The organism is Veillonella parvula (assembly GCF_002005185.1).
In the GTDB taxonomy this organism is placed as follows: domain Bacteria; phylum Bacillota; class Negativicutes; order Veillonellales; family Veillonellaceae; genus Veillonella; species Veillonella parvula_M.
In genome coordinates this window covers 998,358-1,056,028 of the sequence record NZ_CP019721.1, presented here as the reverse complement: position 1 = coordinate 1,056,028, position 57,671 = coordinate 998,358, and the positions used below count along the sequence as shown (strand labels likewise).

Genomic DNA, 57,671 nt, shown 5'->3' with positions numbered 1-57,671 from the left:
GACCTTCAAAACAACTTGGTTCTTCTATGGCTGTACTTAGTTGAGCTTTGCCAGCTACTTCTAAACTTTGCCAACTATTAAGATATGCATTAGATTCGTTCTTTACAGCGTACAAATGCGTAAACATGTCGATGCTTGCTTGCATGTGTATGGTGGTTTTCCCCGTTGGATTCATGGAGTCCATTGTAGGATTTATCTCTATATACTCCACATTATCCCAACTTGCCACCATCTGTTGCACGCGTTTAGACACAACCATTTGGCCAAACTGAATCACACAATCCGGCTTTAGTACAGGCCATAATTCTTTATCCGCTAAAAATGCATCATATGTGGAAATCACAACATCAGAGACTTGTTTATCCTGAGTCATATTTGTTTCATTACTACGATTGCTAGCAACTCCATGATTGTCATCAATAGCACCAGCCTTATGCCAGCGTCTTACATTAGACAATGGATCCGCCAAGATAGGAGCTTGTAAGTTCTCCGCAAAGGAGTGAATAGATTCAACTTCGTTTACATCGATTTGTGGACCAGCTAAAATAAGAACTTTCTTATATTGCGCAAGCAATCGATTAGAGTTATTAGTGTTATTATCAGTAGTATTTTTAGTATAGCTTACGTTACTTGCTTTACTTACGTTACTTGGATTACTTGTGTTATTACTTCTATTCTGATAGCTAAATACATCACCGTAATTAGGTTTAAATACTTTGTAAGGGCTACGTCCCGCTTCAAAGTGCTTACGATCTAGTTCAGGCACTAATGGCTCAAAGAGGGGTACATTGATATGAACTGGTCCCTTTTTGATGTCCATAGCTTTCATATACGCCTTGCGAGCTACTTGGCGTGGATATGTGTAGTAATGGTCCTCTTGCGGCACCGCTAATTCTTCGTAATAGTTTACGGCTGTACCAAAAATCTTTTGTTGATCTACTGTCTGTGGAGCCCCTACATGCAACAAGGTATGAGGTCGATCAGCAGACAATACGATAAGAGGTACCCCACTATATTGAGCCTCTAAAATAGCGGGCAAATAATGAGCCACTGCCGAACCAGATGTACAAACTAACACAGTTGGTTCTTTATAAGCCTTTGCAATGCCAAGTGCCATAAAGCTAGCAGAGCGCTCATCTATATTCATATATGTTTCAAAGCCTTCATACTCCGTGAAAAGCATAGCCATCGTCGTAGAACGAGAACCAGGGCTAAACACAGCATGCCGGACGCCGAGTTGGTAAAACTCATCTACCAAGGCAGCAATATATTCGTTCATTATATTCCCTTTCAACAACTCCTAAGGGTTTGGAAATTTATTATAACGCATCCAAAATGGTGCGCATTTTATTATTAGTTTCTGCGTACTCTTCATCCGCATCAGAATCGGCTACGACGCCACATCCTGCATAGGCATAAAGAACATTATCCATAATGAGGGCAGATCGAATAGCAACGATGACGATGCCGTCCCCCATATCTTTCATAAAGCCAAAAGGTGCTGCATACATGCCGCGCTCATGAGCTTCGTACTTTTGTAGCAATGCCAACGCCTTTTCTCGCGGTTCACCGCCGAGAGCCGGTGTAGGATGGAGCAACTTTGCCCATTCCACGAGGGATTTTGTGCTATCCTTTGCAGTAATAATGGTGCGCAAATGATAGAGATGCGCCAGCTCCATGATACCCGTTTCACCTATTATAACCTCCGGAGTAATAGATTTCATGATATCCACAATACGGTCACGGACGATATTATGTTCAAAGAGATTTTTCTTATCTGTTAACAGTTGTTCCTTAGTCCACGCATTTGGTCCATGTTTAGGTGCTGTCCCCGCCAAGGCATAGCTAAGAATTTCACTACCTCGATGGCGAACTAGAATCTCTGGCGATGCACCCACAAAGGTGCGTCCATCCTTTTCGTAACCAAAGATAAAGCAATTTGGATTATTATCTACTAAATTTGCCAAAATACTTGCTACATTGTATGGTGTTTTACTAGTAAACTGTACCTCTCGAGAAGAAACGACCTTCGTCACTTCACCACTACTAATACCATCAGCGATAGCATTCATCAAAATATCCCAAGCCGCCTTATCATCACTGGTTTCCTTGTAGTTATGGCGAACTCGAGGCACCTCGAAATCCGTAATAGGGACGCTTTCACCAGCGTGCAAGTAGAAAGACTCCCCATTTTCTACGATGTAGTAATGGGTGAAAGCAATCATTTCATGACCCATGCCAGCCCATTTGGGTTCCTTGGAGTTCTCAAAAAAAGTATCTCCATAAAACACGTAAGCGTAATTATGGCGATCTTCATCATCTTTGACCGTCGCCAAACGTTTAGCGCCTACAACGATGCGGTCACTTTGACGATCCACCCAAAATACGCGTTCTTCGTTTGGAAAATTCAACCAAAAGGCTACCGGACTATTCAGTTCTAACGGTTCTTTATTATATATCATAGTTATATATCGCTATTAAGAAATAAAATAGACTATAGTAAAAACACCTAACGTGTAGAAGATTTGCTTCTACACGTCAGGCGTCATCAATCAGTTTCCAAATTTTTGAGATGAGCCTAACGCCATCACACGTCGATGGGCCCTCTTTATATCTAATTTATTATATCATAGGTAACAGTTAAAAGGTAGAAAATAAAACCTCTACACCGCATGCGTCGTGCATGAATGTAGAGGTTTTCATTATATTCAAAATGTTGTTACTTTATTTAAAAGCCTTAGCCCCAATATCTGTACGATATTGCATGCCTTCAAAGTCGATATGCTCTATACGTCCATAGGCTCTATCAAGTGCCGTTCTAAGGTCTTTGCCAAGTCCGACAACACCGAGCACACGGCCGCCATTAGTGACATAGTTTTCACCAACAAGCTTTGTACCAGAGTGGAATACGATGGTTGTGTCATATTGTTTAATATCCCCACTGATGACATCGCCCTTTGATGAAGTTTCAGGATAACCCTTAGAAGCAAGGATAACGCAGGCCGCTGAGGAGTCTTTCCATTTCACCATATCAACTGTTAATATGCCCGTAGCACAGGCCATCATAATCTCACCTAAGTCACTATCTAGTAGAGGCAATACAACTTGCGTTTCAGGGTCTCCAAATCGTGCATTGAACTCTACCACCTTAGGACCTTCGTCAGTAATCATAAGCCCAGCGTAGAGGCAGCCTACATACGGCATACCTTCCTTTTCCATAGCCGCTACCATAGGCTCCAAGATAGTTTTCATCGCTTCGTCCCGCAATGCATCCGTAAGAACTGGTGCCGGTGCATAAGTCCCCATGCCACCAGTATTAGCCCCTTTATCCCCATCAAAGATGCGTTTATGATCTTGAGAGGCAATCATGGGAACAACGGTCTTGCTATCTACAAAGGCTAATAAACTAGCCTCTTCACCTTCCATAAACTCTTCAATAACAACGGTGCTGCCTGCATCTCCGAATCGATTACCGCTGAGCATATCTTCCACAGCTTCATTCGCTTCGTCGACGGTCATAGCTACTACAACACCCTTCCCTGCCGCCAAACCGTCAGCTTTAACAACGATAGGAGCTCCTATTTGAGCGATAAAAGTTTTCGCTTCATCTACCTTGTGGAATACACCATACGCAGCAGTTGGAATGTTGTATTTTTTCATGAGATTCTTGGCAAACACCTTTGAGCCCTCTAATTGAGCGGCGGCTTTAGATGGACCAAAAACAGGAATACCCACCTTATTGAGTACATCTGCTAAACCTGCTACCAAAGGAGCCTCAGGCCCAACAACAACTAAATCAACTTGATTATCTTTCAAAAAGCTAATTAAATGATCGCTTTGTTGCCAATCGATGCCAACTAGCTCTGCACAATCTGACATAGCCGCGCTACCAGGAATAGCATATACCTTTGTTACGCTAGGGCTGATGGACAATCGCCACGCCAATGCATGTTCACGGCCGCCGCTACCGATTACACATACTTTCATAAGTCCTCCATCGGCGCCTAAACGCCATCAAGTTCATAATAATATAAACACATAACGGGGCCACCCCAAGCATCAAAAATTCTTGACCGTACAATAGATATTTTACCCTGATAGTGTTTAACAATCCGCTAATAGTTCTTAACCAATTAATGTTTAAAGTGACGAATGTTTGTAAATACCATGGCAATACCCGCTTCGTCAGCCGCTTTGATAGACTCTTCATCGCGAATAGAGCCACCTGGTTGAATAATAGCTGCAATGCCATGTTTTGCCGCTGTTTCCACGGTATCGCCAAAGGGGAAGAATGCATCGGATGCCAAAACAGCGCCTTTAGCGGCTTCCCCGGCTTGTTCAAGGGCAATTTTTGCAGAGCCTACGCGATTCATTTGACCCGCCCCAACTCCAAGGGTACGTTTTTCATTAGAAATCAAAATAGCATTGGACTTTACATGTTTTACAAGTTTCCATGCAAATTCTAGGGCTTTCCATTGTTCCTCTGTCGGTTGTACCTTCGTAACAACTTTATAATTGGCGCGGTCTTCTACCAGATCGTCTTCTGTTTGCACTAATAAACCACCAGACACCTTTTTCACTGTCACTTGGCCAGATTCCGGCTTAGATAGCTCGATGAGGCGAATATTCTTCTTAGCTTCAAGGATTTCTAATGCTTCTTTTGTGAAAGCAGGTGCCATAATAACTTCTAAGAAAATTTTGCTCATTTCCTCCGCTGTACTTGCATCTACTTCACGATTTAAGGCTACGATGCCACCAAAGGCAGATACGGAGTCCGCTTCATAAGCATTTACATATGCATCATGTAATGTAGCTGCAGTAGCTGCACCACATGGGTTCGTATGCTTAATGATACATGCAGCTGGATTAGTAAATTCCCATACCATATTCCATGCCGCTTCCATGTCTACAATATTATTATAGGAAAGCTCTTTGCCATGTAGTTGTTTTAAAGCCCCCATGCCATGAGCTGTACCAATTTCTTTGTAGAATGCTGCTTGTTGATGCGGATTTTCTCCATATCTAAGATTTGTTACCTTTTCATAAGCGCTCAGATATTCAGGAGGTGTAGGACCTTCATTCAAGATTCCACTCATATAATTAGCGATGGCCACATCGTAAGCCGCTGTATGAGCAAAGGCTTCTTTGGCAAGTCCAAAGCGATATTCCTTAGTCAATTCACCTTGATCCTTGAGCATCGTAATGATTTCATCGTAATGATTTGGATTTACTACGATGCCTACGTACGCATGATTTTTTGCGGCAGAACGAACCATCGTAGGACCACCAATATCGATATTTTCGATGGCCTCTTCTAAGGATACATTAGGTTTTGCAATGGTTTCACGGAACGGGTAAAGATTCACCACAACAAGGTCGATTGGTTCGATACCATGTTCTGCCATAGCTTGTTTATGCTCCGCATTATCACGGATAGCCAAAATACCACCATGCACGTTAGGATGTAAAGTTTTTACTCGGCCATCCATCATTTCTGGAAAACCTGTCAAAGACTCTACCGATTTTGCCGGAATACCTGCTTCGGTTATGGCCTTAAGCGTACCACCTGTAGAATAAATGGTTACACCTAAGTCAACTAAACCTTTTGCAAAATCTACAATACCCGTTTTATCAGAAACACTAAGCAGTGCATTTTTAATCATGTAACCTCTCCATTTGCTTACACATATCAATCTTCAATATAAACCGTACGACCTTTTATAGTGAGCTTATCCTCACAAAATAGTCGTAACGCCTCTTTATATGTTTTATGTTCAATAGGCAATAATCTATCACTCAGGGTATCCTCTGTATCGTCTGGTAATAGAGGAACTGTATTCTGCATGATAATAGGACCTGTATCCATTCCGGCATCAACAAAGTGTACCGTACAACCAGTTACCTTTACGCCCGCATCGATAGCTTGTTGATGCCCATGTAGTCCCGGAAAAGATGGCAACAAGGCAGGATGGATATTTAAAATTCTATGCTCATAGTGCTCAATAAGTTGAGCCCCTACAATACGCATATATCCAGCCAAAACGATACCATCTACCTTATAGGGCTCTAACGCATCTAACTGGGCTTGTTCAAAGCTAGCTTTAGAATCATAGTCGCTACGCTCGATGACAATGAGTGGAATATTCCAAGGTTTAGAACGTTCAACAATCCCTGCATCACCGTGATCTGTAATGATAACTACAAACTCACCATTAATATATCCTTCTTGCATGGCTTTATAAAGGGCTTCCCCATTGGAGCCTCTACCGCTTGCGAATAGAGCTAGACGTTTTCTAGCTACGGAACTAGTCATTAAATACCGCCCCTTTTACAACAACTGGACCTTCGCCTTTAACGATATGACCAATTTCATAAACCGCTTCATTACGACTTTCAAGATTTGCCTTTACTCGATCCACATCCGCAGTGTCCACTATGAGGATCATGCCAATGCCCATATTAAAAGTACGGTACATTTCATGCCAATCTACATTGCCCCATTCTTGTAGCTTTTCAAAAACTGGAAGGCGAGGCCATGTATCACAATCGATCTCTGCCGTTACTCCCGCCGGTAAGACGCGAGGAATATTTTCATAGAAACCGCCGCCCGTAATATGAACCATACCTCTAATTAAATCTTCTTTAATCAACGGTAATACAGCTTTAGGATATAAACGAGTAGGCGTTAATAATTCTTCGCCTAAAGTTTTACCAAATTCTGGAATTTCTGTATCAATAGACAACTGTTTATGATCGAATACAATTTTACGAACCAAGGAGAAGCCGTTGGAATGTACTCCAGAAGATGGCAAGCCCAAAATCACATCACCAGCTTTAATACTTTCACCAGTAATCAATTTAGGACGATCTACGATACCAACGGCAAAACCAGCTACATCATAATCCTCATCATCGTAGAAACCTGCCATCTCAGCAGTTTCACCGCCTAGTAAGGCGCAGCCTGATTCTTCGCACGCCTCAGCTACACCGCGTACGATATCCGCCACTTTTACAGGCTCTAGTTTGCCAACCGCAATATAATCAAGGAAGAATAAAGGTGTAGCACCTTGTACGAGGATATCATTAACACTCATAGCTACACAGTCTTGACCGATAGTATCATGTTTATCCATCATAATAGCGAGACGTAATTTGGTGCCCACCCCATCTGTACCAGATACGAGCATAGGATCAGACATAGCATGACCAGCTAAGGAATAGAGTCCCCCAAAACCACCTAAATCACCAACAACACCCGGTATATACGTGCGTTTAACAGATTCTTTCATCAGTTCTACGGCGCGATTACCTGCATCGATATCAACACCTGCATCACGATAGGTTAAACTAGTTTTATTCGAGCACATATTTGACCCCTTCCTCTTGATCCGCAGGAACCGCTACACTATAATCACCATTGAAACATGCAAAACATAAATCATCTGGCTTTACATCAGATACAGCACGACATAGGCCTTCACGAGACAAGTAATGTAATTTATCAGCCTTGATAAAATCTTTAATTTCATCCACTGTATGAGTAGCTGCTATAAGTTCTTTACGCACCGATGTATCAATGCCATAGTGACAGGAATACTCAATAGTTGGAGAACTAATACACATATAAATCTCTTTAGCACCAGCCTCTTTTAGCATTTTTACAATGATACCACTCGTAGTACCGCGCACAATAGAATCATCAATAAGGACGATACGCTTACCTCCAACAATATGTGGCAATGCATTTAGCTTCATACGAACAGCTAATTCTCGTTCCTCTTGATTTGGTTTAATAAAGGTACGACCGCTATAACGGTTCTTAACTAAACCTTCTGCAAAAGGGATACCCGATGCACGAGCATAACCTAATGCAGCTGTTGTACCGGAATCCGGAATGGACATTACGATGTCCGCATCATACTTAGTTTCGTTATATAGTTCGCGGCCCATATTTAGCCGAGATTGATATACGGATTGACCATCGATATGACTATCGCCACGTGCAAAATAAATGTATTCAAAGACGCAAAGTTTTTTATCGATTTTTTCTGGTTCCGCATAGATTGTACTACGCACACCAGAGTCATCGATGATAACCATTTCACCAGGATCTATATGACGAATAAACTCTGCCTTAATCGCATCAAAAGCACAGCTTTCACTAGAGAGCACATAACCATTTTCAGTTTTACCTAAACAAAGTGGTCTAAATCCTTGAGGGTCTCGTACACCTACTAAAGAGTCGTTCGTAGTAATGACTAAAGAGAACGCCCCTTCAATTTGACGCGCCGCATCGGCAATCCGTTCCGCTTGTGTTTCTGCTTTAGAACGGGCTATCAAGTTTACGATAACCTCAGAATCCATCGTCGTTTGAAAGATGGAACCATCGGCTTCAAGACGTTTTCGAATAGATAAGGCATTCGTTAAGTTTCCATTGTGAGCCACCGCAATTTGACCGCCTTGGTAGTGAATAACCAAAGGCTGGATATTACGCGGATTATTGGAACCGGTCGTAGAGTACCGCACATGACCAGTCCCCATATAGCTTGGCAAAGATGGTAATTCTTTGATAGCCTCGGTCAACAAGCCCATGCCTTTTTTCAGTTCTACATCATGACCATCGGTAACAGCAATGCCCGCACTTTCTTGACCACGATGTTGGAGAGCAAATAGCCCCCAATATACATAGCGTGCTACATCAACGGTCCTATCATAGATGCCGAATACACCACACTCTTCGTGCCATTTGTCAAAAACAGAATCGTAGTTCATCTTCCCCCTATTAGGCACGCTCACCTGTAAGACGGAATAACATTTCCTTATATGCTTCTTCAATATTACCAAGATCTCGACGGAAACGGTCTTTGTCAAGTTTTTCACCAGTTGTAGCATCCCAGAAACGGCATGTATCAGGAGAAATTTCATCACCCAATAAAACTTCACCATTATGGGTACCAAATTCTACCTTGAAATCTACAAGGGTCACATTTTTAGTAGCCAAAAATTTCTTCAATATATCATTTACCTTTAAAGTAATTGTAGAAATTACATCAAGTTGTTCTTGAGTAGCCCAACCAAGTGCTGTGATTTGGGATTCATTGGCAAATGGATCGCCTAATTCATCATTTTTGTAGCAGAATTCAAGGATTGGATGTTTAAGTGGAGTTCCTTCTTCAATGCCAAAGCGTTTAGCCATAGAGCCAGCCGCAATATTACGAACAATAACTTCAAGAGGAACTATTTTCAATGCAAGTACTGTTTGGTTGCGATCATCTTCACGACGAACGAAATGAGTTGGTACGCCTTCTTTTTTCAACAATTCAAAGAAGAAAGAGGAAATTTTATTGTTCAAAACACCTTTTCCAAGAATGGTATCATGTTTCTCGCCATTAAATGCAGTGGCATCATCTTTGTAATGAACGATGTACTCATCTTTGTTATCTGTTGCATATACTTGTTTTGCTTTGCCTTCGTACAATAATGTTAATTTTTCCAAATCGATGTTAGCCATGATCTTTCTCCTTTATCATAAATTAATGATACAAACTAATTAATGATACAAACTATGTAATAGATATCTAAATAAACTGTTTTTCTTAACCAATATTTAATCGCCGATGATTTACATGATTAAATATGAATAGCACCTTGTAATTCTGCATTGTCTGCTAAGACTTTTTCAGCCATATCTTTACGATATAGTTGATATTGTTCTTTCAGGTCTTTATTGAAAGCTGCTCCAATTTGTACTGCAAAGAGCGCTGCATTTTTAGCACCATCTACAGCCATAGTTGCTACAGGCATACCAGATGGCATTTGAACGATAGCAAGCAAAGAATCAATGCCTTTTAGAGCCGTTGCATTAAGAGGAATGCCGATAACAGGTAATGTAGTGAAGCTCGCCACCACACCAGGTAAATGAGCCGCCGCGCCAGCACCAGCAATAAAAGCGATAGCCCCTTCATCTTCAAGTCGTGTGACAAAGTTCTTCACAGCCTCTGGGGTACGATGAGCTGAGGCAATAACCATTTCATAGGGAATGTTAAATTCATCAAGTACGGCAGATGCTTTTTTCATTGTGTCCAGGTCAGACTTGCTGCCCATGATAATACCGACCTTCATAGATCCTCCTAATAAAAAAGCCCAGCCAAAACAGACTGGGACAAATACGCGCAAATAGCCTCCGTAGACTTGCTTTGAGTTTGTTGATTTGCATAGTTCACGGTGCTACCTCCTTCTTGTACTCAAATTGTAACACCTAACATTTACAAAATCAATACTATTTTCGAATATTTTTTTATTAAATATTTTTATTATTCGTTATATTCCGAACTATTACAAAAATATAGATTGCATCATATAAATTAATTTTAAATAAATCTGAAAAATAAAATACTGCCTTTTCAATCTTATAACAACACAAACTTATTCTATCGATCAAAATATTTATATGTTTTTTCTTATCCATACAAAAAGAGGATAACCCGTTTATAAACAGGTTATCCTCTTTTCATAATTCCGAACATTAGACCACTCAACTTGTATCTATTATTGATTAGTGAGTACCACTTTCAAAGGCAGTTTTTAATTCACCTACAGATTCTGGAATATAATCTACGATAGAAGACATCAACGCATACATCAATGCAGGCTCGAACGCATCATCACCACACATATATACGCAATCCAAGTACAGGCTAGAATCTTGTTCATCAATATATAGTTTATAATTTTTATATGTCGCATTGTCACGATTAATTAATGCATTTAAGGCATTCATATTTTGTGCTGTTACCTTTTCAGGTCCTAACACTAAACGAACTACACTATAAATACTTTTATCGAGAATGACGAATAAAGGCATATCCCATAAAGGAGACTTGATATAAGAACGATATACTACTGTACCGTCTTCATCATCAAAATCCTTCCGTTCAAAAGATATGATTTCTTCTTCTTTCAAGAACTTATCAAATAATAAGGATTTAGGATTCATAACAACCTCTATTAAGCTAAACCAGCTACTTTAAGAATATCTTTATGTACAGCATCTAAATGCGGTTGAATTACTTCGAGCAAAAGATTTACTACTACAGTAGGATCAAATTGTTCATTTAAACATGGCATAGACACATCCATATAAATATTATTGTCTTCAACGCTCACATAATATTTTGACACTTTATAATCTTGATTTAACGTGTTAAGCTCTTTCAACACGGCAGGAATCACTTTTTCATCAATAGATGTTGTTGTGATAGCAATGCGTGCATAAGTGAACGCGGAGTCGTCTACAACGATGAACACAGGTAGGCTATGGTCATGAACATCCAAACGACCATGATATACAACTGTATTAAGATCGTCTGTCATTTCTTCCTTAGTAAACCAAGTGTTGCCGCCTTTGTTAAGATCAGCAACGAGTAAGTCGAATTTTTCTGCTTTTTTATTCATAATTCCCTCAAACAATAATCAGACTAATTAGTCTTCAATAAACACACAACCATTATCTTTGAATTCTTTAATGCGAACTAAAGACTCTACACGGTAGCCCGCATTTTCGAGGCGTTCACGACCAGGTTGGAAGGATTTTTCGATAGCAATCGCCATTCCTACCACTTCATCACCTGCGTCTTGAACCAATTTAGCAAGGCCCATAGCAGCCTCGCCAGATGCCAAGAAGTCATCAATAATCAACACTTTTTCACCCGCTGGCAAGAATTTTTTAGAAATAGTGATATCATAATTCTCTTCTTTTGTATAAGAGTACACAACACTATGATATACATCATCTACCATAAGGATGGATTTTTTCTTACGCGCAAATACCAATGGCACGTCCAGTTCAAGCGCGGCCATCAACGCCAACGCAATACCAGATGCTTCGATGGTAACAATACGTTGTACACCTGCATCACGGTAACGATCCGCGATTTCTTTACCAATTGCCTTAAACAATTGTGGATCGATTTGATGGTTTAAGAAACCATCTACTTTTAGCACCCGATTATTGAGGACAATCCCCTCTTCACGAATGCGTTCTTTTAATAATTCCATGTGCTCATACCTCCGCATAACTATCTTTAAATTTTAACGTAAACAACCCCTTAGGGTCAACCTATATCTAGTAAAAGTCTTATAATATAACCCATAAATGTCATTGCAAATATGACTTAAATATTTTGTATATGAATTATATAACTCAACTGCTTTATAAGAATATAATATAGCACGGCAAAACTTACACTAATATATAAAAAGACACACTTTAAGAAAGTTTCCTAAAGTATGTCTTTAAACATGCCTTTTTCTTATAAAATTTTATCTCGAGTACTTTCACGATTAACTAGCAAGGAAGTAAATCTCGCAGCCCCTTCAGATTGAGGAACCAAGCGTGAGCGCACAAGCACAATGTCCCGTGTTGGTACCGGAATATCTGTATCGATGCGCACAATCGTCCCTTCTTGCATTTTTTGTTGCACCACATGATTAGGCAACATGGAAATACCCATATTGATTTCTACAAGGTCTAGTAATACATCGACGCTACCTAATTCAAAGCGAGGCTTACGACAAGCGCCATGAGTCACATCGTCAAAGAATGTACGACTAGCAGAGCCTTTATGCAAGAGCAAAATAGGCTCGTTAAGAAGGCGCCCTTGATCAAAGAATCCCGCCCCTTTATAGTCAGGACCGCCAACAAAGACGTCTTGAATTGTAGCTAGCGTAGTTACCTCTAACTGAGGATTATCTCTCAATCCCTCATAATCATTAACCACAGCTAATTGCGCCTCTTTATTGAGTACCAATTCTACACAATCAGGAGACGGACGATTGATAATATGTAAGCCAATTTCACTTTCTTGTAATTGCCATTTATGGAAATAAGGCAATAAGAAATGGCGACACAAAGTATCTGTGGCAGCCAAATTTAAACTTTCATAAGCTTGGCTAACACGTTCTTGTAATTGGGTAACTCCATTATCAAGAATGGAGAAAGCTTTAGCTACCGTATCAAACAACTCTTTGCCTTCTGGCGTGAACCCTACAGATTTTGTAGTACGCACGAAGAGGGGCATATTAAGTTCCCCTTCTAATTGTTTAATACTTTGACTAATGGCGGATTGGGACACGCCTAATTCTTTTGCGGCACGGGAAAAAGATAAATATAAGCCTACCCCTAAAAAGGTTCTATATAAATCTGCAGATACTGCCATTTTATTCACCTCTGTTATATACTAATAGTAACGTCTTACTTTTAAATATACATATCATTACTCTATTATAAGTATAGACTCTCAATATATAATGAATATGTAGAAATCTTCATGAAAGTTAGGTCTTATGACCTTCATGAACCTTTCATATTTATTAGTACTTCTAATCTTTTTATTAGTAAGATTATCTTTACTTATAAGTCTAGACCGACTATACTTAATTTGTCAATATCCCATAGGGAATTATATACATTACAGGAGGCTACAATGGCTATACAACGATTATTCGTAACAAAACGAGAATCTTTCAACCAAGAAGCACAACGCATGTTACTTACCTTACAACAGGAATTATCTATGCCTGCTACCAGTGTAACTATCTATGAACGATACGACATCGAACATTTAGATGCAAAAGATCTAGAGTCTGCAAAAAATCTAATTTTCTCTGAACCTCCTGTAGATACAGTATTAGAAGAAGTTCCAAGTGTTCAAGGCTTTATATTCGCTGTTGAATATGTGCCAGGTCAATACGATCAACGTGCTGACAGTGCAGAGCAATGTATTTCTATGCTCACCCTTACATCTGGCCACATCGTACGTTGCGCTCGCGTATACGCTATCGAAGGTACTTTCACTAAAGAACAGGAAAATGCCATCAAAGCATACTACATTAACCCTGTTGATTCCCGCGAAGCGAGCCTTGATGTACCAAATACATTAGCTCTCGATTTAGAAGATCCAAAGCCAGTGGCAACAATCGATGGCTTTACTACAATGAGCGATACTGATTTAGAAGCGCTCATCAAAAAATACGGCCTTGCTATGACATTAGCAGACCTTCAAATGATTAGACAACAATACGCAGAGGTGGAGCACCGCGATCCTACGATTACAGAAATTCGCCTCTTCGATACATATTGGTCTGACCATTGCCGTCACACTACCTTTATGACTGAGTTAACAGATATTACCATTGAAGACAGCCGCTTCACAGGCTCTATAAAGGAAGCCCTCGAAGAATATATGGATGGCCGTACCGAGCTCTACAAGACTAAGAAAAAAGCTCGCTCCCTCATGGACATGGCTACATTGGCTGTAAAAGAATTACGCCACGCTGGCGTCCTAACAAATCTCGATGAATCCGATGAAATCAATGCATGTACCATCATCGTACCTGTCGATGTAAACGGCAAAACCGAAGAATGGTTGTTATTGTTCAAAAACGAAACCCATAACCACCCTACCGAAATCGAACCATTTGGTGGCGCAGCTACCTGTTTAGGTGGCTGTATTCGCGACCCATTGAGTGGCCGCGCTTACGTATACCAAGCTATGCGCATCACAGGCTCTGGCGATCCACATACAAGCCTTGAAGATACGTTAGAAGGAAAACTACCACAAAAGAAAATCACCCAAGAAGCGGCTCGTGGTTATTCCTCTTACGGCAACCAAATTGGCCTTGCTACAGGTGAAGTAAAAGAATATTACCATCCTGGCTACGTAGCGAAACGCATGGAAATTGGTGCTGTTATCGGTGCCGCACCTCGCAACCAAGTTCGCCGCGAAGAGCCGACTGCCGGTGATGTTGTAGTATTACTGGGCGGTAAAACTGGTCGTGATGGCTGTGGCGGCGCTACAGGTTCCTCTAAAGAACATACCGTTGATTCTCTATCCACATGCGGTGCAGAGGTTCAAAAAGGCAACGCCCTCACAGAACGAAAAATTCAACGTTTATTCCGTCGTGGCGAAGTAACGACACTTATCAAACGTTGTAATGACTTTGGTGCAGGCGGTGTATCTGTCGCTATCGGTGAACTAACTGATGGTGTATCAATCAATCTCGACTTAGTCCCTAAAAAATATGCTGGCCTCGATGGCACAGAGTTAGCCATCTCTGAATCCCAAGAGCGCATGGCCTGTGTTATCGCTGCTTCTGATGTAGAGGCATTCAAAGCATACTGCGACGAAGAAAACTTGGAGTGCACAGTTGTAGCTAAGGTAACTGATACAAATCGCCTTGTTATGAACTGGAATGGCGAAACAATTGTAGATATTAGCCGCGACTTTTTAAATACAAATGGTGCTAGTCAACAACAAGAAGCTATCGTAAAAGCTCCAGCAGATCGTTCTTACTTCTTGCGCGGTTCTGCTAATGCAGATAACTTCAAAGAAAAATGGCTCGCAGCTGTATCCGATTTAAATGCAGCCTCCCAACAAGGCTTAGCAGAGCGCTTTGACAGCACTGTGGGTGCTAATACGGTGCTCATGCCATTCGGTGGTAAGTTCCAAAAAACACCTACCCAAGGCATGGTGGCTAAATTACCTGTTCTAAACGGTGAAACTACAACGGCTAGTATCATGACTCATGGCTTTGTACCCGAGTTATCTGCATGGAGCCCTTATCATGGTGCACAATATGCAGTGCTTTTATCTGTAGCAAAATTAGTAGCTCTTGGCGGTCGCCGAGAAGATGCATACTTAACATTACAAGAATATTTCGAACGCCTCAACTCTAAAGAATCTTGGGGTAAACCAGTAGCTGCACTTCTCGGTGCTTATAAGGCACAAAAAGAACTTGAAATCGGCGCTATCGGCGGCAAGGACTCTATGAGCGGTACATTTATGGATCTTACGGTTCCCCCTACCCTCGTATCCTTTGCGGTTGGTACAGCTCATGTAGATAATATTGTGAGCCAAGACCTTAAAGGCGTAGATCACCGTCTCGTATTCTTCGATGTACCTCGTACATACGATGACACCCCTGATTGGGATCGATTCAAAGAAAACTGCGATACACTACAAGAACAAATTGAAAAAGGTCGCGTTTACTCTGCCTATGTAGTTGATCAAGGCGGCATTCCTGAAGCAGTCACTAAAATGGCCCTTGGCAACAATATTGGTGTTAAATTCGATAAATACGCTGAACGTGGTATCTTCCAACCAGCTCTCGGTTCCTTCATCGTTGAAGTAGATATTACGGCTGTTAATTATCTTTTAGAGTTACCTGATGTGAAAGTTATCGGTGTAACCCAAGCCACACCTGTTATCGAATGGGAGGGACAATCTGTTTCTCTCAAAGAAATACAAGATGCTTATGAAGCACCTCTAAACGATATTTTCCCAATGCATGCACCAAACGGCTTTGGTGAAGCAGTCGCTTACATTCATGATCAACACGCTAAACCTCGCAGCGCCTCCCTAGGTGCCAAACCAAAAGTTCTTATTCCAGTATTCCCTGGCACAAACTGCGAATTTGACTCTGCTCGCGCCTTTGAACGGGCTGGTGCAGAAACAGATATCGTGCTTATCCGCAACCAAACTCCAGAACAATTAAAAGAATCTATCGACGTAATCAAAGCTAAATTAGCAGAGTCTCAAATTCTTATGTTTCCAGGAGGTTTCAGTGCCGGTGATGAGCCAGATGGTTCTGGTAAATTCATAGCCACCCTCTTCCGCAACCCATACCTTGCAGAAGGTTTAGAAAACCTCTTGTACAAACAAGATGGCCTTGTATTAGGTATTTGTAACGGCTTCCAAGCGCTCATCAAGTTAGGCTTATTACCTGGTGGACATATTGAAACGTTAACTGCAGATCATCCTACATTGACATACAATACTATTGGTCGTCACTTATCTCGCATGGTCAATACGAAAGTTATTTCTACAAAATCCCCTTGGATGAGTGATGCCAAGGCAGGTGAAATTTACACGGTACCAATTTCTCACGGCGAAGGTCGCTTTATAGCTTCTCCTCAACAAGTGTTAGAGTTCAATAAAACTGGCCAAATTGCTACACAATATGTAGACTTTGATGGTATCGCCTCCATGGATAGTCGCTTCAATCCTAACCAGTCTGTAGCTGCTATCGAAGGTATTTATAGCCCTGATGGTCGCGTATTTGGCAAAATGGCACACTCCGAACGCTGTGGTGCAGGCATTAGCAAAAATATTCCTGGCCAACTAGAAATGCCAATCTTTACATCTGGTGTAAAATACTTCAAATAATTGGTCACTATGAACTTTCATGTGAAAGCCTACTTCTTCAAGTAGGCTTTTTCAATATTGATTTTTTTCGAAAATATTAGTATTATAAATTGATACTATATTTACAGACATGAGTTCTCATGTAAAGCTATACATACCTAGTGTGGGTTAAGAAAGGATTTTATTATGCATTGTGCTCAGAAAATGACTCATAATATCTACTGGATTGGTAGTAATGACTGGACAACAGAACGTTTCGAAAACTTATTTCCTATTCCAAATGGTGTTAGCTATAACAGCTATTTCATCGACGATGAAAAAACTTGTGTGGTAGACTCTGTAGATGCTGAAATTCGTGAAGAGTACTTCGACAACTTGACTCACCTCTTAAATGGTCGTGAACTTGATTACATCGTCGTAAACCATATGGAACCTGATCATTGCCAAACATTATTGGAAACATTGGAACGGTATCCAAATTGTAAAATGGTAGGTAATGCTACAACATTCCGCATGTTTGAGCAATTCTATAACACTCCAAAACCAGAACAATACCATCAAATTAAAGAAGGCGATGAAATCTGTTTAGGTAAACATACTTTAGTTTCTTACACTATGCCTATGGTTCACTGGCCTGAAGTAACTTGTACATACGAAAAATCTACAGGCACATTGTTCTCTGCAGATGCTTTTGGTACATTCGGTACAGTTAATGGTAATATCTTTGCTGATCAAACCGATTTCGTAGCTACATACGAAGAGGAAGCTCGCCGTTACTATACAAATATCGTTGGTAAATACGGACCACAAGTACAAAATGCGCTTCGCAAAATTTCTAGCCTTGATATCAAACGGATTGCTCCACTTCATGGTCCAATCTGGCGCACCCCTGAATCTATCCAATATATCACGCACAAATACTTACATTGGTCCAGCTATACAGCTGAGAAAAAAGGTGTTGTTATCGCTTTTGGTTCCATGTACGGCAATACTCGTGCTATTGCTCAACAATTGGCTAAACAACTATCTAAACGTGGCGTTACAGATATCAGAATTTACGATGTTTCCAAAACTAATGCTTCCTACATCATTTCCGATGCTTGGAAATATACTAACTTGGTAACTATCGCACCTACATATAACTTGAATCTATACCTTACTATGGAAAACTTTATCCATGAATTAAAAGCCCTTAACTTCCAAAACCATAAGGTATCCATCATCGGTAACCACTCTTGGGCTTCTGCTGCTATGAAAACAATGGTTTCCCATTTCGAAAATGACTTCAAAGACATTGAAATCGTTTCCGAACCACTAGATATCAAATCCTCTTTGAAAGAAGAAGATCTTCCATTAATTGAAAAAATGGCAGACGATATAAAAGCGTCCATTGAAGCTGCTGAAATTAAAGACGTATTCTAATACAAGAGCCGCCTATTTAGGCGGCTTTTTCTTTTTATATACCAGATTTTATACGCCTAAAACCAGGCTATGTTTTTTGATTTATATCCATTTATTGAAATCAAATACTATATTTTAAAAGCCTTGTAAATATGCAATAATTCTACTATTTTTTTGCTTGACATAAATCTAACTTTTTCATATACTATACAAGTACCTGTTACACAACAGAATACATGGAGAGGTGTCCGAGCGGCTGAAGGAGCATGATTGGAAATCATGTGTGCGGTTATCCCGTACCCAGGGTTCAAATCCCTGTCTCTCCGCCATAGTAAAAGCAGTGCTTTCGCACTGCTTTTTTATTTGCATATAAAGAAAAAGCTATTCGAATTATACTCGAATAGCTTTTTGTATATCACAATATATTAGTTGTGAATTTTCTTTGCAATATCACCGATAATTTCAGGTGTTGTTCTACAACAGCCACCAATGATTTCAGCTCCAGCTTTTCGCCATACCTCAACGTAGTCTACAAATGATGCAGCATCGCCATACCAAGTTTTAGTTTTACTATCATAGCTTTCACCAAGATTAGGATATACAGCAATCGGTTTATCTGTAACGGTACGGATATCTTTTATCAAGGATTCTACATATTCCGGTTTACTACAATTAATGCCAATCCCCGTAATAGGATGTACCTTATCGATCATTTGTGCACATTTAATAATGGTTTCACCACTAGAAACATGGTGCCCATCTTTACAGGAAAAAGCAATCCATGCAGGAATACCTTTGGATGTAAACGGATCAGACATAGCTCTCGCAATAGCGATCGCTTCAGCATAAGACGGTATGGTTTCAAAGGATAATATATCTGGATTTTCTTCACAGAATAACGCTAATCGAGGAATATGGAATACCTCTAGATATTCTGTTTGTACATCAGGATACCCACGGTATTCAGAACCATCCGCCAAGAAAGCGCCATAAGGACCTACAGAAGCTGCCACCAACGGTTTAGGTAACGCACCTTCAGAAAAATATCTAATTCCCTTAGGAGTCTCTTCACCAAGCGTAATTCCACGCAATGTAAGTGCCCCACTCGCCTTTGCTTCTAAAAACTCATTACGAGCTTGCACGGCTAAACGAACAGATAGTTTAACGAGCTCTATCGCTTCTTCCGTTCCATAACCTAAACCTTTAAAGCCTGCTACTGTCGCTTGATAGCCAGAGCTTTGAATGATATCGGCACCCGCAGCTAAATAAGAAATATGTATTTTCTTGATGATATCTGGCTGATCCATGAGAACCTTAGCAGACCACAACTTATGTTGAATATCACAGCCATAACGCTCTAATTCGGTCCCTAAAGCTCCATCTAAGACGAGGGCTCCCTTTTCCTTAATAATATCTAAAAATGCACTTCGTTTAGCCATCATATCACCCATTCTATACATACCTCATATAACACGAGGCTTACCTAGCATATTATATCAAATAATACATTCTGGTACTATCTACAAACTATTTTAATACCTCTGCTGGAGGCTCCTTACCAAACCATTTCTTATAAATTTCTGCATATTTACCGTTTGCTTTGATCTTTGCCAAACCATCATTGATTTTGTTAAGCAACTCTGTATTACCTTTTTTCACAGCAATACCTAGTGGTGCCGCATCATAGTCCTCTCCAGTAACCTTTGCGATACCTTTGCCCTTACCATTAACATAATATTCGTTTACTGGCGTATCATTGATAACTACATCGACGCCTTTATTTTGCAATTCTAAGAACGCATCGACAATTATATTAAACTGATGTACATCGGCATTGGGAATCTTGCTAGCAATCTCTGCACCAGTAGAGCCGATGGATACACCAATGCGTTTACCTTCTAGATCCTTAAAGCTATTAATATTGGTGTTATCTATGTTCACAACGAGACCATTACCTGCAATATAGTACGGTTTACTAAAATCAACGGATTTTGCTCGTTCTTCAGAAATAGTCATATCCGAAATAGCGATGTCGATGGTATTACTTTGTAATGCTGGTAAAAGCGCATCAAAGTTTAGATTTTGAATATCTGCTTCTATACCCTCTTCATTTGCAATCGCATTGATAATATCAATATCAAATCCAGCTAATTTACCACTATCTTTGTCTTTAAAACCAAATGGTGCATAGGTCGCATCAGTACCTACGCGCCATGCCTTCTGACTATTCCCCTCCTGACCACAGCCTGCGATTAATAAACTACTAGCAATGGTGAAAGCCCCTAATAGAGCTGCTATTTTCTTAAATTTCATATTATTATCCTTACTTCTCTCTGTTCTATCTAGAAACAGAGTTCTTCTTAATCAACTAATATATCTATACTTACACTTATGAGCATAATAAAAATAATACCTCTAAAGGTATTATAGTTTTATGATAACATTCGATATAGTACGGGTCAATAAATCCAACTATACCAATAGGTATTGAATTGATATAGTTTTTAGCTATATCGAAAATAACATTCCTAAGTATATAAAAAGACCGCCTTTACCAAGCATAGATGAAACTTGATAAAGGCGGTCATCTCCAAAATGGAGGATTCCTGGTTATTTATAGAATAAATAAGCTATTCAATTCATTTAGGATATATAGTATGTAATTTATTTAGCATGTTTAGCTTTTATATACATAGCTACCTTGTACAAGAACGTACAGAGTAATAAATACATTACGATACTGAGATATGTCGCTTCAGGTGTTTCTACCCAAGCTTGAGCAAATACATCAACACCTGCAATACGAAGCACTGCACTAAACAAGGAGCCAATAGCACCACCAGCTACGAGACCAGAGGCAATTGTACTACCTTTGGAGAAGCGAAGATCTGCCAATTCTTTGTCTTTTGTACTATTTTGTACAAGATACGCAATCAAACCTCCGATAAGTAATGGTGTATTAATTTCCATTGGCAAGTATGTGCCCAAGGCAAATGCCAACGGTGGAACTCTTACCATCCACAAGATAATTGCAAATAATGCACCAGCCATGTATAGAGGCCATTGAGCACTACCACCAGTCATCATTGGCTCAATGATGGCAGCCATAGCGTTCGCTTGAGGTGCATTTAATGCGTGATCTCCTACAAATCCATAAGCATCGTTCAAAAGAATCATAACACCTACAGAAAGTACGGCACAAAGAATAGTACCAACGATTTGCCATTGTTCCATTTTCTTAGGTGTAGCACCTGTCATATGTGCCACCTTAAGCTCAGACATGAAGTTACCAGCCATCCCAATAGTAGTACCAATAAAGGATGCCATCATGAGGACTGCTATCATACCGACCTTACCAGTCATACCTGCTGCGGTTAAGCATACAGCGGAGATAATAATCATAAAGATTGTCATACCTGAAACCGGTTCTGTACCTGTATAAGCGATGGAGCTAATCCCCACTACAGACAATAGGAAGGACATAATAAGAACGATTAAGAACGCTACAATTGTTTGTCCGAAGCTTTCAGCATACATAAAATGGAAATATGCTGCAAATAAAACTGTACATAACAAGATACCAGCACCAATCCAAGATGTAGGTACGTCACGTTGTGTACGAAGCAAATTAACATCTACAGTTTTAGAACTAAAGATGTCAAGCACTGCATTTTTAACAACATTTGCTACCACTTTAGACATTGTAATTAGACCGATGATGCCTGCCATAGCGAGCATGCCGATACCAATATGACGAACATAATCAAGGAATACCTTGCGAATTGGGGCCTCCCCTAATGGAACTGCATGGCCGCCAATTTGCATGATATGTTCAGGCGCTAAATAGTACACAATCGGAATACATACAAACCAAGAGAAGAAAGAACCGGCTGCAATGATAGCCGCATAGCGAAGTCCCGTAAAATAACCAAGGCCAAGCAATGCTGCATCAGTATCTACCGCTGCGGTTAGCTTAGTTTGATCTGCAAGGGCTGCCCCCCACTTAAAGGTAGCAGTGCGAATAACCTCTTGCCACCACCCCAAACTATTGAGAATAAAGTCATACACAAGAGCAATTAAACCAGAGCCAAGCATGAGTTTTGCTTTGCTACCTTCATTACTCATCAATACTTCCGCTGCAGCACGACCACTTGGGAACGGATACACATAGTGCATTTCCTCAACGAAATAGCGACGGAACATAACGCATAATAAAACACCTAAAACGCCGCCAAGAATGATAGGAATCGCCATTTGTACAAAGGATACATCTGTTACATTCCAGATGTAAAGAGCTGGCAAGAAGAACATAGCCCCTGCCAATGTGTTCGTACTAGAACTAGCGATAGCTTGAATGTGTACCGTTTCGGCAAAAGCATTTTGCCGCTTTAAAATAACTGCTGTACCCATAGCAAGTACAGATACTGGTGCAAAAGCATCTACTGTTTGACCGATTTTCAAACATAAATAGCCAACAGCCAGTGTGAAAACTGCCGCATAGAACAAGCCCCAGAATACTACATATGAGTTAATCTCTACGTAATCTTTCTTAGGATCTAACACCGGTTCTATGGGCGGAATGGAACGAACCTCGTCCGACATAATAAAACCTCCTAACAGAAAAAGTACAAACGTATAACTATTCACCTTTATACTAACACGGTACTACACATGGTTCAATGGTTTTCTATGCACTATGCGAATAAAACAACACACCCCCTATAAATAATTATTTTGCATTTTTGGCGTCCCTGTTCTACAATGAAAGTATATTAAGAATCTCTATTATGTAACGGTATCGTATACTGCCCTGTATAACACGTATGTTTACTTACGAGGAGGCTTCATTATGGAATCAATGGTCGAACGTTTTGTACGCTATACGAGCATAAATACACGGTCTAATGAGGAAAGTACAACCATTCCTAGTACTCAAACTCAAGTAGACTTTGCTACGAATGTGCTCGTTCCCGATTTAAAGGCAATAGGTTTAGATGAGGTTATTTATAATCGTGAAAATGGTTTTGTCATCGGCACATTACATGCTAACACTGATGAGAAAGCTCCTTCCATCGGCTTCATTGCCCATATGGATACAGCTGATTATAACGCAGATAATATTAAGCCTCGTATCGTAGAAAACTATGATGGTAGTGATATTTGCCTCAACGAAGAGCACCAAATCTTCACCCGACGTGCAGATTTCCCAAATCTAAAAAATTATATTGGCAAATCCTTAGTTGTAACCGATGGTTTAACACTCCTCGGTGGAGACGACAAGGCTGGAATCTGTGAAATCATGGAAGCTCTCACCTACCTCGTAGCTCATCCAGAAATCAAACATGGTAAAATCATGTGTGCTTTCGGTCCAGACGAAGAAATTGGTACTGGTGCGGACCACTTCGATGTTAAACAATTTCCTGTAGACTATGCTTACACTATCGATGGTGAAAGTCTAGGACAACTTGAATACGAAACCTTTAATGCAGCTGGCGGTACTGTTACCCTGAAAGGCGTTTCTGTTCACACAGGCACAGCCAAGGGCATTATGATCAACTGTGCTAAACTAGCTATGCAATTTGACGCTTTATTGCCAGGAGCAGCTGTTCCTGAGCACACCTGCGGTCGCCAAGGCTTCTTTATGCTCATGAGCATGGAAACACAAGTAGATACCGGTAAAATGAACTACATTATCCGCGACCATGATAAGGAATTGTTTGAAGCGAAAAAAGCATTTTTCTTACAAGCAGGTCAAACATTGAACGAAATATATGGTCGTGAAGTATGTGAAGTATCTGTAAAAGACCAATACTACAACATGTACGATGTCATCAAAGATAATATGGAATGTGTAAATGTAGCCAAAGCAGCAATGGAAAAAGCTGGGATTACACCTATTTGTGATCCTATTCGCGGTGGCACAGATGGATCCAAAATCTCCTTCATGGGCATTCCTACACCAAATATTTTTACAGGCGTAGAAAACCTACATGGCCGTCATGAATTCGCATGTATCGATGATATGAAAAAAGCTGTTGAAGTTATCGTTAATATTGTAAATATTGAAAAATAATAGCATTAGCAAAGCAGTAGTAGATAACCAAAAGGACTATACGAGCCTAGGCTCGTATAGTCCTTTTAATTTACATATTACGCAAGCTTATTATTACGCTTACGATTTCTAATTTCTTCCTCTTCAGCGCGAGCTTTTAAAGAAAGATCTCTTTCAGTCCCCACATAACGACCATATAATAAATAATAAGCAACTAGTGCAAGGAGCGCCACAACAACGGTTACATGGAACATACTAGTATAACCTACAACCTCTTTAACAGCACCTAAAATATAGGGGCCAAAGCCTAGCCCCATGTCCAAGGCAATGAAGTATGTGGATGTAGCAACACCAATACGATGAACAGGTACTATTTTAACAGTAACAGCTTGTCCGTTGGACATAAATGTACCATATCCAAGACCAACAAACACAGCCGATAAAAGCACAAGCCATGTGGAGTGAGCGATGGATAATAAGAAAATACCAAGTGCTAAGGATACAAAACAAGGATAAAGAACAAAGTTTTCCCCTTTCATATCAAACACAATGCCAAGCAATGGTCTTGTTATAGTAATAACTACAGCATATACAACAAAGAAGAAGGTACCTGCCATAATAAGATCTAGGTCTTTTGTGTAGGCTGCCATAAAGCCAATAACACCAGAGTAGGCAAAACCGACTAGAATGGAAACAAGACTGATTGAATTCATCCGTGGTTCAATGTAGTCCGAGATTCTAATGCCCTTATGTGCTTCAGATTCGATACCAAGTTTAGGTTCATTAAATTTCATGATTACTGAGCCAATACCACAGAGGATGATAAGTGCAACACAGAATGCGATGATGAAATCATAACCAAGACTATGAAGCATCAAGATACCTAAGAATGGCCCTACTGCAGCGGCAAGAGAGGTAGATAAACCATAATAGTTAATCCCTTCCCCACGGCGTGACGTAGGAATAATAGCAGCTATGATAGTACTTGTAGCAGTAGATGTAATACCATAAGCAAAACCATTTAAGAAACGAACACTATCAAGCATTAGTAAATTAGGTGTGTAGAAATACATAGCCGTTGAAATCAAGTAAATCAATAACCCTAAATAGAGCATCTTGCGACACCCTAGGATACTGATAAACCGCCCTGCCAACAAACGGGCTACAACGGTGCCAATAATATATATACCAACAGCAAGTCCCGCTTGACTAGCCGTAGCATGAAGATTATCTTTTGCTACAACCGCAATAATAACGATTAATAAATAATAAATTAAAAATACTAAGAAATTAATCAAAGTATCAAGGACAAAGGATTTTGTCCACAAGGCCTCCTTAGCCTTATCCATATTATCAACTCCATTTTTTAAATTATTGTCAACCAGTTTGCGACAACGGTTAATTATAAACCTCTCATTATAAAAAACAAGAATTAAAATATTATATATCTCATCAATTTTATTTATAACAAACTACATATTCACAATAAATATGCATTAATTTCCATTTTAATACCTCATATATTTTTACGATATAAAAGCACCTTCAATAGCGACAGATGAGACCAAAAGACTCAAAGCCAACTATTAAAGGTGCTACTTTAAATATTTATTTTGTTTTTAGACCACAAGCTTTGAAGAAATTCTTGTACGCTTCAGCCTTTTTCGGTAGACTCAACGGATAGGCACGTGATGTAGATGGCAAACGTGTCAATGTCAATTCCCGACCATTAAATACAAAAGGAATTGTTTCACCAGTTTTAGGTAATTTAACCTTTTCTGGTAAAAGGCTCAATAAAATCTCCGTAGCCTTGCCGCCTGTTGTACCAATATGCTTACAGTCAGGGATTTGCTCCAGTACGTCTGCAAGTGGAACTGGTTCAACGACCTTAAGAAATGCATCAGATGCATTCCCTTTTTCGCGAATAGCTTTCAAAACAGTAGGACAAGATGCAATTCCAGCTTCAGACAAAAAGGCTTTGATCTTCTCAGGATCCATCGCTTTTTCCTCACCATTTCTAAAATGATCTTTTTCATCAAAGAATACGAGGCCAAATACACGCCACATATCATTTTGGAAATTTGGATAATGGAATTCCATAGCCCGTTTTGATTGTTCTGGAGGAAATGTGCCCATCATCATGACTGTTGCCTTCTTTGGTAAGAATGGAGGGAATGGTCTTGTTTCAATTGTTTCTGCCATATAGCATCAACTCCTTTCACATTCTAATATGAACTTAATTTTCAATACAATATATGAGATACATCACACATTATAATCCAATTGGCTCCTATGTAAAAGCAACTAAAGAACTTATTAAAATATATCAACAGACTTACATTATCTATCATTATTGACCAATTGGTTGAGAAACCAAGGTATTAATATGATCAAAACCAACTGGTGTCGGAGATACGAGGTACAAGCAAATTACAGCAGCCACGGCAAAACCGATTGCCAAATAAGAGAAACTGCCATTTCGAGGGAATTCATACATACCAAAGAGGCGTATCCCTATAGCAGCACCGATGGCCGTAATTAAAGACGGTATAGAAAAAATGTTATAAAAGCCGAATACTACCATAAGGCCTGCATAGCCACCTACTACAGTAACCATAGGCAACATGCGATCCATTGGATTTGGAATAGATCGCGTAAGTGCAGCTGGATAATATGAAGCCTCTATGCCAAACATGCCTAAGAATATATTAAAACCAGCCCAAATGCTATCCCATACGTTTCTAAAAGCATCTCTATGCTTGCCGGCATACCATGCAAAGTCCGTAACGATTAAAATGGCTACGCCTACACAGACAAAGTAGAATTCACTAGGAATTTTAGGACCTATATAAGCACCTACAGCTGTTGCAACAGCACTCAAAATCGATGCCACTATTACGCGCTGTAAACGAGGTCGTTTATTTTCAGGAATGCGTTTATACACAGTAGCCAATAACTCTAAAACAAAGCAAGCCATAAAAACAGCAATGCCTGCAGCAGGAACAAAGAAAGCGCTCACCAAACTCAAAATAAAGGGAATGCACAAGCGCCATTTAGGGAATAAGACAAGATCTTTATAATCTAAACAAATATCTTGTGTTTCCATAGTGAAGTTGTTGTACACCACAAAGAGCAACATAAAGGCGATTACGTCAACCGCAGTTGCACCCCAAATCAATAAAGTTGGTACTACAACCATAGATAAGGCTACCCCAGAAAGGCGAGATAAACCAGCAGCCACTAAGCCCAGTAATAAAAACGGTGTTAAAGCAGATATAATTTCGAGCATAATATTCCTCCCATCATTGTATAAATTTAAGTATATAGTATCTACCACACTACATCAAGGAGAGATATATTTTTTCATAGCTAGACGCTTTCGCACAGCAGAGGTAGAGCATCCCATCACCTGTGCAATCTTTGCAACTCCATAACCTTGTGCACGGAGTTTTTTAATCTTATTTTCGTCTAGATCAAGAGTATTTGCCCTTATTTCTATACCTTGCTCTCGCAAATACATTGCCACTGTAGAACCACGTATCCCATAAGCCAATCCAATGTCATCTGTACTCATGTGATGATGAATATATAAATAAGCCATCTCCTCTACGCGCATAGGCTTTCGCGCTTTAGGAAGTAAGCAATTTCCCATATGCCGCAATACATGGTGAACTTTCCATCGCGATATACCATACATACGAGCAATGGCATCTGTACTATTTCCACTTTTATAAGCTCTACATATACGTACTACATCTATAGAGACGTTTTTATTTGATTGCTGACAAGCCAATCCATATTCCTTCAAGCGATTCGCCATCGTCGTAATAGACACATCATAACGCTTTGCTAATGAATGGAGCGACCACTTACCGGTCTCATACAAAGCTTGTACATGAACCATATTGATTTCTTTCTTCAGAGGCCTCCGTTCGATATCGTACGCTTTCATACGGCGCATGATGGTATCAACACTACATTGAAAATAATCCGCCACATCGCGAACGCTCCATTGTTTCTCTATATATAATTGCTGCAACAGCTGTTTTGGTATAACACGCACATTTCGATACATAATTTTGCCCTTCCTTATGAACGAACTCCTTCCCCTATTATTGTGAAAGTTTCACTAAGAAAAAACAATAAAAAAGAGGTTCCTAATAGTCACATAGGTGACCAATAGGAACCTCTTTCAATATGTAATTATATGCCCCACATTATGATATGTGACAGTATGGTTGCTATACCACATCAGTGCACAATCCGTTATTATTTATGTTCTAATAAAACCATAATTAGTTTATACGCTTATAAATAGATTGCTTCATTAGCGGTATCTACGTTCAAGAGCTTTAGGTTTACTTAAAATGATCGACCATTTCATGCCCTCTTTTAAAGCATGATTAGATTTACGCCCACGAGTTGAAGTCGCAGCTAGAGCAGTAGGCGCAGTTGTAATACCTACATTTTCAACAAGAACTTGTCCCTCTTTAGCTGCTTTATCTCGTTTAAACTCAGCTAGTCTTTCACTTAAGGTCGGCCCCGTAACAGCTTCTCTATCTAAGCGAGTCTTACTGGTAGTATAACTCGGATTGCTACTGGAACTTTTCATTGATAAGGCTTCAATATCTCGTTGAGTTGCTGCAGCCTCTTCATTGAAATGTATGTCCTCCATAGTTTGCGATGGAGCTTCTGGTTGCTGAGTTACAATCGGTTTATCTTCATAAGAATCCCGATAAAAGTCATCAACCTTAGACAAATCACCCGTAGACGGTTCATCTACCTTGCGTTCTATGGAGATGCCATATTCGCGCTCCATATCTTCCCAAGTTCCGCCACCAGAGCTTTCATACTCATCATATTCTTCAGACTCTTCAGTATTCTTATTTTTTATAATGGAAAAAGCAATGTACGCGATGATACCTAAAACAAAGATTGGATTATGCGAAAAGATGGATAGCACTGAAGACAAAATAGAGTCCATAGCTACTCCTATTCACCATCTGCTAAGTTTTCACGCATTTTAGTGTCTGCAATAATATTGTTCATATTATAGTAATCCATAACACCTAGATTACCGTTTCTGAAAGCTTCTGCCAATGCTTTAGGAACTTCAGCTTGTGCTTCCACAACCTTAGCTTGCATGTCTTGTGTTTTAGCACGCATTTCTTGTTCTGTCGCAACCGCCATTGCACGGCGTTCTTCGGCACGAGCTTGAGCAATTTTCTTATCTGCTTCCGCTTGGTCAGTTTGCAATTGAGCACCGATGTTACGTCCCACATCTACGTCAGCAATATCGATGGACAAGATTTCGAATGCAGTACCCGCATCAAGGCCTTTACCCAATACAGTACGGGAAATGTGATCTGGATTTTCCAATACATCTGTATGTTCTTCAGAGGAACCTACAGTCGTTACGATACCTTCACCTACGCGGGCAATAATTGTGGCTTCACCAGCACCACCAACGAGGCGATCGATATTCGCACGTACAGTAACACGAGCACGAACTTTCAATTCGATACCATTTTTTGCTACCGCAGAAATAATTGGAGTTTCAATCACTTTAGGATTAACGGACATTTGAACCGCTTCCAATACATCACGACCGGCAAGGTCAATAGCTGCAGAACGTTCAAAGGTCAACGGAATGGATGCCCGTTCAGCGGCAATCAAAGCATCTACAACGCGGTCAACGTCACCACCTGCAAGATAATGCGCTTCCAACTGATTTACATTCACATCAAGCCCCGCTTTATTAGCTTTAATCAACGGCATTACAATTTGAGACGGATTTACGCGACGTAAGCGCATACCTACAAGTGTAAAAATACCAACATTAACGCCCGCTGCTAAAGCAGATACCCAAAGGCCTAATGGCACAACATATAAGAATACCATAATACCAATCAGCAGAATGGGAATCAAAATTAAAATACCTACATCCATAATAACCTCCATGATTTACGACGATGTTGTGAAAGCTTAATCTCGCTTTCTAACAATATTGCGGCCACCTACAACTCGAAGGACCACAATAGGTGAACCGGCATCGATGAAGTCACCTTCGGTTACAACATCTACCAAATTACCATTAATCTTAGCAATACCTGCAGGGCGTAGTGTTGTATGAGCTACACCTTCCTTGCCAGCCAAATCTTCTAATACATCATTAGATACATAACCAGCTTTTGTCGTAGATCGTTGCCCTAAGGTAAACAATTTGCCTATCCAAGTCTTTTCAAAGTGATTAAAGAACACGATGATAATGACAATTAACAAGGCTGTTAATCCTAGCACGGCATACAATGCTACTGTGCCTTCCCCAAGAGCTACATAAACGCCCCACAGGAATGCGCAATAACCGATAAGACCTAAAATACCGCCTGGTACTACGAGTTCTACCGCCATCAAGGCAACGCCGATAGCCATCCATATCAAAAACTCCATAGGGCCTCCTCTCTTAAATTAATTTTATACAACTGATATGTTCATTATACAATATTGAGGATAAATTATAAAGACACTAAATAAAAACGACTACTTGCGCAGGTACAACCTGATTCAGTAGTCGTTTATTATACTGAGTACAAATCAATTTACTTTATGATCTCAAGGTTATATTCCAAGATTTTAAAGAGCCATGATATTATACTTCTGTTTTTTTCAATTGGTCATTGCCAACGCCTGTTTTTTGAAGGATTAACAAGCTAATGCTCATAGCCATACCTACTACAGTGGCAAGACCCATCCCTTTTAATACTACAGGTCCAACAGCAAGTTCTGCGCCGCTAAGACCTACCACAAGGATAACGGATGTAAGAATCATATTAACAGGGTTTGTATAATCCACCTTACGTTCTACAAGCATACGCAACCCAGATGCTGCGATAATGCCGAACAAGAGAATAGAAACCCCACCCATAACAGGTACTGGGATAGCATGAATAAGTGCTGCCACTTTACCAACAAAGGATATAATCATCGCAAGAACTGCAGCACCACCAATTACCCATACGCTAAAACAACGAGTAATTGCAAGTACACCGATGTTTTCACCATACGTCGTATTTGGTGTAGCACCAAAGAAACCAGAAAGAATATTTGCAAGGCCATCACCAAGCAAGGATCTTTGTAGACCAGGCTCTTTCATCAAGTCTCTGGCAACGATGTTACTAGTTACAACCAAGTGACCAACGTGCTCAGCAAATACTACAAAGAGTGCTGGCATAATCATAATAATGGCATTAATATCAAATACAGGCATGCCATAGAACTGTGGTAAAGAGAACCAAGGAGCAGCCTCTACACCAGAGAAATCAACAACGCCCATGAAGGCAGACAAGATATAGCCGGAAACAACTCCAATCAAAACAGGGATTACAGCTAAGAAGCCACGGAACACAACAGTACCAAGCAAGGTAACAACTAAGGAAAACATAGAGATAAAAATAGCTTGGCTGTGGCTCATGCCTAAATCTTGATTGCCAATAAGGCCAGACATACTCATCGCTACTGGCGCTAATTCCAATCCGATAATAGCTACGATAGCCCCCATCGCTGCTGGAGGGAATAACTTATCAATCCAACGAGTACCAATATAACGAACGAGAATAGATAAAATCACAAAGGATAGACCAAATACAACGAAGGCCCCCTTTGCGGCCTCATAACCGAGACCTGCAGATAATACGCCTGCTACAGGAGCAATGAAAGCAAAGCTAGATCCGAGATATGCAGGGATTTTACCTTTACAAACAAATAAATACAGTAATGTACCGATACCATTCATAAATAAAGCTGTTGCCGGATCTACTTTTAACAAATATGGTACCAATACAGTAGAACCAAACATAGCAAATAAATGTTGGAAACTAAGTGGCAACATTCGACCCCAGGACGGGCGTTCTTGGATATCAATATAATCCTTCATTTTTTCTCCTCACACACAATACAAGTACGTTGTATTTATACAGCACCTCTTAAGAGATGCTATATAAATCCACACTAAATATATTCACCTTATACTACATAAGTTAAATATCAACGTTCAGACCTAGATCTTCTACGAGTAGGCTTTTTAGTCTCTCTCGGTCTAAATGGACCAGGCATTTCCGTTTTTTGAGTACTCTTAGGAGCAGCCGGTTTGAATCGGCTTTGCGTTTCCTCGCGTAAAGATGGCAAAGCCTCAGCAGTACCAACTTGTTTTACACCTTCTACATTGCGACGACCAACGCTAGCTAACAAGCCTATAGCCATAAAGTTCATCAACAATGAGGAACCACCATAACTAATAAATGGCAAAGGTACACCTGTTACAGGCATAATGCCACAAACCATGGCGATGTTAAACAAGGCCTGACCACTGATAAGCAATGTTATTCCCATTGCTAACCATTTCCCGAATTCATCACGAGCCTTATTAGAAATGCGGAACCCAAAATAGGTAAAAGCTGCAATCAGAACGACAACAAACACTGCACCAACGAAACCCATTTCTTGGGCCCATACAGCAAAGGCAAAGTCCGTATGTGCTTCTGGTAAGTAAAAATACTTTGATGTACCTTGCATAAAGCCTTCGCCTAAAATACCGCCAGAACCTACGGCCAACAGCCCTTGAACTGTTTGATACCCCATATCCTGCGCATGAGGCCAAGGATCAAACCAAGATTGAATACGTTCCCAGCGATATGGCGACATACGAGCTGCAATAAAGCCAAGAAATCCAGCTATCACAAAAGCTCCGCCAAAGAATTTTCCATCAAAGCCCGCTAAATAGATGAGCACAAAGGAAAAGCCAAAAATCAATACGGTCGTGCCCATATCTGGTTGCAAGATTGTTAAGCCTGCAAATATAATTGGCCATATTAACATTGGCAACATATAACTTATACGTTCACTAAAATAACCTTGTAAATTAATGAGAGGGTTAGTATGCTTTGGTTTTCCCCATTTCCGCATGGTGCTCAATTTAGCCGACGTCCATATCAAGGCAGCCAATTTCGCAAATTCTGAAGGTTGAATCGATACAGGCCCAATAACAATCCAACGACGTGCACCATTAATGACTGCACCAATCACAAGAACCAAAATCATACCAATTAGTGTAGCAATCATAATTCTTTGCAACATGTGAGGCTTCTGTAACTGACGGTAATCGTAACGATACAATATGACACCTGCCGCCATAGACAAAAGCAAGAATGTCATATGTTTTAAAAAGTATCCTAATAATCCCGTATTTTCATAGATAGAGCTGATATACGTAGCACTAAAGATATTTACACTGCCTATAATTGTAATGAGAAGAATAGGTAAGAGCATACCTTGTAAGTCATTTTTAAAGAGTGAGCCCCACCGACTATCCCCCTTATTCGGTGTTTGCATGTTAAGCCTCCTTTTGAACTTTTGGCTTAATTGCTTCTAAGCGGAAAATAGGTTGACCTTTTTCACTAAATTTTTCTTCATATTCAGTCTTTACATTTGGAAGATCCGTACTATGTAAATCATACGTTACATTTTTAAGCTCCCAACCACATTCTTTGAATTCTTCGAGAGAAAACATAAACAATCCTTCATTATCCGTCTTGAAGTGGACTTCACCACCATCTTTCAAAAGACGAGCATAACGATCGAGGAATGTGTGATATGTAAGGCGGCGTTTTGCATGTTTAGCCTTAGGCCAAGGATCACAGAAGTTAATATAGAAACGATCAACTTCTCCAGGTGCCACTATCTCTTCGATACCTGCAATATCAAATAGAGAGACCTTTGCATTGTTTCGCTCTCCTTCAAAGATTTTTTGTGCTGCATAATAGATAACACCCATTTGTACTTCAAAACCTACGAAGTTAGCATTTGGATACGCTTCAGACATCCCCGCAATAAAGCGACCTTTCCCCGTCCCTAGTTCCATATATAATGGGTACTCAGGATGTTCAAATAATTCACGCCACTTGCCTTTAAACTCTTCTTGTCCAGACAAAATGATGTGAGAGTCATATTCGTGGATAGCTTCATCAATCCATGGTTTTCTACGAAGGCGCATACTTTCTCCTTACATCTATTTTTAATAATATATTTATATTTGTTTATATTTATTATTACAGGTCATATACCTATCTTATTAATTATAGAAAAGGGGACCTTAAACGTCAATTACATTCTATGGATTTAATCCTAATCATTAAAACTGTGAAAGTAGAAGCCATAAAAAAAGACCTACTTCCGAAAGAAGTAGGTCTACATTTTATTGGAAAATCATAGCTTCTAAATTTTCAATTTGATATTGACTTAGGCCAAGTTCAGATAAACTCTTTTCAGCTGCAGTAAAAAGATTATTTTTACCAACTCGAGTACCTAGTGCTGCCGCAGCGACCAATTCACGGTCCAATTTACCTAAACGTGAACGATTACGATTTTGAGGTTTTGGTTTTTTCATACGGAACGTATTATATTGAACCCCCTCTTTTGTTTCCTCAGCTTTCGGCTTTGTTAAAGGTGCCCCATTAGTGCCATTCCCCAATAAAGCACTAAGTCCTGTTTGCTTTGGTACCAATTTTTCGTACTCATCGCCAAACTCAGGGCGTTCATCACGTAATTGATCAAATGTAGCTAAAGCAGCATTCATTTGTTTCAAGCCAGCAGCAGAGTAAAGTTGACGAATGGCAATACTCACCTCTTGTGGCGTCAACGTGCCTCGCTCAATAGCAGATGCAATTACACTCTTTAATGCACCTTGATCACCAGACGCAGTATAGCGGCCAATTTCAACCAAGTCTTTCTGACGTGCATTAAGCTCTTTTGGCGTATATATATTTATCTCAGATATAGATGGTGCCTGTTTAGAAGGTTGTTCTCCCGCCCCATTAGCCTCAAACATATAGCCACCGGCAACGATGGCCACGGCTAATGTTAAGGTTAATACTCTTTTCAAAGTCTTACAATCTCCCTTATCATTAATACTAATTGTATAATACTGCAATAGTAGCGTACATTATCAATGGATTTATTTTACTGTTCTACTGTAATACATACTGTAGATATTATTATATAATACTTCATCTAATTTTTATAGTCCTATTCGAAAAAAATCTATAATCTTTTAAGAAATTATATATATTTATCTATAAAAATTATATATTTATAAACCACACTTAACAATGCATCAAAATGCACTTCTACTATTTTATCAAAGAGATTAATGGCTATCGTAATAAACTAAGAAAGAGAATTCGAATCATACCAACTATGCAGCAATACTGAACCAAACAGTCTATATAATTTACTCATTTGAGCTTTCAAATATAGTTCTATAACCTTCAACTGTAACAGCCACTATTTGTTCAATTTCCTCTGTAGGATCCTCCGTGAAAGTAAAACTTTCATCAGCCTCAAAGGAAGCACTCGTTCCACAGGACGAACTAAGATTCCGTGGTACAGGACGTAGTTCTATATTAGTTACCCCTTCTGGGGCTTCACGCTTGAAGCGAATCGCTCCAAAATGAGAGTAAAAAGTGGCAATATATTTCATAGACACTCAATTCTAGCTATCAATAACGAATAAAATAGTAAAATACATTCATACTATATGTTGATCATACCATACATGATCTAAACATTTCCAAGTTAACCATCTGCAGGCTAAGCATTTGAACGTTTTGTATTAAGTACAGCAATAATGAACGCTACCACAAAGCCAACACCTACAGCAATTTCACCATTTAGTGTAGGACCAGCACCAGAGGCAGCTAAGCCGAAATTATGAGCAAATGCTGCGCCAGCCGCAAGGCCAAGCACTGTAACAGCGGAATCAGAATTACCTTCACCAGTCATGATTAATTGACGTAATGGACAGCCCCCAAGCAATACGCTACAGAAACCTGCAAGCGCCATACCTAGGAAGTTCCACAATCCATCTGTATGTGCAATTGGTTGGTTTTCAAAGCCAAGATGGAAATTACCAAAGCTAATATTCACAACGAATACACCAATGAGAACCGCTAAATAACCAAAGATAAGAATGGATTTTTTGAACAAGAATAAATCCCGAAAACCACCAACGGTACAAAGGCGACTAAATTGAGATAAGCCACCTACCACAAGGCCTGCTGCCAATGAAATTAACCAAGGTGCATGCATAGCGCCTGGTCCTTTTTGACTAAAGAAGATAAATGCCGGAGCAGTTACTACTAACACTAATAGCCCAACTTGGATGGCAGGCATCATAGCAGACTCTAACTTACTCAATGCGTAAGTTCGTTGTAAAGAATAGCCTTTTTTCAAGAATATTGTACCGAACCCAATACCACCAGCAAAACCAGCAATACCGAACAAAGCATTTAAGTCACCGCCACCAAGTCGCAAAATCATACGAATTGGGCAACCGAGGAACATCAAAGCACCAATCATAACAAAGAAACCAAGAATAAATCGAATAATTGGAGAGGAACCACCTTTACTTTGGTGTTCGCCACGAATCATGGACAATACATAGGCCCCTAAAATAAGACCGATAACTTCTGGACGAATGTACTGTACCGGTGCAGCACGATGTAGACCAAGAGCACCTACGGTGTCACGAACAAAGCAAGCAATACAGAAGCCCATGTTACCTGGATTTCCGGCTAATACGAGAAAACCTGCAATAACACCAATTATAAGGCCTGCAATAATTAAATTTCTTTTTTCATGAGACCCACTCATAATAAACTCCTTTCAAACTACAAGAACTAAAACTATATAAGTATGTGCTCCTACCCGATCAAGCACAATACTCATGATATAATAACCATAAATACATCTTGTTATTCATGGAGATTACCTATGAAGTATATCTATTTAGATAATGCGAGCACCACATTTCCCAAAGTTCCAAATGTGGCTAATGCCATGTCAGACTATTTAACGAACTACGGTATCAACATCAACCGTGGCTCCTATGCCCTCGCCTATGATGTAGAGGATATTATCTATACAACAAGACAACGACTAAACAACGTATTCAACAGCCATGATCCATCACATGTCATCTTTACACAAAATGTGACGATGAGCTTAAACATGGTTATCAAAGGCCTATTGAAATCCGGTGATCACGTACTCGTTAGCTCTATGGAGCATAATGCTGTCATGAGACCGCTCACACAGCTACTCAATGAAGATATTACCTTTGATACTATCCCTTGTGATACTACAGGTTCTATCAAATTAGACGCTATTGAGTCACTCATTCGTCCAAATACAGTAGCTATAATTATTAATCACGCGTCCAATGTATGTGGAACCATACAACCCATTAAAGAAATCGGTATACTCTGCAAAGAGCATAATCTACATTTTATTGTAGACGCAGCACAAACGGCTGGTGTCATACCTATCGATGTAAAAGAATCTCAAATAGATGCCCTCTGCTTTACAGGTCACAAAGGATTATTGGGACCCCAAGGTATTGGTGGCATGATCTTGACCAAAGAAATGGCTCAAACCTTAACCCCTCTTATTACTGGTGGTACAGGTAGTTTCTCACATTTGGAAACAATGCCTACTAATATGCCCGACGCCTTTGAATCAGGCACATTAAACCTACCAGGTATCATAGGTCTCAACAAAGGTCTCACCTTTATTGAGTCGAAGGGTATGGAAAGCATTCACAACCACGAGCTCGCTTTGACAGAAGCCTTCCTCGAAGGATTACGACCGATAGATGGCATTAACATCATTGGCAAGCAAGATGTTCAGAACAGAACTGCTGCCGTATCGATTACAATTGATGGAGCTGATGTTGCGAGCGTTGCTTACGAACTAGAATCAACCTATCACATCATGACGCGCGTTGGACTCCACTGTGCCCCGCGAGCACACCAAACACTAGGAACCTATTCTGAGGGAACTGTGCGTTTCTCCTTTGGCTATGCCAACACACTTGAAGAGGTAGATATGGCATTATCTGCACTACATACAATCCTGAAAAATACTAAATAATAATTATCACCGTTAAGGCTATATACTTTGGTATATAGCCTTTTATACTTCTACGCTTCACACAAACGACCGATAGCATCAGCTCTACAACGTTTACAGTGCGTCATCTGTGGTACATAGTGACCAATAAATTGACGCATATTGTCAATCTCTTCTGCATTCGGTCCTCGATAGTTTTCAAAGGCCGTATCATGAACTGGAATCATAGCAATGCAGTTCATCAAATCGATGCCCCATGCTTCCGCTTGTTTAGCAATGGCTGGTACATGATTCATATTTACATCAGGTACTACTACAGTATTAATCTTAACGATAATATTCTTTTCCTTTAGTTTTCGGATACTTTCAGCCTGACGCTCTAATAAAATACGGGCCCCATCGATTCCTTTGTAGATATTACCCTCATAGCGAACCATGGAATATACATTTTTTGCAATCTCTAGATCAATAGCATTAGCCGTAATCGTTACATGCGTAATTCCTAAGTCAGCAATGTCATTAACATAATCAGGCACTGCCAAACCATTACTAGATAAACAAAGCATGACATGAGGAAAATCCTTTTTCACGAGGCGGAAGGTTTCAAGTGTCTTGTCTGCATCACACATAGGATCCCCAGGACCTGCAATACCTACTACAGAGATATCCTGACGAGCATCAAACACCTTGCGCACAAAGGCAGCTGCCTCTTGTGGCGTATATACATGTTGCGTCACGCCTGGTCTATTTTCATTCGCACAGTCGTACTTACGATTACAATAATTACATTGAATATTACAATTCGGCGCTACTGGTAAATGTAGACGACCCCAATTAGCAGAAGCGGCCTTATTGTAACAAGGATGATTTTGTAGGAAACTTTGTCCTTGAATTTCTTTCATAATTAACCTTTCCGACCAAATCTAATAGCATCTTTATGGCAAACATGTAAGCAATCACCACAGTTGGTACAATTCATTTCATTTGGTCGTGTCCCCATTTCACAAACGCGTAAACACGCATCACAGTTGTCGCACTCATTCGTTTTATAAATTCTAAAAATAGAAATCTTACGAAGCAATTCCATGATGCCACCGAAAGGACATACAAATCGACACCATGCATTAGCAATAATAAGGGAACCAGCAATGATGGAAACTACAGTTATAGTACGAGCCGCCCAATACCAGTCGGAAAATTGCATAGATAAAATAACGGCATTAAAATATTCATCACTTGTCCGTATTGGGATCATAATACGAGGATTACCAAATTTGAAATACACAATAAGACCTAAAATTATAGTGGCTACCATGCCGAGTTGAAGGTATCGCATGTAATGTTTACGATTCCTTAGTGGTCCCATAGATATTTTTCCCAGCATTTGGTTAACCCATCCACTTGGACAGAACCAGCTACAAAATGCACGGCCAAAGAATACGACCATAATAGGCAAAACAATCCACCAAGCATAGAAATACGTCGTAATACGGCCCCAACAGGTAATCATGGAACAGCTTTCACAGTTTACAAACGGCACGATATACGGGCATCGGAATATACCATAATATACCCATTTTCCCATGATAAAAAGGAATATAAACTGCACGATACGACGCCAAAGCGTTAGATTCTTAGGGGCTTGTTTCCCAGATACACCAGATCCCCCTTGAGATCCACAGGTTGTAGATGACGGACAATGACTACACATCTTTTACACCAAACCTTTCTATCAAATCGAGACCTCTCGCACTATGAACGGATGTAAATCCATGATTTTCTAAGATTTGTTGCCCTTCTTGGGACCGTGTAAATTCAATATAGTCGGCAGCCAATGCACGATCTTGTACATATTTCATCGTATTGATAGTAAAAGTAAGCGGTGCCGGCGGCACAAATTGTGGTGGTATAGAGAAGTATTCAATGCGATCCTTGAATCGATCATGAGTAGTAAGGCGTTTTTCAATAATGGATACATCAGCTTTACCTTCTACAAGGTCACACATCATGGAAATAACACAAGCATTTTCGGCTATCATATTTTTCATAATGCTATCAGTCAATCCTGACAGTTTCATAATCCCCTTTACAGAGGCACTGCCTGGAGGAGATGCCCCCAATGGTAACATGACACGCACACCGGGCTCCGCCATATCTTTAAGATCACGAATACCGGCAGGATTACCTTTAGGTGTGACTATGACGTAGTCTGTAAAACATAGCGGCTCAAAAGCGATACTTATCCCTTTTTTGCGCATATTTTTTGCTAACTCTAATCCGCGAGCTCCAAAGATTTCGGTGCGACTTTTTTCTGCTAACAAAGATTTACCAATAGCCCCTGCAAAAGCACCGGTGTACTGAATATTGTGACCTGTGTGCATCGTGTAGACTTGGTTTAAATCAAGAAATGCTTCTGACAAGCCTCCACAAGTCCATACTTGTAACGAATCAGATTGTGTTGGCTTATAAGCACCTCGTATAAACGACGGCACTACTGATGCAGCCGCTAGAGCTAAAGCACCACCAATAAACTGGCGACGGGATATATCCTTTTTCAAAAATCCCATGTACTTACCACCTTTCACTGAACTTTACAGCTATATATGTATATTTGTATTATAGTATAAATATTTCTAATCGCATGCATAAGATTGATTAACTAATCTATATAGATTAGTCATATAAAACCTATTATTTATTAAATTATTCAAATTTTTAACTTCAAATAACCATATCTATTTTTATGAATATTTATTACAACAAGTAACTACGATAATTAATGAGAATAAAAGGAAATAGATAGAACCTATGCTCTAAATGCATAGGTCCTATCTATTTTTATTCTATACTTTTATACAACAATCTATACAATAAGCTTCAATCCCTAATATAGCCTTCTAACATCTCCAGTTAAATAAATTCAAAGATATACACTTCCATGTGAATCATGGACCAAACGCAAAAAGGCGGCACAACCAAATGGTTGTACCGCCTTGATTCATCAATTATTCAGCAGTGAATGGCAATAAAGCAATTGCACGTGCACGTTTGATAGATGTAGTCAATTTGCGTTGATGTTTTGCGCAAGTACCGGAAATACGACGAGGTAAGATTTTACCGCGTTCAGTCGTAAAACGACGAAGTTTAGCAACATCTTTATAGTCGATTTGATCGATATGGTCTGCACAGAAAACGCATACTTTTCTTCTTGGCTTTCTGCCTCTATCTCTTCTCATTGCGAATCCTCCTTTTCGAATTAGTAGGAGTCCCTGACACTAGAACGGGATGTTTTCGTCATCGCCGCCTGTACTGAAACTATCAAAATTGGACCCACCTTCGAAAGAATTAGTATTCATATCAAGGGATTGGCCCACAAAGTTCGCTACCACTTCAGTAACGTACCGTTTTTGACCGTCCTGAGTCTCGTAAGAACGAGTTTGCAAACGACCTTCTACAAAGCAACGACTGCCTTTACGAAGATTGCCTGCCGCTTCACCAAGTTTACCCCAAGCAACGCAGTTGATGAAAGCAGTTTGTTCTTTCGTCTCATTTGTTGTGGAATCAATATAGGTGTTTGTGGCAGCTACTGTGAAAGTTGCTACAGCACGACCAGTTTTGGTATAGCGTACTTCAGGATCACGAGCTAAATTACCTAGAATTTGTACAGAGTTCATGTTTTCCTCCAGGCTTTAATTATGCTTCGTGTTTAACAATTAGATGTCTTAGGACTTCATCGTTGATTTTCAATACACGATCGATTTCTTTGATTTCAGCAGGAGCTGCTTCAAAGTTGATCAATACATAGAAACCGTCAGTGAATTTCTTCACCGCGTAAGCAAGACGGCGCTTGCCCCAACGATCTACCTTTTCTACTGTGCCGCCTACACGAGCAATTAAAGCTTCTACTTTTTCAATAACAGCGTTAGTTGCTTCCTCTTCAGCTGGTTTCACAATAAACATGACTTCGTATTTGTTCATACAAAATCACCTCCTCTTTCGGACTAATGCCCCTATCGACACATAGGGGTAGGAAGTGCTTACCATCAATAAGCCTTACTATTATAACCTAAAAAAATGATGAAAGCAAGGATTCAAATTAAAACCCTCGCTTTTACCAATATTATATACGATTATATTTTTCATCCTCAGGAAAGGCGATAATAGCGCAGATAATTACAAATATGGCTATTACCCCCATCATAGGATAGGCCGTATCATTTGGTAAAAAGGTAAGTATCAACGATGACACAATACCACTACCATATTGCATGGCACCTAATAGTGCCGCCCCAGATCCAGCCATTCTACCTGCTCTATCTAAAGCTAATGCATTAGTTACAGCGGCAATGATACCATTCATGGAGAAGAATAAAAAACAACCAATAACGATTAACCACAATGAATGGTAACCTAAGAACATCAAGCCCATAACAATGGATACACAAACAGCAGCAAATAGTGTGGCATATTTCAATAGTCTATCAAGGCGTATAGCACTAACAATACGACGATTAATGGCACTTAACAACATAACACCAATAATATTAACAGAAAAGAGATAACCAAAATATTCTTTGGGCACTTCATACACATCTATATATACATAAGGCGATCCCGTTAAAAACGCATAAATGGCAATATAAAATGAGCTAACACATAGGGTATATTTCATAAAACCTTTATTGCGTAATAAAATCCAATAGTTATTATAGGTATGACCTATGGACTTTTTGCTCCTCTTCTCTACGGGATGTGTTTCCGGAAGCACTAATACGGCAACGAGCATTAAAAGTCCTATACCAACAAGCAACCAGAATATAGAATGCCATGTATACCATACAAGTAAATGTCCGGCTAACATTGGGCCTGCTATAGGCGCTATAGCCATAACAATGGCCAATGTAGACAACATTTTAGCCGCCTCAGTCCGACCATATAAATCCCGAATCATAGCCCGTGACAACATCGGTCCTACACAGGCACCAAAAGCCTGAAACACACGCCAAGCTAGTAATTCTAGCATAGACGAACTTAGGGCACAGCCCACAGACCCTATGATAAATAAGACTATCCCTATAATCAGTGGCTTCTTACGACCAATTTTATCACTAACGGCGCCCCAAAAAAGCTGAGCTAGCGCAAACCCAATTAAGAAACCTGTCAACGTAAGCTCCGCATCACCATTGAGGTCACGCCCCATCTCAGGCATAGCTGGCAAATAAATATCCGTAGACAACGATGTAAACGCCATCAAAGCACTTAATATAGACGTAAAAAGCCATCCCTTATTGCTAATCGTCAGCATAAAGACACCACTTTCATATAAAACCGCACTATAATATGTATTCATTTAGATTATATCAGAAATAAAATTAATGCTATATAAAGTTTTGATTTTTTCAATAAAAAAGCGTAGTAAAATACTACGCAAAAATTGGTCTATAGTAATATCACTCTTTGCACTATTCAAATAGTATAAAGACAAAAGCCTAACGCAACAGAGTATACAAAATACTCGCACACTAGGCAATCCTAAAAAATGTTTATAAGATGAGCCTAACGCTACCACACGTCGATGGCTCTCTTTTTTTTATTATACAACATAAATAGAATTTCTAAAAGAAATTATAAAACAAATGGTATGACTAATAAAGTCCTCATAATACGACCTTTTATAGTCATAGACTTAAACAATATTTATATAAATCAGAAATTCTATAGAAAATCCTTGCGTCATTATTCTATATAATTTACTATATATAGAGAAATCTGATTATAAAAAGGAGTCATCATGGCTAATATCAATGAAAACTACTTAAACCTTCAAGGTTCTTATTTATTTGCTAATATTGCTAAAAAGGTAAATGAATACCAAACTGCTCATCCAGATGCAGATATTATTCGTCTTGGTATCGGCGATGTTACATTACCTCTTGCTCCAGCAATTATCGATGCTATGAGTAAAGCTGTTCAAGAAATGGGAAAAGCAGAAACATTCCGAGGTTATGGCCCTGAACAAGGATATGATTTCTTACGTCAGGCTATTATTGATGGCGATTACAAACCATTGGGCGTAGATATCGCTATTGACGAAGTATTCGTTTCCGATGGTGCAAAGTCTGACGTTGGTAATATCCAAGAGTTATTCAGCGAAGATAACATCATTGCTATCACAGATCCTGTGTACCCAGTATACTTAGACTCCAACGTTATGGGTGGTCGTACTGGCGAAGCTGTAGAAGGCATCTTCCAAAAGGTTGTATACCTCCCTACTTACGCTGAAAACAACTTCTCTCCAGAATTCCCGTCTGAACGCGTAGACATCGTATATCTTTGCTCGCCTAACAATCCCACTGGTACTGTTTTAAGCCGTGCTCGTTTGGCAGAATGGATCAAATGGTGTAAAGATAATGATGCGATTTTGATGTTTGACTCCGCTTACGAAGCTTTCATCAGCACAGAAGATACTGTAAAATCTATCTACGAAATCGAAGGCGCTCGCGAAGTGGCTATCGAGTTCCGTTCCTTCTCTAAAACTGCAGGTTTCACTGGTACACGTTGTGCTTATGCAGTAGTACCTAAAGAGGTCACTGGCAAAACTAAATCTGGTGAACGCCAACCGCTAAACCCTATGTGGAACCGTCGTCAATGCACTAAATTCAATGGTGTTCCTTACATCATCCAACGTGGTGCAGAAGCAGTATACACAAAAGAAGGACGTGAACAAACACGTGCAAACATTGCGTACTACAAAGAAAATGCTCGCATCATCAAAGAGGGTCTTGAATCTATCGGCCTTACTGTATATGGCGGTGTGGACGCTCCATATATTTGGCTTAAAACGCCTGGTAATATGACTAGTTGGGAATTATTCGATGTCTTGCTCGAACAAGTTCAAATCGTATCTACACCAGGCTCTGGCTTTGGACCTCACGGCGAAGGGTACCTTCGTTTAACAGCATTCGGTAGCCGTGAAAATACAATTCGTGCCGTTGAAAGAATCAAAACGTTACAATTCTAATTTAGCTATATCTATATTTAGAGTTACTTTTAGACTCATATTTAGATTACAATGAATTTGTAATGTCTAATTAAATAGTGTTTATACATTAGACCAAAAGACCGATTACAGTCCTTCAATAGGAATGTAATCGGTCTTTTTTATATACCCTTACATATATAAATATTTAATTCTAGTATTCCTTAACACCATAGTAGAGACAAATAACATCCCCATATTATTTGTCTCTACTATATTTACTATTACCTAAAAGTTATGCCGAATCCCTGCGTCAATGCGATAGGAATTGTCTACGGTAGCACCAAAGTTTTTAGTGAAAGTCCCATAAATATATGTATTAGGACGTACGCTCCATGAGCCACCTAGTTCAAGATCAAGCCATGTGTCTTTCAAATTCACTTCACTACCTGTGGTTGGCTCACCGGCCATGCTATAAGTAGCTTTCATTTTACCAGAGAATTCATGTGCTAATGCTGCTTTGAGGAAAAGATTGCTGTTCTTACTTTCCTTGCCAATGCCTACACCAATACGACCAATAACGGAATTTACCGCATCAGAGTTAATGTGTACTATGCTGCCCGTATTTGTACGAGCATCAAAGTTTACACCAGACAAGCGACTAAACGTCAATTCTGCGTTAGGATCGATATAAAAACCATTGTCTTTCTTGATTCGTTTACCATATTCAACGCTCAAGGAGGTACCTGTATTGCGGTAATCACCGCTCAAGCTTGTGCTCAAGCTATTACGTACGGTAAAATCATTTTTCAAACGATTTACTTTACCAATAACATCTAAGTAACGACCATCATTATATTGTTTTGCACCGTATAATGCTAAACCTGCGGTTTTACCGGACCCAGAGCCTAGAGCGTAATCACTATTGCTTGTACCATATAGCAAAGCACCACCAATGGTCCAATCTCCACGCAATGTGTCATAGCCAACTTGCGCCATATTGTATGTTTGGTTTACATAGGCGTTGTCTGTAATCTTAGATTTACCGCCGATGTATTTTCCCCATACACCATGCTTATTGGAGTTGAGTCGCACATCACCGAGGCGACGTTGTAAATCATTCGTATCGGCTCTCATTTGCATCACAGAGGAGGCTAACGCACTCTTAACACCAGATACAACTTCGCTTTCACGAGTTGTCACGACCGCTTTATCCGTAACGCTAGCCTTACCGTCAACAGCAAAGTTTTCTATACCAAGCTTAGTAGAATATGAAGGACTAATCAGTCCGGAATGGACTTCAACATTCACATTTAAATTACGTTCACCCTTAGTAAAGCCAGTGTATGTTAACTTATTAGCCAACTGCTGCAAAGTGCTACGTGGGTTGTTTGCATTTACATATCCTTTAAGAGCATCTGCCGAACTGCGCATAGTCACAGAAGAACCCTTATCAGCATGGTTGATAACAACTTCGCCTTTACCTTGTGCAGCTGCAGGAGCACCCTTTTCGTAATCAATGGCGGTATGACCTGCATAATTATTAATAGTAATTGGTCGTGCGTCTACCGGTTGAATAATACCTTGACTCGCTATATCCTTACCACCAATAAAATGCTCCACACGACTACCTGTATATAAATAGTTTGCATTATTAGGACGACCTTGTGTAGGATATACGCGCTCAGCGCCTAACCATTCATTGCGCCAGGTCGCACCATTTTGTAAATACAATCGCAAACCACCATGATACGGATTATTATTGCTTTCATCAAATTCATTCAACACACCACCTATTAATTTAGAATTTGGTGTTGTTAAGCCTAATGAAATATGTGAGCCATGGTTATGTGGATTCTTGTCGCCACCATAGTTTTTATCTAAAAATCCTATATTACCGTACATCTTCACATCATTAGTTCCCGGATGTAAGCCATCCATACCCGTATTTACATAAACAAAACCTTCTTCAGATAATGCAGAGTAAGTATCAGAGGTATCTAAAGGATATGTTTTTACATCGGCCCCACCTAGTATCCGAATATATCCATCTTTATTAGCTTGCAAACCAACGCCAACAGCATCGACTTTAGCATTTCCTTTTACGGTAATTCGAGTATCATCGTTATTTCCATCATTAGTAAGTCCACCATAACCAGCATAGATACCGCTCATGTAATAATGTGCCAAATCAGGTCTACGTTTCGCACCACTTTCTGCAGGTGCTGGATTTTTAACTGTTACAGTTACATTTTTATCGATAGCGACTTGTGTCCCATCAAGAGCATAAATACCTGTAACATTATTATGATATTTTGTACCATTCACACCTAAGCCTGATACATTAACAGTTAAGTCATCTGTATAATGTCTCTTTTCCCCCCACAAATTAAGACCAATAGATTTTCCGTCTGTATGACTTTCCACAGTTGTGGCTGATACCATGGTAAAAGCATTAGCACCTGTTACGATTAATGCAGCAATAACAGCAGCTTTTATATTTCTTCTCATGTTATACCTCCTCTAACATTTCAACTATGAACATAACTAGCTAACATAACCAATTTAATTGTATCTAGGTTCGGGGTATATGTGTCAATTTATACTCATATGATTTTTTATTTGTCCCCTATAACAACACGCTATGTATCGATATAGTTGAGCACAAATTACTTGTTTAAATTAGATATAAATTATTTTCTATACCATCTAAAAAATTCTATAGAAAAATATTAAAAGCTATTAATTTTATGCTATAATAAATATGTTAATTATTAAATTTCAACTTATATAGGAGGCTAATATGAATATTCGTATTGGTATCGTTGGTTACGGCAACTTAGCTCGTGGCGTAGAAGCATCTGTTCAGTTACAACCTGATATGGAGCTCATCGGCGTATTCTCTCGCCGTCAAGGTATTGAAACTGTATCTGGTGTACCTACTTACACGATGGAAGATATTCCTAACTTTAAAGGCAAAATCGATGTAATGGTTCTTTGTGGTGGTTCTGCAACAGATCTTATCGAACAAACACCGATGGTAACAAAATACTTTAACTGTATCGATTCCTTCGATACACATGCACGTATTCCTGAACACTTCGCTAATGTAGATAAAGTAGCTAAAGAGGCCAAAACTGCTACATTAATTTCTTGTGGTTGGGATCCAGGCATGTTCTCTTTACAACGCGTTTACGCGGAAGCAATCTTGCCAAAAGGTAAATCCTACACATTCTGGGGCCGCGGTGTATCCCAAGGCCATTCCGATGCCATTCGTCGTATCGATGGTGTTCTTGACGCTCGTCAATATACTGTTCCTAAAGAACAATACTTAGACGAAATCCGCAACGGTCAAACTCCTGACGTTGATGGCTACAAAGGTCACCTTCGTGAGTGCTATGTAGTGGCCGCTCCTGATGCTGATAAAGCTAAGATTGAAAACGAAATCAAAACTATGGAAAACTACTTCGTAGGCTATGAAACTGTAGTCAACTTCATTTCCCAAGAAGAACTTGATCGCGACCATAAAGGCATTCCACATGGTGGCTTCGTTCTTCGCTCTGGTGAAAGTACAGAAGGCACACGTCACGTTATTGAGTACTCCTTGAAACTTGACTCTAACCCTGAATTTACAGGCTCTGCACTTGTTACTTACGCTCGTGGTCTCTACCGACTTGCTAAACACGGCGGCACAGGTTGCTATACAGTATTCGACATTCCACCAGCTTGGATTTCCACACAATCTGCTGAAGAATTAAGAGCACATTCTCTATAATAGAGTGAGGTCCTCATAGACTTAATAGATGAGGGCCTTTTTCATACACATTAAAAGAGACCATCTTAAGATGGTCTCTTTTTTGTCCTATAAGTCTATTTTTACTCTTAATTAATACCAACGTGTTAACGGCAGCTCGTTCGTAACACCTTTTGTCATCAAAATTTGATGCAAGTCCATATTACCGATATAGAAACCTGCCGCACATCCACAAAGATACAAATCCCACATGCGTACGAATTCACTGCCTCGTTTCGCTTCTACTTGCTCACGGACGCCTTGGAAATTGTTATACCAATGCATTAAAGTCTTATAATAGTGATACCGTAAACTTTCAACATCGATGACATTCATATCATAGTCATAAGCGAGGCTGACCATTTCGCGAAGGGACGGCAAACATCCACCCGGGAAGATATATTTACGAATCCAGGCACTTGTTTCCTTTTCAGAGGGATCACTGATGTAGTGAAGCAGGAACAAACCACCATCTTTAAGCATATCCGATGCGTCCTCCATATACAGAGGAAAATTAGGCCGACCTACATGTTCAAGCATGCCGATGCTGACAATACGGTCAAAGGTACGCCCGGAAGCTGCTACGTCGCGATAATCTATAAGTTCAATCTCAACCTGTCCTTCAAGGCCATATTCTTTAATGCGTTCCTGTCCTTTTTTCCATTGTTCTTCGGAAAGAGTACACCCATAGCCCTTAACCCCATATTTACGAGCCGCTTCAATGAGAAGGAATCCCCATCCGCAACCGATATCAAGTAAAGTCATTCCCTCTTTTAAGTACAATTTATCGAGAATATGATGAACCTTTTGATATTGCGCATCTTTGAGACTATCATTCTCATTCTTAAAATACGCACAGGAATAGCTCATGGTTTCATCGAGCCACAATTTATAGAATTCATTGCCTAAATCATAATGGGAAGCTACTTGTTGTTTTTGATCTTTCTTTTTAAGACCTGCATTAAAGAGCGAGCTAAGTACCTTACGATTGATAGAGTCCTTACCTACATGACCAAGGACTACACAAAGGGCTTTAAACAAATCCCCTTCAATTTCGATATCTTTACGCATGTACGCTTCACCGAGGGCGAGTTCTGCGGATATTAACAAATCCTTCTTGGGAATATCGCAATTAACGATGACGGTAAACTCGGATTCTCCGTCACCGATTGTATATTCATTATCTCCAATTTTTACGGTAAAACAATGATCATTAAAGCGTTCTAAATAATGGACTAAGAAACTATCAAATAGCTTGGAAAACATACTGAACTTCCTTTCCTATTAGCTTTCACTATATAGGTTTAAAAATATATTCATTAACATGATTGGATATATTCCATACCCTATTAATATATACACCTATAAATTATATCTATATAGTTACGGCGAATAAAAATCTATATTAATCCTATATTTTAATATGAACTTATCACATTATTTAAGTAATATATTTAACTCTATTTATATTATAGCACTTTGAAATAATCTATTTTATATTTATTGAGTAATTCCATCCTATTAGTATGGTATAATATTTATTTGATAAGGTTTATAACAAACTATTGCTATAAACTTTCACAAAGAACGAAATCAATTTGTTAATAAAAGGTGGTACCATGAGCACAAATTTAGAAGTAGGCATCGTAGGCCTTCCAAATGTTGGTAAAAGTACATTATTCAACGCTATCACAAAAGCGGGCGCTGAAGCTGCCAATTATCCATTCTGTACAATTGAACCTAATGTAGGTGTCGTTGACGTTCCAGATAATCGTTTAGCTGTATTGGCTGAAATGTTCGGTTCCAAACGCATCCTCCCTGCTGCTATGCGCTTCGTAGATATTGCTGGCCTCGTAGAAGGTGCATCCAAGGGCGAAGGTTTGGGTAATAAATTCCTTAGCCATATCCGCCAAGTAGATGCGATAGCACAAGTTATTCGTTGTTTCGATGACCCTAACATCACTCACGTTTCTGGCTCTATTGATCCAATTCGCGACATTGAAATCATTAATACTGAGCTCTGCCTAGCTGACCTTGAATCCGTAGAAAAACGAAAACAACGTATTGAAAAAATTGCTAAATCTGGCGACAAAGATGCACGTGCTGAATTACCATTATTAGAACGCATCATCGAAGGTCTTGGCGAAGCGAAACCTGTTCGTGCACAAGGTCTTGAAGAAGAAGAATTGGAAATGATCAAAGAGTTAACATTGCTTACAGCAAAACCATCTCTTTATGTAGCCAATATTTCTGAAGATGAAGTATCTGATTACGCTTCCAACGAATATGTAAAACGCGTAGAGGAATATGCGAAAAACGAAGGCGCTGGCATCGTTGTTGTGTCCGCTCGTATCGAGTCCGAAATTGCAGAGTTATCCGAAGAAGAATCCGCTGCATTCCTTGAAGATCTTGGTCTTGAAGAGTCTGGCTTAACAAAACTTATCAAAGCAAGTTATGCACTCTTAGGTCTTATCAATTACTTCACAGCTGGTGAAATGGAAGCTCGTGCTTGGACAATCGTAAATGGCACAAAAGCACCTCAAGCTGCTGGTAAAATTCACTCGGATATTGAAAAAGGCTTTATCCGCGCTGAAATTGTATCCTTTGATGACTTACAAGCTTGTGGTAGCCAAAATGCAGCTAAAGAAAAAGGCCTCGTACGCCTTGAAGGTAAAGACTACGTTATGAAAGACGGCGATGTAACCCATTTCCGCTTCAATGTATAAACAAACTTATATAACAAAAACCAGTAAATCTCAGGATTTACTGGTTTTTTTATTACTAATTATAACCTTTATATAATATTATTTATCGTCTTTATGAAGAACATTTTTGACGCCACTAATCGCACCATCTACAGCATCTTTAACATCTTCAGCTGCTTTTTTGAGATCTTCAGCAACATCATGTGCAGCCTCTTTAACTTTTGCAGCTGTATTTTCTACAGCGCCTTCTGCTTGCAATTCTTTGTTATCAGTTAATTTACCGGCATTTTCTTTTAATGCACCTTTAGCTTGATTTAATTTATCTTCTAATGCCATAATTATGATCCTTTCATATAAAATCATTTATAGCTATGTTAGCTATACTTTTAAAAATAGATTACTATCCCTTTTTCCCGAAGAAAAACGAAACAACAGCAACAACAATTACAGCACCAAGAACAGAAGGAATTAATGCCATGCCAGCTAAGCTAGGACCCCATGTGCCAAATATTGCTTGACCCACAGACGAACCAACTAAACCAGCAACAACATTGGCAATAACGCCCATTGCTCCACCTTTGTTAGTGATGGCTCCTGCAAGAAAACCGATAAAACCACCAACAATAATTGACCATAACATACGATCACTCCTTCCTATTTAATCAATATATTTATAATATCCTACAAAAAAACGAACTTTATAAATATTATAAATAATATGTATATTTATAATATAACATGCATTTCTAAAGATTAAATGAAGAAATTCGATATAGATATAAAAGTCGCAATCGATTAAACTACTGTAACAATTTCATCCATTGTGCGACGTGTTTTATTGCGATGCGGTTCTTCATCGCGATAACCAAAAGCAGCCATAACGGCAATACCAAAATGTTTTGTATCAAAGAGCCCTAGTTCATCACCTAAAAAAGCGGTCATCTTATCTTGATTAAAGCCTTCCAATGCACAGGAATCAAGACCTTCATAAGCAGCCATAGTCATCATATTTGCCATTACAATATACGCTTGCTTAGAAGACCAATCAAAGGCAGCACGATCAGACTCAAATGTTTTATAGTCTTCAGTTGTGAACTGAGCATATTTTTCTTTATAAATAGCATCAACTTCAGCAGGTAATTGTTTCACCTCTTCTTGAATATAGCGTACATAAGGAGAATCAAATTCCAAATCCACCTTTTTACGTGTTAAGAACACCACGAAATGACTCGCTTCAAGACTAGCTTGAATACCCCAACCATAAGATTTCATCTTTTCACGGATTTCAGGATTTTGAATAACTAATAATTGGTAAGCCTCAAAACCTAAGGAGGTTGGAGACAAGCGCGCCGCTGTTAAGATACCTTGCCAATCATCATCAGAAATCTTTTTAGTACTATCAAATTTCTTACATGCGTAACGATATGTCATAGCATATTCTAAATCTTTACGATCAAATTTAGGGGCTGTTAATTTTACATTTTCTATTTCATATTTACTCATATATACCTCCATAATTAATATCTGTAATTGATAAAATATATCATGTTTCTATAGTACCACACTCATCGTTCAAGTTATATGAAGATGGACACTAAAGTAAAAAAAGCCTAGACAACGTCTAGACTTTATACGGTACGGCTAGCTCTCCTTTTTCATACCAAAAGAAGCCAGATGTACTAATTTTATGTTCTTTTAAAATGGTCTTTACTTGATCCACTATACTTGAGTCTATTGCAATAGATAAACCGCACATATCGTAAAGCTCTGGAGGGGTGGCCATCAACTGATGAGGCACCTCTAACTCGGTTAATACTTTATCCGCTTTATCACCAAAATAATAGGATGTAAAAACGACAAGTAATTTTTTATTTTCCAATGCCTCACCTCCTACCAAAGTAGATACGATTAAATGTCTTTCATCTCAATGATTCATTCTAGAAATAAGAAATCTACTTTAAATCAGTAGCTCTAAACCGATATATCGAAATAAAATACTAATATTATAGCTTAACAATATTATCTCCAAGGATTGCATCTGTAATAGCGTACATATTAGTAATACTGCCTACGCCCAGCTCAGCTTTTACACCGAAATAATCAAGGCAAATGCCGCATGCTGCAATTTCAACACCTGCATCAGCTAGCTTTCTAATATTTTCCAAATGAACAGAATCGTTAGTTACCATCTTAACACTGCTATTAATGAAATAGATCTTAGATGGTTTCACATCGGCTTCTACCATGCACACCCAGAAAGTTTTCATCAAATTTCTACCGAGCTCTTCACTACCTTCACCAAGATAATCCTTCGTCATCAAAATGACGCGATTTCCATAGTTCATAGGTTCACAACTTACTTCCGTTACCGGATTTGCATTTGGTGTCATAGTAAGATAAAAATCCTTGCCATCTTGGCGAATAGCTACACCATAACCACGAGACTTCCCGAACTTCGCCACATTGTCGCGACTCACTTCATTATCTACAATAGTAGTAATAATAGCACTCGGATTCGCATCACTTACCTTTTTAGTTTCAATAACAGGTTTTGGGCATAAACTACCGCGCACATCTACCGTTAATTCCTTTGTATTGCTCATCATACACCTCTATATACATTATATAATTTGTGAAAGTATCAGCTATCAGCTAATAATTTAATTAAATATCTATCCTCAATAGTATAGACCTGATTTTTATAATTTTATTCTGTAACGCGTACCGCTAAACCACTGAAGCTTTCAACAGTCCCCACAATAGCAGCACAGTCAATACCCGCCTTATGAAAGGCCTGAACAAGTGGCTCACCTTCGCTAGCAGGAACAGAGAATAGTAGCCCTCCAGAGGTTTGAGGATCAAATACAATATCCGTCCATACAGGATCCAAGGCCTCATCAACTTGCACTTCAGTTATAGCCTTGCGATTACCATAAGATGCAGCCGGAATTAACCCCATTTGAGCCGCCTCGATGACATCATCAAAAAGAGGGATATCGTAAACTTTAATATGAATCGTCACATCAGAAGCACTTGCCATTTCTACAGAGTGTCCCATGAGGCTAAAACCCGTAACATCTGTACAAGCATGAACTGTAAAGTTATGTGCCACCTCAGCTGCTGCACGATTTAAAGTACTCATACTAGTGACGGCCTGTTCCGTGCCTACAGGGAATAAATCTGCTTTCAACGCATTATTCATAATACCTGTACCAATGCGTTTTGTTAGTACCAACACGTCCCCTACTTGAGCACCTTTATTTTTCCAAATCTGATGGGGATTTACTTGACCAGTCACAGACATCCCAAAGATAGGTTCCTTATTTTCAATGCTGTGTCCACCTACGATGGCTGCACCAGCCTCGGCTACAATCGAACCAGCCCCATTTAACACATCCGTCAAAACACCTTGCTCGACGAGAGGAACCGGAAAGCCTACGATATTCATCGCCGTTAAAGGAGTTCCACCCATAGCATACACATCGCTTAGTGCATTGGCAGCTGCAATTTTACCGAATAAACAAGGATCATTAACCATAGGTGTAAAGAAATCTAAGGTTTGCACCAATGCAAAGGTATCCGAGATTTGATATACACCTGCATCATCGGCACCAGTCATATCTGCGAGAACATGTTCGTTAGTAACGGGTGTTACAGCTTTTAGCACACGGTTCAATATATGAGGCCCAATCTTACACGCACAGCCTCCACTTGTCACATAATCAGTAAGTCGTACCATAATTTCTCCTTACTCATTTTCCGGCAATCGAGAGACGATTTTCTTAACAGCCTTTTCAAATTTAGGGCGCGGCATCAAAAGTTGATGACCACAGCCATTACATACGATGAGGAAGTCTGTGCCGATTCGCTTAACTTCCCACTCGTCACTGCCACAAGGATGTGATTTTTTCATTTTCACTACATCGCCTACGTAATATCTAACAAATGCCATGGCGCCTCCTTTAACTTCTGTCAGTATTTATATATTTATTATACATAAAATAGTTGGTTCTATAAATATATACTGATTCTATAGTTCAATCGTCTATTATATAACCATAAAATTTTCGCCCTAAATATATAATGTACAGATTTGATATGTCTGCTGTTCTTATAATTAAAACCATAACACAAGAAAAATAGTATTATATAATCACCAAAAGATCACAAAAATGTTTAGCTTAATCATTATATTTTATAGGGAAATATTAATACATCTAAAAAAATCAACATTAATAACTAAACAATAATGATTTTTCATTTAGTTATCATTCTCAATATCAAAATAGAGATTTTTTATAAATCCCATACTATTCAATCTTTATAAACCCACATTTTTACTGCATTGATAATATTTATCATTTAGAAAATTTTCGAAATAAATTTTACAAAAAGACTTGCATTTCTCATTTAGTATGTTACAATATAGTCAACAATGATTATTCGTTAAGTATACGGATAACACATTGTATATAAAACTGTTAAGACGGCAAGTGCCGAAATACACAAATAAGTAAGTACTATTTTAAGAGTTAGGCAAGTGTCTATTTGATCTAAGAATAAGTTTTCTTACTAAGGCGAAGTCGCCCTCGAGATTGATAGAATAAGTATTCTATTCCATTGCATTCACAACCAAGTGGTTATGAATATATACGTTAAGTAACAATTTTGAAAATTATCGTAAGTACAAAGGAGTATTAAAATGGCAGAATTAAAAGGTTCTAACACTGAAAAAAATCTTCAAGCAGCATTTGCTGGCGAATCCCAAGCATTTCAAAAATATACATTCTACGCTAGTGCAGCTCGTAAAGCTGGCATGAACGAAATCGCTGACTATTTCGAAGAAACAGCTCACAACGAATCTGCACATGCTAAATTGTGGTTCAAAGCTCTTCATGGTGGCGATATTTCCGCTGATATCGAAGCTAACCTTCGCGATGCAGCAGCTGGTGAAAACTACGAACATACTACAATGTACAAAGAATTCGCTGACGAAGCCGAAAAAGAAGGCTTTGCTAAAATCGCTTTCCAAATGCGCGAAGTTGGTAAAATTGAAGCTCGTCATGAAGCTCGTTACCTTGCATTAGCCGCTCAAGTATCCGGTAACAAAGTATTCCACAATGACGAACCAGTAGCTTGGATCTGTGCTAACTGCGGTTATGTACACGTTGGTGAAGAAGCTCCAAAAGTTTGTCCTGTATGTGCACACCCACAAGCTTTCTTCCACCGTTTCGTTGAATCCATCTAATCTGTAAGTGCGACACCAACTAGATTAATAGCCTGTAAGTACAGATTTTAATGAAACTATACCTGTAAGTACAATCTAAACTTACAGTAAGTACTGACAACTTCCTTAACAAAAAGACGATGACATTTGTTTGTCATCGTCTTTTTTTGCATTCTTTTGCTAGATTTTTATTTTGTCTACTAAATTTTTAAATTCTTCTGCTGCTTCATATGGATTATCTGCATGAGCAATAGCAGATATTACGGCTACTCCACTGGCACCAGCTTGCAAAACAGGCGTTGCGTTAGCTAACGTAATCCCACCTATACCAACACAAGGTAATGTTAA

Annotated in this window: 54 protein-coding genes and 1 tRNA gene (2 of these 55 cut by a window edge); 9 read left to right on the top strand and 46 right to left on the bottom strand. The window is 39.4% G+C overall.

Annotated elements, in window-relative coordinates; all coding sequences use genetic code 11:
• The 13 genes from menD to B1A77_RS04640 all read right to left on the bottom strand — a co-directional run.
• Positions 1-1,279, bottom strand: partial view of a 2-succinyl-5-enolpyruvyl-6-hydroxy-3-cyclohexene-1-carboxylic-acid synthase gene (gene menD / locus B1A77_RS04700; RefSeq protein ID WP_077708115.1) — the 5' portion only. The gene continues 575 nt to the left of window position 1, outside the view; the window shows 1,279 of its 1,854 coding nt (coding positions 1-1,279); its start codon is at positions 1,277-1,279; its stop codon lies off the left edge, out of view.
• 40 nt (positions 1,280-1,319) lie between these two features.
• Positions 1,320-2,462, bottom strand: coding sequence for an isochorismate synthase (locus tag B1A77_RS04695; protein ID WP_077708114.1), 1,143 nt, complete (start codon positions 2,460-2,462; stop codon positions 1,320-1,322).
• Positions 2,463-2,724: 262 nt separating this feature from the next.
• Complete coding sequence (purD, locus tag B1A77_RS04690) at positions 2,725-3,987, bottom strand: phosphoribosylamine--glycine ligase (RefSeq protein WP_077708113.1); 1,263 nt, start codon at positions 3,985-3,987, stop codon at positions 2,725-2,727.
• Between the two features lie 146 nt (positions 3,988-4,133).
• On the bottom strand, positions 4,134-5,663 hold the full coding sequence (purH, locus tag B1A77_RS04685) for a bifunctional phosphoribosylaminoimidazolecarboxamide formyltransferase/IMP cyclohydrolase (protein WP_077708112.1): 1,530 nt from the start codon (positions 5,661-5,663) through the stop codon (positions 4,134-4,136).
• A 26-nt stretch (positions 5,664-5,689) separates the two neighbouring features.
• The gene (gene purN, locus B1A77_RS04680; protein WP_077708111.1) at positions 5,690-6,313 is read right to left on the bottom strand and encodes a phosphoribosylglycinamide formyltransferase; all 624 of its coding nucleotides are present in this window, start codon (positions 6,311-6,313) and stop codon (positions 5,690-5,692) included.
• Positions 6,306-7,367: a phosphoribosylformylglycinamidine cyclo-ligase gene (gene purM, locus B1A77_RS04675; protein ID WP_077708110.1), complete on the bottom strand. Its 1,062-nt coding sequence runs from the start codon at positions 7,365-7,367 to the stop codon at positions 6,306-6,308. Before purM ends, purN begins: the two co-directional genes overlap by 8 nt.
• Positions 7,354-8,772, bottom strand: a complete 1,419-nt coding sequence (gene purF, locus B1A77_RS04670; RefSeq protein ID WP_077708109.1) for an amidophosphoribosyltransferase — start codon at positions 8,770-8,772, stop codon at positions 7,354-7,356. Before purF ends, purM begins: the two co-directional genes overlap by 14 nt.
• Positions 8,773-8,782: 10 nt before the next feature.
• A complete protein-coding gene (purC, locus tag B1A77_RS04665) occupies positions 8,783-9,511 on the bottom strand; it encodes a phosphoribosylaminoimidazolesuccinocarboxamide synthase (RefSeq protein ID WP_004693728.1) in 729 nt (242 codons plus the stop codon).
• Positions 9,512-9,630: 119 nt separating this feature from the next.
• The gene (gene purE / locus B1A77_RS04660) at positions 9,631-10,122 is read right to left on the bottom strand and encodes a 5-(carboxyamino)imidazole ribonucleotide mutase (protein WP_077708108.1); all 492 of its coding nucleotides are present in this window, start codon (positions 10,120-10,122) and stop codon (positions 9,631-9,633) included.
• A gap of 433 nt (positions 10,123-10,555) precedes the next feature.
• Positions 10,556-10,996 carry a hypothetical protein gene (locus tag B1A77_RS04655; RefSeq protein ID WP_077708107.1) on the bottom strand — a complete coding sequence of 147 codons (441 nt, stop codon included), beginning with the start codon at positions 10,994-10,996 and terminating at the stop codon, positions 10,556-10,558.
• 11 nt (positions 10,997-11,007) lie between these two features.
• Positions 11,008-11,454, bottom strand: coding sequence for a hypothetical protein (locus tag B1A77_RS04650; RefSeq protein WP_012863927.1), 447 nt, complete (start codon positions 11,452-11,454; stop codon positions 11,008-11,010).
• Between the two features lie 27 nt (positions 11,455-11,481).
• Complete coding sequence (locus B1A77_RS04645; protein WP_004693737.1) at positions 11,482-12,057, bottom strand: xanthine phosphoribosyltransferase; 576 nt, start codon at positions 12,055-12,057, stop codon at positions 11,482-11,484.
• Positions 12,058-12,311: 254 nt separating this feature from the next.
• Positions 12,312-13,217 carry a LysR family transcriptional regulator gene (locus B1A77_RS04640; RefSeq protein ID WP_012863926.1) on the bottom strand — a complete coding sequence of 302 codons (906 nt, stop codon included), beginning with the start codon at positions 13,215-13,217 and terminating at the stop codon, positions 12,312-12,314.
• 267 nt (positions 13,218-13,484) lie between these two features.
• Here B1A77_RS04640 and B1A77_RS04635 point away from each other — a divergent pair, with 267 nt between their 5' ends.
• The 3 genes from B1A77_RS04635 to B1A77_RS04625 all read left to right on the top strand — a co-directional run bounded on the left by B1A77_RS04635 (position 13,485) and on the right by B1A77_RS04625 (position 18,934).
• Positions 13,485-17,225: a phosphoribosylformylglycinamidine synthase gene (locus tag B1A77_RS04635; RefSeq protein WP_077708106.1), complete on the top strand. Its 3,741-nt coding sequence runs from the start codon at positions 13,485-13,487 to the stop codon at positions 17,223-17,225.
• A gap of 165 nt (positions 17,226-17,390) precedes the next feature.
• Positions 17,391-18,626 carry an FprA family A-type flavoprotein gene (locus B1A77_RS04630; RefSeq protein WP_021147764.1) on the top strand — a complete coding sequence of 412 codons (1,236 nt, stop codon included), beginning with the start codon at positions 17,391-17,393 and terminating at the stop codon, positions 18,624-18,626.
• 217 nt (positions 18,627-18,843) lie between these two features.
• A tRNA-Ser gene (locus B1A77_RS04625) sits at positions 18,844-18,934 on the top strand.
• Between the two features lie 96 nt (positions 18,935-19,030).
• Here B1A77_RS04625 and mmuM read toward each other — a convergent pair.
• The 3 genes from mmuM to B1A77_RS04610 all read right to left on the bottom strand — a co-directional run bounded on the left by mmuM (position 19,031) and on the right by B1A77_RS04610 (position 23,207).
• Positions 19,031-20,056: a homocysteine S-methyltransferase gene (gene mmuM / locus B1A77_RS04620; protein ID WP_077708105.1), complete on the bottom strand. Its 1,026-nt coding sequence runs from the start codon at positions 20,054-20,056 to the stop codon at positions 19,031-19,033.
• 76 nt (positions 20,057-20,132) lie between these two features.
• On the bottom strand, positions 20,133-20,918 hold the full coding sequence (locus B1A77_RS04615; protein WP_077708104.1) for a basic amino acid ABC transporter substrate-binding protein: 786 nt from the start codon (positions 20,916-20,918) through the stop codon (positions 20,133-20,135).
• A gap of 351 nt (positions 20,919-21,269) precedes the next feature.
• Complete coding sequence (locus B1A77_RS04610; RefSeq protein WP_004697976.1) at positions 21,270-23,207, bottom strand: OPT family oligopeptide transporter; 1,938 nt, start codon at positions 23,205-23,207, stop codon at positions 21,270-21,272.
• 247 nt (positions 23,208-23,454) lie between these two features.
• On the opposite strand from B1A77_RS04610, the gene pepT reads away from it, so the two are divergent.
• Entirely contained in the window at positions 23,455-24,678 is a 1,224-nt protein-coding gene (gene pepT / locus B1A77_RS04605) for a peptidase T (RefSeq protein ID WP_077708103.1), read from the top strand.
• Positions 24,679-24,755: 77 nt separating this feature from the next.
• Here pepT and B1A77_RS04600 read toward each other — a convergent pair whose 3' ends face one another.
• The 13 genes from B1A77_RS04600 to yedE all read right to left on the bottom strand — a co-directional run bounded on the left by B1A77_RS04600 (position 24,756) and on the right by yedE (position 37,362).
• On the bottom strand, positions 24,756-26,006 hold the full coding sequence (locus tag B1A77_RS04600) for an MFS transporter (RefSeq protein WP_004693753.1): 1,251 nt from the start codon (positions 26,004-26,006) through the stop codon (positions 24,756-24,758).
• Positions 26,007-26,265: 259 nt separating this feature from the next.
• Positions 26,266-26,859, bottom strand: coding sequence for a DNA glycosylase (locus tag B1A77_RS04595; RefSeq protein WP_008602839.1), 594 nt, complete (start codon positions 26,857-26,859; stop codon positions 26,266-26,268).
• A 148-nt stretch (positions 26,860-27,007) separates the two neighbouring features.
• On the bottom strand, positions 27,008-27,946 hold the full coding sequence (locus B1A77_RS04590; protein ID WP_077708102.1) for a hypothetical protein: 939 nt from the start codon (positions 27,944-27,946) through the stop codon (positions 27,008-27,010).
• Positions 27,947-28,000: 54 nt separating this feature from the next.
• Positions 28,001-28,732 (bottom strand): sortase, encoded by a 732-nt coding sequence (locus B1A77_RS04585; protein WP_077708101.1) that lies wholly within the window; start codon positions 28,730-28,732, stop codon positions 28,001-28,003.
• Positions 28,733-28,984: 252 nt separating this feature from the next.
• The gene (locus B1A77_RS04580) at positions 28,985-29,641 is read right to left on the bottom strand and encodes a hypothetical protein (RefSeq protein ID WP_077708100.1); all 657 of its coding nucleotides are present in this window, start codon (positions 29,639-29,641) and stop codon (positions 28,985-28,987) included.
• 8 nt (positions 29,642-29,649) lie between these two features.
• Entirely contained in the window at positions 29,650-30,606 is a 957-nt protein-coding gene (floA, locus tag B1A77_RS04575) for a flotillin-like protein FloA (protein ID WP_004693762.1), read from the bottom strand.
• Between the two features lie 36 nt (positions 30,607-30,642).
• Positions 30,643-31,107: an NfeD family protein gene (locus B1A77_RS04570; RefSeq protein ID WP_012863916.1), complete on the bottom strand. Its 465-nt coding sequence runs from the start codon at positions 31,105-31,107 to the stop codon at positions 30,643-30,645.
• Positions 31,108-31,306: 199 nt separating this feature from the next.
• Entirely contained in the window at positions 31,307-32,590 is a 1,284-nt protein-coding gene (uraA, locus tag B1A77_RS04565; protein WP_077708099.1) for a uracil permease, read from the bottom strand.
• Positions 32,591-32,700: 110 nt separating this feature from the next.
• Positions 32,701-34,044 (bottom strand): FtsW/RodA/SpoVE family cell cycle protein, encoded by a 1,344-nt coding sequence (locus tag B1A77_RS04560; RefSeq protein ID WP_004693772.1) that lies wholly within the window; start codon positions 34,042-34,044, stop codon positions 32,701-32,703.
• Position 34,045: 1 nt separating this feature from the next.
• A complete protein-coding gene (gene trmB / locus B1A77_RS04555) occupies positions 34,046-34,705 on the bottom strand; it encodes a tRNA (guanosine(46)-N7)-methyltransferase TrmB (protein ID WP_077708098.1) in 660 nt (219 codons plus the stop codon).
• 201 nt (positions 34,706-34,906) lie between these two features.
• Positions 34,907-35,593, bottom strand: a complete 687-nt coding sequence (locus B1A77_RS04545) for a carboxymuconolactone decarboxylase family protein (RefSeq protein WP_038125785.1) — start codon at positions 35,591-35,593, stop codon at positions 34,907-34,909.
• Between the two features lie 348 nt (positions 35,594-35,941).
• Positions 35,942-36,190, bottom strand: a complete 249-nt coding sequence (locus B1A77_RS04540) for a putative Se/S carrier protein (protein ID WP_004693778.1) — start codon at positions 36,188-36,190, stop codon at positions 35,942-35,944.
• A 110-nt stretch (positions 36,191-36,300) separates the two neighbouring features.
• The gene (gene yedE / locus B1A77_RS04535; protein ID WP_077708096.1) at positions 36,301-37,362 is read right to left on the bottom strand and encodes a YedE family putative selenium transporter; all 1,062 of its coding nucleotides are present in this window, start codon (positions 37,360-37,362) and stop codon (positions 36,301-36,303) included.
• A 120-nt stretch (positions 37,363-37,482) separates the two neighbouring features.
• Between yedE and B1A77_RS04530 the strand changes: the two genes are divergently transcribed.
• Positions 37,483-38,640, top strand: coding sequence for an aminotransferase class V-fold PLP-dependent enzyme (locus B1A77_RS04530; RefSeq protein ID WP_077708095.1), 1,158 nt, complete (start codon positions 37,483-37,485; stop codon positions 38,638-38,640).
• Positions 38,641-38,690: 50 nt separating this feature from the next.
• Here B1A77_RS04530 and B1A77_RS04525 read toward each other — a convergent pair whose 3' ends face one another.
• The 7 genes from B1A77_RS04525 to B1A77_RS04495 form a co-directional block, all read right to left on the bottom strand.
• Entirely contained in the window at positions 38,691-39,521 is an 831-nt protein-coding gene (locus B1A77_RS04525) for a radical SAM protein (protein ID WP_077708094.1), read from the bottom strand.
• 2 nt (positions 39,522-39,523) lie between these two features.
• Positions 39,524-40,330, bottom strand: coding sequence for a 4Fe-4S binding protein (locus B1A77_RS04520; RefSeq protein WP_077708093.1), 807 nt, complete (start codon positions 40,328-40,330; stop codon positions 39,524-39,526).
• On the bottom strand, positions 40,323-41,186 hold the full coding sequence (locus B1A77_RS04515; protein WP_077708092.1) for a substrate-binding domain-containing protein: 864 nt from the start codon (positions 41,184-41,186) through the stop codon (positions 40,323-40,325). Before B1A77_RS04515 ends, B1A77_RS04520 begins: the two co-directional genes overlap by 8 nt.
• Before the next feature lie 438 nt (positions 41,187-41,624).
• On the bottom strand, positions 41,625-41,855 hold the full coding sequence (gene rpsR, locus B1A77_RS04510; RefSeq protein WP_004693795.1) for a 30S ribosomal protein S18: 231 nt from the start codon (positions 41,853-41,855) through the stop codon (positions 41,625-41,627).
• Between the two features lie 39 nt (positions 41,856-41,894).
• A complete protein-coding gene (locus tag B1A77_RS04505; protein WP_004693797.1) occupies positions 41,895-42,293 on the bottom strand; it encodes a single-stranded DNA-binding protein in 399 nt (132 codons plus the stop codon).
• Positions 42,294-42,312: 19 nt separating this feature from the next.
• Complete coding sequence (gene rpsF / locus B1A77_RS04500) at positions 42,313-42,597, bottom strand: 30S ribosomal protein S6 (RefSeq protein WP_004693799.1); 285 nt, start codon at positions 42,595-42,597, stop codon at positions 42,313-42,315.
• A 142-nt stretch (positions 42,598-42,739) separates the two neighbouring features.
• The gene (locus tag B1A77_RS04495) at positions 42,740-43,924 is read right to left on the bottom strand and encodes a multidrug effflux MFS transporter (RefSeq protein WP_038149718.1); all 1,185 of its coding nucleotides are present in this window, start codon (positions 43,922-43,924) and stop codon (positions 42,740-42,742) included.
• Positions 43,925-44,410: 486 nt separating this feature from the next.
• Here B1A77_RS04495 and B1A77_RS04490 point away from each other — a divergent pair, with 486 nt between their 5' ends.
• Positions 44,411-45,640, top strand: a complete 1,230-nt coding sequence (locus B1A77_RS04490; protein WP_077708091.1) for an LL-diaminopimelate aminotransferase — start codon at positions 44,411-44,413, stop codon at positions 45,638-45,640.
• A gap of 246 nt (positions 45,641-45,886) precedes the next feature.
• On the opposite strand, the gene B1A77_RS04485 is transcribed toward B1A77_RS04490, so the two are convergent.
• On the bottom strand, positions 45,887-48,109 hold the full coding sequence (locus tag B1A77_RS04485) for an autotransporter outer membrane beta-barrel domain-containing protein (protein WP_077708090.1): 2,223 nt from the start codon (positions 48,107-48,109) through the stop codon (positions 45,887-45,889).
• 292 nt (positions 48,110-48,401) lie between these two features.
• On the opposite strand from B1A77_RS04485, the gene B1A77_RS04480 reads away from it, so the two are divergent.
• Positions 48,402-49,373 (top strand): diaminopimelate dehydrogenase, encoded by a 972-nt coding sequence (locus B1A77_RS04480; RefSeq protein WP_077708089.1) that lies wholly within the window; start codon positions 48,402-48,404, stop codon positions 49,371-49,373.
• Between the two features lie 111 nt (positions 49,374-49,484).
• Here B1A77_RS04480 and B1A77_RS04475 read toward each other — a convergent pair whose 3' ends face one another.
• Complete coding sequence (locus tag B1A77_RS04475; protein WP_077708088.1) at positions 49,485-50,657, bottom strand: SAM-dependent methyltransferase; 1,173 nt, start codon at positions 50,655-50,657, stop codon at positions 49,485-49,487.
• 353 nt (positions 50,658-51,010) lie between these two features.
• Here B1A77_RS04475 and ychF point away from each other — a divergent pair, with 353 nt between their 5' ends.
• The gene (gene ychF / locus B1A77_RS04470) at positions 51,011-52,117 is read left to right on the top strand and encodes a redox-regulated ATPase YchF (protein WP_077708087.1); all 1,107 of its coding nucleotides are present in this window, start codon (positions 51,011-51,013) and stop codon (positions 52,115-52,117) included.
• Between the two features lie 78 nt (positions 52,118-52,195).
• On the opposite strand, the gene B1A77_RS04465 is transcribed toward ychF, so the two are convergent.
• The 7 genes from B1A77_RS04465 to B1A77_RS04435 all read right to left on the bottom strand — a co-directional run bounded on the left by B1A77_RS04465 (position 52,196) and on the right by B1A77_RS04435 (position 56,048).
• On the bottom strand, positions 52,196-52,432 hold the full coding sequence (locus tag B1A77_RS04465; RefSeq protein ID WP_008715418.1) for a CsbD family protein: 237 nt from the start codon (positions 52,430-52,432) through the stop codon (positions 52,196-52,198).
• Positions 52,433-52,496: 64 nt separating this feature from the next.
• Positions 52,497-52,736, bottom strand: coding sequence for a GlsB/YeaQ/YmgE family stress response membrane protein (locus B1A77_RS04460; protein ID WP_004693817.1), 240 nt, complete (start codon positions 52,734-52,736; stop codon positions 52,497-52,499).
• 155 nt (positions 52,737-52,891) lie between these two features.
• Positions 52,892-53,599, bottom strand: a complete 708-nt coding sequence (locus tag B1A77_RS04455; protein ID WP_077708086.1) for an NAD(P)H-dependent oxidoreductase — start codon at positions 53,597-53,599, stop codon at positions 52,892-52,894.
• Positions 53,600-53,717: 118 nt separating this feature from the next.
• Positions 53,718-53,975 (bottom strand): putative Se/S carrier protein, encoded by a 258-nt coding sequence (locus tag B1A77_RS04450; protein ID WP_077708085.1) that lies wholly within the window; start codon positions 53,973-53,975, stop codon positions 53,718-53,720.
• A gap of 124 nt (positions 53,976-54,099) precedes the next feature.
• Positions 54,100-54,699, bottom strand: coding sequence for a sulfurtransferase-like selenium metabolism protein YedF (yedF, locus tag B1A77_RS04445; RefSeq protein WP_077708084.1), 600 nt, complete (start codon positions 54,697-54,699; stop codon positions 54,100-54,102).
• A 104-nt stretch (positions 54,700-54,803) separates the two neighbouring features.
• The gene (gene selD, locus B1A77_RS04440; RefSeq protein ID WP_077708083.1) at positions 54,804-55,835 is read right to left on the bottom strand and encodes a selenide, water dikinase SelD; all 1,032 of its coding nucleotides are present in this window, start codon (positions 55,833-55,835) and stop codon (positions 54,804-54,806) included.
• A 9-nt stretch (positions 55,836-55,844) separates the two neighbouring features.
• Positions 55,845-56,048, bottom strand: coding sequence for a DUF951 domain-containing protein (locus B1A77_RS04435; RefSeq protein WP_004693828.1), 204 nt, complete (start codon positions 56,046-56,048; stop codon positions 55,845-55,847).
• A 750-nt stretch (positions 56,049-56,798) separates the two neighbouring features.
• Between B1A77_RS04435 and rbr the strand changes: the two genes are divergently transcribed.
• Positions 56,799-57,344 carry a rubrerythrin gene (gene rbr / locus B1A77_RS04430; RefSeq protein ID WP_004693830.1) on the top strand — a complete coding sequence of 182 codons (546 nt, stop codon included), beginning with the start codon at positions 56,799-56,801 and terminating at the stop codon, positions 57,342-57,344.
• Between the two features lie 159 nt (positions 57,345-57,503).
• On the opposite strand, the gene thiM is transcribed toward rbr, so the two are convergent.
• Positions 57,504-57,671 carry the 3' end of a hydroxyethylthiazole kinase gene (gene thiM, locus B1A77_RS04425; protein ID WP_077708082.1) on the bottom strand. Its footprint extends 1,353 nt past the window's final position, so 168 of the gene's 1,521 nt are visible here — the last part of the coding sequence; its start codon lies off the right edge, out of view — the gene reads right to left on this strand; its stop codon occupies positions 57,504-57,506.

What these genes read in the sequence shown, in the direction of transcription:
- B1A77_RS04540 (WP_004693778.1), bottom strand. Translation starts at nt 36,190, where the DNA reads ATGAAATATATTGCCACTTTTTACTCTCATTTTGGAGCGATTCGCTTC.
- rbr (WP_004693830.1), top strand. Translation starts at nt 56,799, where the DNA reads ATGGCAGAATTAAAAGGTTCTAACACTGAAAAAAATCTTCAAGCAGCA.
- B1A77_RS04435 (WP_004693828.1), bottom strand. Translation starts at nt 56,048, where the DNA reads ATGGCATTTGTTAGATATTACGTAGGCGATGTAGTGAAAATGAAAAAA.
- yedE (WP_077708096.1), bottom strand. Translation starts at nt 37,362, where the DNA reads ATGAGTGGGTCTCATGAAAAAAGAAATTTAATTATTGCAGGCCTTATA.
- B1A77_RS04475 (WP_077708088.1), bottom strand. Translation starts at nt 50,657, where the DNA reads ATGTTTTCCAAGCTATTTGATAGTTTCTTAGTCCATTATTTAGAACGC.
- uraA (WP_077708099.1), bottom strand. Translation starts at nt 32,590, where the DNA reads ATGAAGGATTATATTGATATCCAAGAACGCCCGTCCTGGGGTCGAATG.
- yedF (WP_077708084.1), bottom strand. Translation starts at nt 54,699, where the DNA reads ATGAGCAATACAAAGGAATTAACGGTAGATGTGCGCGGTAGTTTATGC.
- B1A77_RS04655 (WP_077708107.1), bottom strand. Translation starts at nt 10,996, where the DNA reads ATGAATCCTAAATCCTTATTATTTGATAAGTTCTTGAAAGAAGAAGAA.
- B1A77_RS04585 (WP_077708101.1), bottom strand. Translation starts at nt 28,732, where the DNA reads ATGTATCGAAATGTGCGTGTTATACCAAAACAGCTGTTGCAGCAATTA.
- B1A77_RS04490 (WP_077708091.1), top strand. Translation starts at nt 44,411, where the DNA reads ATGGCTAATATCAATGAAAACTACTTAAACCTTCAAGGTTCTTATTTA.
- B1A77_RS04595 (WP_008602839.1), bottom strand. Translation starts at nt 26,859, where the DNA reads ATGGCAGAAACAATTGAAACAAGACCATTCCCTCCATTCTTACCAAAG.
- B1A77_RS04615 (WP_077708104.1), bottom strand. Translation starts at nt 20,918, where the DNA reads ATGAAATTTAAGAAAATAGCAGCTCTATTAGGGGCTTTCACCATTGCT.
- B1A77_RS04560 (WP_004693772.1), bottom strand. Translation starts at nt 34,044, where the DNA reads ATGCAAACACCGAATAAGGGGGATAGTCGGTGGGGCTCACTCTTTAAA.
- B1A77_RS04495 (WP_038149718.1), bottom strand. Translation starts at nt 43,924, where the DNA reads ATGCTGACGATTAGCAATAAGGGATGGCTTTTTACGTCTATATTAAGT.
- B1A77_RS04610 (WP_004697976.1), bottom strand. Translation starts at nt 23,207, where the DNA reads ATGTCGGACGAGGTTCGTTCCATTCCGCCCATAGAACCGGTGTTAGAT.
- B1A77_RS04455 (WP_077708086.1), bottom strand. Translation starts at nt 53,599, where the DNA reads ATGAGTAAATATGAAATAGAAAATGTAAAATTAACAGCCCCTAAATTT.
- purM (WP_077708110.1), bottom strand. Translation starts at nt 7,367, where the DNA reads ATGTGCTCGAATAAAACTAGTTTAACCTATCGTGATGCAGGTGTTGAT.
- purD (WP_077708113.1), bottom strand. Translation starts at nt 3,987, where the DNA reads ATGAAAGTATGTGTAATCGGTAGCGGCGGCCGTGAACATGCATTGGCG.
- mmuM (WP_077708105.1), bottom strand. Translation starts at nt 20,056, where the DNA reads ATGGGTGATATGATGGCTAAACGAAGTGCATTTTTAGATATTATTAAG.
- trmB (WP_077708098.1), bottom strand. Translation starts at nt 34,705, where the DNA reads ATGCGCCTTCGTAGAAAACCATGGATTGATGAAGCTATCCACGAATAT.
- B1A77_RS04520 (WP_077708093.1), bottom strand. Translation starts at nt 40,330, where the DNA reads ATGTGTAGTCATTGTCCGTCATCTACAACCTGTGGATCTCAAGGGGGA.
- B1A77_RS04515 (WP_077708092.1), bottom strand. Translation starts at nt 41,186, where the DNA reads ATGGGATTTTTGAAAAAGGATATATCCCGTCGCCAGTTTATTGGTGGT.
- purN (WP_077708111.1), bottom strand. Translation starts at nt 6,313, where the DNA reads ATGACTAGTTCCGTAGCTAGAAAACGTCTAGCTCTATTCGCAAGCGGT.
- B1A77_RS04590 (WP_077708102.1), bottom strand. Translation starts at nt 27,946, where the DNA reads ATGCTCGAAATTATATCTGCTTTAACACCGTTTTTATTACTGGGCTTA.
- rpsF (WP_004693799.1), bottom strand. Translation starts at nt 42,597, where the DNA reads ATGAACAAATACGAAGTCATGTTTATTGTGAAACCAGCTGAAGAGGAA.
- purF (WP_077708109.1), bottom strand. Translation starts at nt 8,772, where the DNA reads ATGAACTACGATTCTGTTTTTGACAAATGGCACGAAGAGTGTGGTGTA.
- B1A77_RS04485 (WP_077708090.1), bottom strand. Translation starts at nt 48,109, where the DNA reads ATGAGAAGAAATATAAAAGCTGCTGTTATTGCTGCATTAATCGTAACA.
- B1A77_RS04645 (WP_004693737.1), bottom strand. Translation starts at nt 12,057, where the DNA reads ATGGAATTATTAAAAGAACGCATTCGTGAAGAGGGGATTGTCCTCAAT.
- B1A77_RS04600 (WP_004693753.1), bottom strand. Translation starts at nt 26,006, where the DNA reads ATGGATAAGGCTAAGGAGGCCTTGTGGACAAAATCCTTTGTCCTTGAT.
- B1A77_RS04530 (WP_077708095.1), top strand. Translation starts at nt 37,483, where the DNA reads ATGAAGTATATCTATTTAGATAATGCGAGCACCACATTTCCCAAAGTT.
- ychF (WP_077708087.1), top strand. Translation starts at nt 51,011, where the DNA reads ATGAGCACAAATTTAGAAGTAGGCATCGTAGGCCTTCCAAATGTTGGT.
- purH (WP_077708112.1), bottom strand. Translation starts at nt 5,663, where the DNA reads ATGATTAAAAATGCACTGCTTAGTGTTTCTGATAAAACGGGTATTGTA.
- B1A77_RS04580 (WP_077708100.1), bottom strand. Translation starts at nt 29,641, where the DNA reads ATGGACTCTATTTTGTCTTCAGTGCTATCCATCTTTTCGCATAATCCA.
- B1A77_RS04570 (WP_012863916.1), bottom strand. Translation starts at nt 31,107, where the DNA reads ATGGAGTTTTTGATATGGATGGCTATCGGCGTTGCCTTGATGGCGGTA.
- B1A77_RS04640 (WP_012863926.1), bottom strand. Translation starts at nt 13,217, where the DNA reads ATGGCAGTATCTGCAGATTTATATAGAACCTTTTTAGGGGTAGGCTTA.
- B1A77_RS04650 (WP_012863927.1), bottom strand. Translation starts at nt 11,454, where the DNA reads ATGAATAAAAAAGCAGAAAAATTCGACTTACTCGTTGCTGATCTTAAC.
- B1A77_RS04525 (WP_077708094.1), bottom strand. Translation starts at nt 39,521, where the DNA reads ATGAAAGAAATTCAAGGACAAAGTTTCCTACAAAATCATCCTTGTTAC.
- B1A77_RS04635 (WP_077708106.1), top strand. Translation starts at nt 13,485, where the DNA reads ATGGCTATACAACGATTATTCGTAACAAAACGAGAATCTTTCAACCAA.
- selD (WP_077708083.1), bottom strand. Translation starts at nt 55,835, where the DNA reads ATGGTACGACTTACTGATTATGTGACAAGTGGAGGCTGTGCGTGTAAG.
- B1A77_RS04630 (WP_021147764.1), top strand. Translation starts at nt 17,391, where the DNA reads ATGCATTGTGCTCAGAAAATGACTCATAATATCTACTGGATTGGTAGT.
- pepT (WP_077708103.1), top strand. Translation starts at nt 23,455, where the DNA reads ATGGAATCAATGGTCGAACGTTTTGTACGCTATACGAGCATAAATACA.
- B1A77_RS04480 (WP_077708089.1), top strand. Translation starts at nt 48,402, where the DNA reads ATGAATATTCGTATTGGTATCGTTGGTTACGGCAACTTAGCTCGTGGC.
- rpsR (WP_004693795.1), bottom strand. Translation starts at nt 41,855, where the DNA reads ATGAGAAGAGATAGAGGCAGAAAGCCAAGAAGAAAAGTATGCGTTTTC.
- floA (WP_004693762.1), bottom strand. Translation starts at nt 30,606, where the DNA reads ATGGATGTAGGTATTTTAATTTTGATTCCCATTCTGCTGATTGGTATT.
- B1A77_RS04465 (WP_008715418.1), bottom strand. Translation starts at nt 52,432, where the DNA reads ATGGCATTAGAAGATAAATTAAATCAAGCTAAAGGTGCATTAAAAGAA.
- B1A77_RS04460 (WP_004693817.1), bottom strand. Translation starts at nt 52,736, where the DNA reads ATGTTATGGTCAATTATTGTTGGTGGTTTTATCGGTTTTCTTGCAGGA.
- purC (WP_004693728.1), bottom strand. Translation starts at nt 9,511, where the DNA reads ATGGCTAACATCGATTTGGAAAAATTAACATTATTGTACGAAGGCAAA.
- purE (WP_077708108.1), bottom strand. Translation starts at nt 10,122, where the DNA reads ATGAAGGTCGGTATTATCATGGGCAGCAAGTCTGACCTGGACACAATG.
- B1A77_RS04695 (WP_077708114.1), bottom strand. Translation starts at nt 2,462, where the DNA reads ATGATATATAATAAAGAACCGTTAGAACTGAATAGTCCGGTAGCCTTT.
- B1A77_RS04505 (WP_004693797.1), bottom strand. Translation starts at nt 42,293, where the DNA reads ATGAACTCTGTACAAATTCTAGGTAATTTAGCTCGTGATCCTGAAGTA.